Origin of the sequence: Oceaniglobus trochenteri (genome assembly GCF_020529025.1) — a bacterium.
Classification (GTDB): Bacteria; Pseudomonadota; Alphaproteobacteria; order Rhodobacterales; family Rhodobacteraceae; genus Oceaniglobus; species Oceaniglobus trochenteri.
On record NZ_JACNMM010000002.1, the window covers coordinates 110296 to 163718 of the forward strand.

Here is a 53423-nt window from a genome sequence, read left to right on the forward strand (position 1 = left end):
GCTGATCGACGTCGAGTTTACCGGGCCGGTCCCGGGGACTACCTTTGGTCGGTACACGGTGCGAGCAACGCGCGAAAGCGTACTGTCGGGCGGGGATCGTTCGCCTGCGGAAATATACGTTTTCCAAGGCGCGACTGACGACTTGAGCCTCGGAAATCAGCGGGCCAAGACCGGCGCCGACATCAAGTGGAGGCTCTACGGGCAAATGTCGGTAGCGAGCAAATCCTACACCATGCGCGAACTTCGTAGCTGGAAGGCGGAATGATGGACTGGACCTCCATCATAGCCGAGATCGGCGGCGGCCTGCCCGCCGTGGTCATCGTGGCGCTGGCCTGGCGCGACTGGATCAACACCAAGAGGATCGATGCTGCGAACGAAGCCCGTCTGAACGACATGCGCGAGAACAGCCGCGAACTGCGCGCGGTGTCGGACAACGCAGCGGCTGCAATCAACGGCGCGACGGCCACGATCAGTGAACTGACCCGCCTGCTGGAGGATCGCCGGAATGTTTAGCTGGCCGTGGCACCGCAAACAGGCCCGCCATGAGGCGGCCATCGAAGCCCAGAGGCTGCTGTCGAAAGCCTCGGTGGACGACGTGAAGAACGCCGCCAGCAGATTTCAGGTCGTGCTGGACCAGATGCGCCAAACGAATGAGGAGCGCCGCAATGAACGGCCCGATTGATATTCCCCTGAACGTGCTGGTCGGGGTTCCGGCCACCCTCGTGATCCTGATGGGGGTGCGTGGCCTGGTGCCGCACCTGTTCCGGCCCGAGCGGCGCGACGCATTCCACCTTGCCATGGCCATGGTGCTGATCCTGGCACAGGGCGCCGGGCGCACGGGCTATTGGGATCTGGTGCGCGTATTCACCGGCCCCGACCTATGGGCCGTGGTGCGCGACGCCCTGGGCGGTGCCGAGGCGAATGCCATCTGGAACCTCGTTTTGCTCTGGGGCGGGCTGCACCTCCTGAAACTGCTGCACCTGCTGGTGCCAGTGGGCGACCGGCACCGCTACTCGATGTGGACCGCCTGGAACTATCCTACCCACCTTCGCGGCCTGCTGTGTCATCTGCGCCCCCGGCGGCGCCGCAAGTGACCGACCTTTTCATCATCGCCGGCCTGGTCGCGCTGACCCTGCTGGCATTCGCGCTTTTCGGAGGACTGACATGACCTATAGCATTCGCGACACGCAGGCCCGCTGTGCGGCGCTGGGGCATAGCCCGGGCACCATCGATGGGATGATGGGGCCGAAGACCCGAGCGGCGATCAGCGCCGCGTTGCAGGCGCGGGGCGGGCGCGGGATTGCCGACCTGTTCCACCCTTCTGGGCTGCATCGTATCCACTGGCACTGGACAGCAGGGGCCTACGGAGTGATCGACATGGAGCGCCGGGCCTACAACGAACTGATCGACCAGGACGGCAACGTCTGGGATGGCCTGTTCCGCCCCGAGGCGCAGGCGAACTATCGCGTGGGCCATGCGGCAAGCCACACCCTCAACGCCAATACCGGCGCCATCGGGCTGTCGGTCGATGCGATGGCCGGCGCTCAGGAGCGCCCCTTCTTCGCCGGTCGCGCGCCGGTCACCTGGCCGCAGATCAACGCGCTGTGCGAACGGACGGCCCAGCATTGCGCGATGTATGACATCCCGGTCAGCCGCTGGTCGGTTCTTTCGCACGCCGAGATCCAGCCCACTCTCGGTATCCGCCAGCGCAACAAGTGGGACATCACCTGGTTGCCCGACATGAGCGCCCCCGGCGATCCGGTGCAGATTGGCGACCGCCTGCGCGACATGGTGCGCGAGCGGATGCAGGACGCGAGGGTGGCGGCGTGAGCGAACTCTTCGCAGGTCTGGCGGCAAGCTGGTGCGCGGGTGCCTGCCTCGGCGCAGTGATCGCAGTGGCATCTCACAATGGTATCTGGCCCGCCGTGTGGGCAGTGTTGATGATGGTCTGCGCGGCAATCAGTGGGGCGCTTGGCACCCTGTATTGGTGGGTGTCATGATCCGCGCCACTGTAGTGGGAAGCCTGATTGACAGCCCGGCCGGCGCAATAAAGTTCGTTGGGCCAGACGAAGAAGGTACGGGTGGCATCATGTTTAACTGCCCGTGTGGCTGTGGCTTGCGGTCATTCCTGGCCTTTGATGATGGCGTAAACCCATCGCCTCACTGGAAGTGGGATGGAAACCGCGAGCGGCCAACTCTCTCACCGTCAGTGTTCAATACCGGAATGCCCTGTCGTTGGCACGGTTGGCTCCGGCAAGGGGAGTGGGTTTCGTGCTGATCGGCACCATCAAAGACACCCTGCTCGCCGCTGCCGTCGCTGCTGCTGTGGCTGCCGCAGGCTGGGGCTGGTGGCAATCGGTCCGGGCGGATCGGGCCGAAGCCCGCGCCGCCAGTCTGTCGCTTCAGCTGGGCGCGGCACATGCGCGCCTGGCCAACATAGAAGAGGATCGGAAAAGCGATGCTGAAATCGACAAGCTATCTGACGATGATCTGCGGGTTGTTCCTGACGGCTGGTTGCTCCCCGGACCCGGAGCCGGTGGCATCTACTGAACCGCTTTTCTGTGACATCGAGGAGCCGCGGCGATTTACCCAGGCCGAACTGGACTGGCGCGCAGCCAACGCCCCCTGGAACCTGCGCCGCGATTTCAAGACGAACGCCGCGTGGGATCGCGAATGCGGATCGAAAGCACCCTAAAAGAAAATCGTCCGACACGGATAATCTTCGGACGATTCGGTTTGTCGGACGGAATGCCAAAATGGCACATCGTTCAGCGTTATAAATAAGGGGTGAGGATGGTACCACCTCCTGGTCTCGAACCAGGGACCTCTTGATCCACAATCAAGCGCTCTAACCAACTGAGCTAAGGCGGCACGAGGGTTGATTTACCGCCGGCCTTTCCGCTTTGCAAGGGGGCCATGGCATTTTTGACACCGCTTTGCGCGCCCGGCTGCCGCTTACAGCGTGATGGCAAAATGCTGTTCCACCACGTCCTGCCCGAAGGACCGGGTGGCGCGGCTGTCGGTCATGGTGAACCCCTCGGCGCGGTAAAGGGCACAGGCCGCGCGGTGGCTTTCGTGGGTGGCAAGGACAAGCTGGCGATACCCGGCGCTGCGGGCAAAATCCATGCAATGGTGCAGCATCCGCCGCCCCAGCCCCCTGCCCCGCGCCTGGGGGCGCAGCAGGAACAGCCGCAGCCTGGCCACGGCCGGCCTGTCCGTGGCCACGCAGAAGATCGACCCAAGGCGCGCCGGCCCCGTCCGCGCGATCCAGCCCGCCTCGCGACCGGGATCGTGGCGCGCGATGAAATCATCGAGAACCCGGGCGACCAGCGCTTCAAAGCTGGGGTCGAAGCCTTCGTCCCGGGCATAGAGCATGCCGTGCTGACGGGTCAGCCATCCGGCATCCTCGGGCAGGAAGGGGCGCAGGGTGATCGTGTCGTCCATCGGGCGATGCTGCGCGCTGCACCCTTGCGGCGCAAGGGGCAAAGCGGTACTGCGGCTGGGTTCAGAACCGGAGGCACCCATGGGCATCAACAGCGAAAGCGACATCGCGGCAAACCTGCAGATCGGACCGACCGACAAGGGCATGGTGCGCCTGTACGTCGAAGGCGACGGGGTGGATCTGCCGCTGGACTTCGACCCCGAGGAAGCCGAGGAAATCGCCGAGGAAATCCGCGCCGCGGCCGCCCAGGCGCGCAAGATCTCGGAAAAGGGCCGCTAGGGCCCCAGTGCCAGCCCCGGATCCCGCGCCCCGTGCCAGCGCAGGGCGGCGTGGCGGGCGAATTTCTGGATCATCACCCGGCGGCGCGCAGGCGCAAGCCGGGTTTCCGGCCCCAGGCGGATGATTTCCGCATCGTAGGGATCGGCGACGATCAACCCGGTTTCATCGGGCAGAAGCTCGGTCGGAAAACTGTCGTCCACTGCCCAGAAATACCTGTCGCACCATTCAAGGTATCCCTGCCATTTCCGGTCACCGGTGAAATCGGCGCGGCTGGACTTGCATTCGACAATCCAGATTTCCCCCTTCGGCCCCAGCGCCATCACGTCGACCCGAAGGCCGGGCGCCGGAATGAGTTCCTCCACGGTCACGAAATCGTGGCCCAGAAAGTGGCGGCAGACCCCCCGCGCCAGAAGCTGGCCGGGGCGCGGGACGGGCGAAACGGGATCATCGGTCATGGGGCATTTTGTGAACAAAGCGTAAACAAATATCAAGGGGAAGCTGTTGCGCCGCCTGCAGCGTCGCCCGGGGGCGCGCTCGAAACCTGCGGTTTCTCGCGCGCCATTCGAGTATTTGGAGCAAGAAAGAAACAGGGGGCGGGTTTGATCATCGCCCCTTGTCGTGAGGGCGGTGCGGGCCTATCTGTGGGTCTGCGGCGGGTTCTGGCCTTTTCGTGCCGGGGTTAAAATCCGGTGGCCTTAATCAATTCCGAGGGAGCTGGCTCTGGCTGGATCGTGGTCCTGCTACCTGGCGCCCACCTGTATACACAGGCTCTCGGGATTTCACACCCAGACGGCTGTGCCGGTCCCGTCGCGCCTTTCCCTTCCTTTTGCGATCTCTTGCCTGCCCGGGGCGCTGAAGTGCGCCGGGGCTTGGGTATTCGGCCTGTCCGCCCCATATTGCGGGAAGGGCCAGAGGGACAGTTGATGGACAGCGAACGGGACATGAGTCGCGCCGAGGCGCAGGGGGTGCGGTATGCGCGCGAGCTTGAGGGGCACCTCGGCTGGCTGGATACCTTTTCGGGTGCGGCGTTGGGGGTGCTGGCGGCAGCATCGGGAATTTACACCTACCTTGGGGTTTCCTCGCTTCTGGACAGTGACGGCGCGCTGAGCGTCTTTGCCGCACTGGCCTATTCCATTGCCGTTTCGGTGGGGATTTTCGTGTTCTGGTCATACCTGATGCGGCTTTTGCCGGCCGTGCGCACGGCGGGCGCGCGGCTTGGGCTTCTGGGGTCGATGGTTCTGGGATCGCTGGCGATCATCGCCATGTCGTCCTGGCTGAACGCCGCGGCGCTGGCGGGGGCGGCAGCGGTGGAGCAGCATCTGGCGCGCACCGTGCAGCAGTATCAGAACGCGCTGGAGCGGGCCAATGCCATCGCCGTTTCGGCGCAGGGGCTGCAACGGGATGTCGCCCGGGTGCGCCAGAGTTTCGAGGACCTTGGCGCGCAGGAGGCCAGCGGCGATCTGTCAGGCTTTGCCGGGCGTGGCACCGTCTTTCGCATCCTGCGCCAGAAATCCGAGGAACTGGCCGCGCTGGAAACCCAGATCGCGAGCCAGGAGCCCCTGGTGGGCGAGGCCTTCACCACCGGCAACGAGATATTGTCGCGGATGCGGTCGCTGACCGTGGAGCCGGGGCCGGTCGAAGCGCGGTCGGTCGAGTTTTCCGAGGAGGCGGTGCGCCTGGCCGGGATCATCACCCGGTTGCGCCAGCTTTCGGTGGCACCGCTGGTGGTGCGGGCGGCGTCCGACCTTTCGGCCTCGGTGGTTCTGCCGCGGCTGGACGGATCGAGCGCGGACATCCAGGCGGGGCAGCAGGCCACCATCGATTCGGTGCTGTCGCTGCTGGGCCAGCGGGCCGACACCCTGCGCGCCGCCGCCGAGGCCGTGAGCGACATGGAGCCGCCCGCCGATACCACCTATACCCCGATTTCCACCGCCGATGCCGTGATCCGCTATGCCGGGAACTTCATTCCCTCCTGGGCCGGGGCGATTGCCATCGACCTGCTGCCGGCGGTCCTGGTGTTCATCCTGATGATCACCCAGGCCGCCATCCGCTCGGGGCGCGACGGGGTGTCGATGGAACAGACCATGACCCTGGCCGAGTTGCGCGCCGCGCTGAGTGCCGCGCGCGACGTGGAATTCGCGCTGGACCGCGCGGCACCGGAACCTGAGCCGCGCCCGCACGTCGGGCCCCAGCCCCTGCGGGACCCGGCGGAATGAAACTGGCCAGCCCGTCCCCCGGCGCGATGATCAAGGGCATCCTGGGGCTGCAACTGGCCATGGCGGGGGCGATGTTCGGGGCCGACCTGCTGGAAGGCTGGCAGGGCCTTGCCCTCACCCCCAAGGCACCGCGGCTGGAGTCGCCGGTGCGCCCGGGGGATCAGACGCGCCGCTATCGCCCCGGCGAGATGCCGGACGGACCGGCCGAGCGGCCCTTTCCCCCGCCCACGGACATGCCCGAGCGGTTGCAGTTTCAGCCCGCCGGCGCGGTTCTGCGCCTGACGGGGGCGATTGCCGAGGGGGACGGCGCGCGCTTTGCACGGTGGCTGGCCGAGACCGAGGCGCCACCAATGACCGTTTCGCTGAACAGCCCCGGTGGATCGGTCGCCGATGCGCTGGAGATCGGTCGCGCATTGCGCGAGGGCGGGTTCGACACCGAATTGACGGCGGGCGACATCTGCCTGTCGGCCTGCCCCTATATCCTGGTGGGCGGGGTGGCGCGCGTGGTGGATAATGCCGCCTATGTCGGCGTGCACCAGCACTATTTCGGCGAGAACACGGTGCAGCCGGCCTTCATGGCGGTGGAGGACATCCAGCGTGGCCAGGGCCGGGTGATGGATTACCTGGACGCCATGGGCGCCGACCCACTGCTGATGCGCCATGCCCTGGTGACGCCGCCGGATGAGATCTATGTTTTCGTGCGCGAAGAACTCGAACGTTACCGGATCGTGACGGGCGCTTCGGACAATTGAGCGGCACCGCGCCCGCCCTGGGGCGGTTCGTCGCGTTCCGCCATCAGCATCACCGCGACGCCGCACTGCACCCCGGCGAAGACGATGCCGTTGAACATGACCAGAAGGCCCACCGCCAGAATGCCCACATCGGAGGCCGCGATCAGCGACCAGAGCCTGGCGACATCGAACCAGAGCAGCAGCGCGACAAAGCCCCCCGCCCAGGCGAAGCCGATCAGGCAATTGCGGATGTAGAAGCGGGCAATCGGGGGCATGGCGCGGCCTTTCGTCGGATTGCGGGAAAGGATAGCGCCGCGCGGCAGGTGATCAACCGGCAAATGGACGCGGGCGGCCTTGAGGGCGGGTGCCTCCGGCGGGAGTATTTTCGGCAAGAAAGAGGGGGCCGTGCGATCAGGCGAAGGCTTCGGGGCGCGCCTCGCGGGCCATGTGATCGAGAACGCCGTTGACGAACTTCGGCTCGCGGCCATCGGGGAAAAAGGCGCGCGCCACATCGACATATTCGGTGATCGCCACCCGCGGCGGGGTTTCGCCGCCGATCAGTTCGGCGCCCGCGGCACGGAACAGGGCGCGCAGGGTCGGGTCGATCCGCGCGATGGGCCACTTGGCCACCAGCGCGCGGTTGGTCATCTGGTCGATCCGGGCCTGGTTGTTGACCGCATCATCCAGCAGGCGGCGGAAGTGGGTGACATCGCCCTCGATCATCTCGTCGCCTTCGTAGGTGGCGCCGAAACGGTGATCTTCGAATTCGGCGCGAACCTTTTCGATGGTGAGCGAGGAATGCTCCATCTGGAACAGGGCCTGCACGGCATAGAGCCGAGAGGCCGATTTCATCTGGCGTTTGGTGGGCGATTTCATGCGTTTGTCGATCCGTCGGTGTCACCGGCCACGCGATAGCTGCCGGGTTGGAACCCGATTCCCTTGGGGCTGCGGGACCATTTGCGCGACAGCGCGACAAGATGCAAGGCCGCAGCCGCCGCACCGCCGCCCTTGTTCTGTTCTCCGGCCCGCACCGCCGCCTGTTCGTGGTTTTCCACCGTCAGGATGCCGTTGCCGATGCAGCAGCCATCCAGCCCCAGCAGGGTGAGCGCGCGCGAGCTGTCGTTGCAGACGGTTTCGTAATGGGTGGTTTCGCCACGGATCACGCAACCCAGCGCGACGAACCCGTCGAAGTTGCTGGTGCGTTGCGCGATGCGGATGGCGGTGGGAATTTCCAGCGCGCCGGGCACTTCCACCAGATCGAAGGTGGCGCCCGCCCCTTCGATGCAGGCCTTGGCGCCTGCCACGAGATCGTCGGCGATGTCCTTGTAGTAGGGCGCCGCGACGACAAGAAGTTTCACCGGCGCGTCGAACGCGGGCATAGGGGGGGTGTAGTGGGCGCTGCCGGCCATCTATCCGATCTCCGAGATTTTGCGGGTGCCGATGATTTCAAGCCCATAGGCCTCGAGCCCGACAACCTTGGGGCGGGGCGAATTGGTAAGCAGGACCAGCTGCGAGATGCCCAGCGACGACAGGATCTGCGCCCCGAGGCCGTATTGGCGCAGGGTCTGGGGAGAGACTTCGTTCTCGGCCGAAAGCTTCATGTGCAGATCGCGCAGGAGGACGAGGACACCGCGCCCCTCGGCGGCGATCATCTCCATCGCGTCGCCGAATTCGCGCGCCCGCCCTGCCCCGCCAAGGCCCACCACATCCAGCAGCGGGTCAAGAGCGTGCATCCGCACCAACACCGGATCGTCGCCCGAAATGTCGCCCTTGATCAGGGCGATATGTTCGGCGCCCTGGGTTTCGTCGGTATAGATGCGCATGGTCCAGTCGCCGCCGAATTCCGAGGTGACCACCTGTTCGCTGCGGGGGCGCACCAGATTGTCGTGGCGGCGGCGATAGGCGATGAGATCGGAAATGGTGCCGATCTTCAGCCCGTGGCGTTGGGCGAAGGCCACCAGATCGGGCAGACGGGCCATGGTGCCGTCGTCGTTCATGATCTCGCAGATCACACCGGCGGGTTTCTTGCCGGCCAGGCGCGCAATGTCGGTCGCCGCCTCGGTATGGCCCGCGCGCACCAACACGCCGCCTTCGCGGGCGCGCAGGGGGAAGACATGGCCGGGCGTGGCGATGTCGGCGCCGGTTTTCGTTTCGTCGATGGCGGTGGCGATGGTCAGGGCGCGGTCATGGGCGCTGATCCCGGTGGTGACGCCTTCGCGCGCCTCGATCGAGATGGTGAAGGCGGTTTCGTGGCGCGATGAATTATGCGTCGACATCAAGGGCAGGCCCAGCGCGTCAAGCCGTTCACCCGGCAGCGTCAGGCAGATCAGCCCGCGCCCGTGGGTGGCCATGAAATTCACCATTTCGGGGGTGGCCATTTCGGCGGGGATCACCAGATCGCCCTCGTTTTCGCGGTCTTCGTGATCGACAAGGATGAACATGCGGCCCTGGCGCGCATCCTCGATGATCTCGTCGATGGACGACACGGCGTCGTGGTAATGATCGGTCATGGCGGCTCCTGCACTTGGGCGGGCAATAGCGCAGGTCAGGCGCGATGACCAGTGCTCAAAGCCCGCGTGCCGTGCCGTTATCGCCAACAAAGAACCGATCCTGGGGCAGATAGGCCGCCAGGCGCGCGGCCCCGGCCCATTCGCGCTCGAATGCGACATCGCCGATCAGGACCACACCGTCGGCCGGCAGGCCACGGTCGTTCAGCACCGACAGCACACCGGCCCGTTGATCGCGCCAAAGCGCGAAGGGCGCCGGTGCCGGGTGGGCGGCGTCCAGCGGTTCGCCAGGCGCCAGGCCATGGTGGGGCGGATGCAGCAGGGCCGTGCGGTCGCAGGCCATGTCACGCAACTGCGCGGCGCGGTCGGCTGGCATCCGGCCACTGGCAAGATGCAGGCGCAGGGCGTTCGAGGAGAACAGGAAACCGATGATGTCACGCCCGCTTGTGGCGCGGACGGTGGCGTAGGTGTGGTAATCGAGCCCGATCTCTTTCGCCCGTGCTACCCGGCGGCGGATCACGTTCAGCGGCAGTTGCGGCAGCAGATCACGCCGTGCCTTGCCCCAGGCGTAGCGGCGAAACCCCTGCCCCGGTTCCATCGAGGGGCCGTTGTTGTGTCCCATGCCGCTCATCGTTCCCTCCGGTCGCTCTTCGCGGGTGCCATCACGCGAACTCCTGCAAACGGGCGACGTAGCGCGCCATGGTGTCGATCTCGAGGTTCACCGCATCGCCGACCGCGACATCGCCCCAGGTGGTGGCCTGCTTTGTGTGCGGAATGAAGTTGATGCCGAAGCTTGCCCCGTCAACCTCGTTCACCGTGAGCGATGTACCGTTCAGCGCGACCGACCCCTTGGGCGCGATGAACCGGGCCAGGGCCTCGGGCGCCTTCAGGGTGACGCGGGTGCTGTCGCCCTCATCGTGCATGGCCGTGATCTCGGCCACGCCATCGACGTGGCCCGCCACGATATGCCCGCCCAGCTCATCCCCAACCTTGAGCGCACGTTCCAGGTTGATACGTTTACCCAGGGGCCAGCCGTTGCGCCCGATGTTGGTGGCACCCACCGTTTCGGCCGAAATCTGCACATCGAACCAGGGCTGCGGCATCTGGCCCAGCGCCACCACCGTCAGGCACACGCCATCGCAGGCGATCGACGCGCCGATGTCGATACCGTCGATATCATAACCGGTGGCGATCCGGGCGCGCAGGTCGCCCTCCTGGGCCACCTGAAGAATGCTGCCGATATCGGTGATTATGCCTGTGAACATGCCGCTCTCCTTGTGTCGCCCAACAGCTAATCCGCCCTTTGCGGCAACTCAAGTGTCACGATCCTGCAAAAACCGGCGCGACAATGCCCTGCCGTTGACATTTAGTTGTCGAATTTCAGGGTAATGCTTGTCAGGACGGGCCATGGTGTCCGACCGGTCAACAATTTCGCCCAAGGAGGGCCAGTGATGGGCACGCCCGCCAAACGCCACTTCCTGTTCCTGCAAGGCCCCCATGGGCCGTTCTTTTCGCGCCTGTCACGGATGCTGCGCGCGGCAGGGGCCGAAACCTGGCGGGTGGGGTTCAACCGGGGCGATCAGTTCTTCTGGCACGATCCGGCCCGCTTCATCCCCTATACCGACCGCCCCGAAGCCTGGCCCGACACCTTTGCCGACCTGGTGGAACGCCACGCCATCAGCGATATCGTCATCTATGGCGATACGCGGCCGATCCATGCCCAGGCCATCGCCCATGCCCGCGCAAGGGGAATCACGGTCCATGTCTACGAGGAAGGTTATCTGCGGCCCTACTGGGTGACGTATGAGCGTGGCGGCTCGAACGGCAATTCGGCGCTGATGAACACCAGCGTGGCACAGATGCAGCACGCCCTGGCCAATGCCGAGCTGGACCAGCCCGAGGCACCCGCGCAATGGGGCGACATGCGCCATCATATCTTCTACGGCGCGCTCTATCATGCCTTCGTCATGCTGGCGAACCGGCGCTATGCCAATTTCCGCCCCCATCGCGCGCAGACGGTAACGCAGGAATTCCGCCTCTATCTCAAGCGGCTGATGCTGATGCCGGTGCTCTGGGCCGACCGGGTTCTGGCCACCATGCGCATTCGCGGCGGCGGCTTTCCCTATCACCTGGCCCTGTTGCAGCTGGAGCATGACAGCAACTTCCAGAAGCATTCGCCCTTCGCCACCTCACGCGAATTTCTTGAGCTTGTGGTCGAGGGGTTTGCCCGTGGGGCGCCCACCCACCACCACCTGGTGTTCAAGGCGCACCCGCTGGAGGATGGACGGGTGCCGCAGAAACGCGACCTGCGCCACATCGCGCGCCACTTCGGGGTCGAGGATCGGGTGCATTACGTGCGCGGCGGCAAGCTGGCCCAGCTTCTGGACCATGCGCGCAGTGCCGTGACCGTGAATTCGACCGCCGCGCAGCAGGTTCTTTGGCGCGGTTTGCCGCTCAAGGTGTTCGGCAATGCCGTCTATGCCAAACCCGAGTTCGTGAGCACCCAGACCATCGCCGAATTCTTCGTGCAGCCGACCCGCCCCGACAGCCGCGCCTACCGCGATTATCGCCACTATCTTCTTGAAACCAGCCAGATTCCCGGCGGTTTCTATTCCACCTCGGGGCGCCGACAATTGATGCGCCAGGTGGTCGACATGATGCTGGCCCCTGATGACCCATATGATGCCCTGAACCGGGGCACAGCGGCACCAAGGCAACAGTTGCGCGTGGTGAAATAGGGCCACGGAACGGCGACAGTAGATTTTCCATCGCCTTTACCGTAGTTTACAAAAAAAACCTGAGGCAGAAACATAGGTCGAGGAGACCGAGCAGTGAAAATCAAGGGATCGCGCTGGGCGAAGTCCGTCGCCCTGGCCGCGCTTGTGGCCACCGTCGCAAGCTGCGGCTTGCCCCGTTCCGGCCCCAGCAAGCAGGAAATCTTCGAAGGTTCGGTACAGCGATCGGGCGACGCCTTCATCGTTACCGTCAACGACCGCGTGACCCGCGCTACCTCTGTCACCCCCGCGCTGGGATTCTCGGGCGCCTTCCTGAACGCCGGCGTTCTGGGGTCGGACACCATATCGCCGGGCGATACTCTGGGCCTGACGATCTTCGAAAACGTCGATGACGGGCTTCTGGTGCCCGAAGGCGCCCCCTCGGCCGTGCTGGAAGAGGTGCAGGTGGATGGATCGGGCTTCATCTTCGTGCCCTATGCCGGGCGCATCCGTGCCGCGGGCAATTCGCCCGAAACCGTACGCCGCCTGATCACCGAAAAGCTCGACAGCCAAACCCCGGACCCGCAGGTTCAGGTGCGCCGCCTTGCCGGCGACGGATCGACCGTTTCGGTTTCGGGCGGCGTGGGCGCGCAGGGTGTCTATGCCATCGAACGGCCCACCCGCACCCTTTCGTCGATGCTGGCGCGGGCCGGCGGCATCGCCATTCCCACCGAGATCGCCCAGGTGACGGTGATCCGCGGCGGGCACAAGGGCCGCGTCTGGTTCGAAGACCTCTACCAGAATCCCCGCCTCGACATCGCCCTGCGCGGCGGTGACCGTATCCTCGTGGAAGAGGATTCGCGGTCGTTCACCGCCCTGGGCGCGACCGGATCGCAGAACCGCGTGCCCTTCGAATCACAGACCATCAGCGCGATCGAGGCTTTGGCCCAGGTGGGCGGCCTTTCGACATCGCTCGCCGATCCGACGGGCGTCTTCGTCTTCCGCAACGAACCGGCCGAAATCGCCAACCAGGTGCTGGGCCGGTCCGATCTTCAGGGGGCGCAACGGATGGTCTATGTCCTTGATCTTACCGCGCCCACCGGCATGTTCGAGGCGCGCGATTTCGCCATCCGCGACCAGGACACCGTCTATGTGACCGAGGCGCCCTATGTGCAGTGGACCAAGGTTCTCAACGCGCTGACCGGCACCGTCTCGACGGTCGATTCGCTCAACAGCCTCGGCTCGGGTGGCTGACGCCTCGCGCCCAGATGACACTGATGCCGCCGGTGGGGTCTCCTCCCGGCGGCTTTTCGTTTACAACGCAGGATTCCTGAGGGCGCGACGCATTCGCCGCATCCTGGCCCTGTCGGGCTGGGACATATCGCTGGGCCTGCCGCGCGAGGGCGACTGGATAGGCGTCTGGGGCAGATCGCCCTATGCCGTCCGGGGCGAGGCCGTGGCACAGCGGCGCAGCACCCCCCTTCTGCGGGTCGAGGATGCCTTCCTGCGCTCGGTCCTGCCGGGGCGCGCGGGTGGTCCGCCCCTGGGCCTGCATCTCGATAGGCGGGGCGCGCATTTCGACAGCGCCCAACCTTCCGACCTTGAGCATCTTCTGGCCACCCATCCCCTGGACGATACCGCCCTGCTGAACCGGGCGCGCGATGCGATCCAGCGGTTGAAACGCGCCCATCTCAGCAAATACAACGCCTTCGATCCCGACCTGCCGGTGCCTGACCCCGGTTATGTCCTGGTGATCGACCAGACCCGCGGCGATGCCTCGATCCGCCATGGCGCAGGGTCGGACTCCTTGTTCAATGAGATGCTGGCCTTTGCACAAATCGAACATCCGGGCGCAAGAATCCTTTTGAAGACCCACCCGGAGACCGCCCAGGGGTTCAGAATCGGACATTACGGCCCGGGGCACGAAGATGCCCGCACCCAACTTTACGCCGATCCCGTATCGCCCTGGGCGCTGCTGGAGGGGGCGATTGCCATCTATACCGTGACCTCGCAAATGGGGTTCGAGGCGATCCTGGCAGGCCACCGCCCCCGCGTCTTCGGCCAACCCTTTTATGGCGGCTGGGGGCTGACCCAGGATGAAAACCCCTGCCCCCGCCGCGAACGCCGCCTGACCCGGGCGCAGCTTTTCGCCGCCGCGATGATCCTCTATCCGGTCTGGTACGATCCGTTTTCCGACCGGCTTTGCGAACTGGAAACCGCTATCGACACGCTTGAGGCCGAGGTGCGCGCCTGGCGCGATGACCACGCGGGCCACGTCGCCAGCGGCATGCGGCTGTGGAAGCGCCGTCCGCTGCAACGGGTCTTCGGGCGCCAGAAACGCCTGATCTTTCGGGACGACCCGGCCGAGGCGACAGAACTGGCGCAGCAAACCGGGCGCGGCCTTCTGGTCTGGGCCGGGAAAGAGGATGAAGCCCACCAAGGCCGCATCCGACGGGTAGAAGACGGCTTTCTGCGCTCGCGCGGGTTGGGGGCAAACCTGGTGCCGCCGCTGTCGTTGGTGGCCGACGATCTGGGCATCTATTACGACCCCACGCGCCCCTCGCGGCTGGAGCATCTGATCGCCGCCTCTGTCCACCTGACACCGACAGAAATCGAACATTCTGAACGGCTGATACGCGACATTTGCACGCTTAAACTATCAAAATACAACATTGGCGCAGGTGACTTTCCGCATTTGGAAGCAGGCCACCGCATCCTCGTTCCCGGCCAGGTCGAGGATGACGCCTCAATCCGCAAGGGCTGTGGTGACTGCGCCACCAACCTTGACCTGCTGCGCCGCACGCGCGAGGCCAACCCCCAAGCGGTGATCCTCTACAAGCCGCACCCGGATGTCGAAACCGGTCTGCGCGCGGGCCGGATCGAACCGGAAACCGCCTTGCTTTACGCCAGCCAGATCATCACCGGCACCGATCCCGTCGCGCTGATTTCCGAGGTTCACGAGGTTTGGACCATGACGTCGCTTCTGGGGTTCGAGGCGCTGTTGCGGGATGTGCCTGTCACCACCCTGGGCGCGCCGTTCTATGCCGGTTGGGGGCTGACGCGCGATCTTGGCCCGGTGCCCGAGCGCCGCACCGCCCGCCCCAGCCTGGCGCAACTGGTGCATGCCACGCTGATCGGCTATCCGCGCTACCACGATCCGGTCACCGACATGCCTTGCCCCGCCGAGGTGGTGATGCAGCGCCTTGCCACAGGCACCGTTCCGCGACCCGGACCGGCCAATCGGCTGTTGTCGAAGGCACAGGGCCTATTGGCCAGCCGCGCCCATCTGTGGCGCTAGGCGCCATTCGGCCAGCACATTGCCCCCGACATCGCGCAGGCCGTGCAGCCTGAAGCGCGGTCCATCCGCCAGCGCCGCAAGCCCGAGATTGCCCAGCGATGGTCGCCCCTCGGCCCCCAGGGCCAGCCCCGCGGTGAACCCGATCAGCCGGTCCACCAGCCCCGCCCGCAGCAGGGAGGCCGCAAGCGCGCCCCCACCCTCGCAGAGGATGCGCGTCAGCCCCGCCTGCGCCAGCGTCTGCAAGGCCAGCGCCGGATCAACCGCGCCGTCGCCCGGAACCTCGAAGGTGCGCGCGCCCAGCCGCTGCCAGGGTGCCGCATCGGCGCCCGGCCCATGGAGCAGCCACAGCGGCACCTGCTGCGCCGTGCGCGCCAGCCGTCCATCCAGGGGCAGGTTCAGCCCCGCCGACAGGACCACGCGCAGGGGCTGCGTTACCGCGCCGTAGCCCCGCACATCAAGGCTGGGGTCGTCGGCGCGGGCAGTGCCGCCGCCGACCATCACCGCGTCATGGGTCATCCGCATTCCGTGAACCGCGCGGCGGGCCGCAGGGCCGGTGATCCAGCGGGATTCGCCACTGGCGGTGGCAATGCGTCCGTCAAAACTGCTGGCCAGCTTCAATGTCACCATGGGGCGCGACCGGGTGATGCGCGACAGGAAGCCGGCCTGATCCTCGCGCGCCTGACCGGCCAGAGTGCCGACATCAACCGCGACACCCGCCGCCCGCAACAGCGCAAAACCGCGCCCCGCCACGCGCGGATCGGGATCGCCAAGCGCACAGACGACACGGGCGATGCCCGAAGCGATCAGCGCTTCGGCGCATGGGGGGGTGTGGCCGTGGTGGGCGCAGGGTTCAAGCGTGACATAGGCCGTCGCACCCCGCGCGCCGCTGCCCGCCTGCGCCAGCGCGACGGTTTCGGCGTGGGGGCGCCCGCCCGGTTGCGTCCAGCCGCGCCCAAGGACGCGCCCCTCGTTCACGATAACACAGCCGACCGCCGGATTGGGCCAACAGCGCCCCAGCCCCCTTCGCCCAAGGGTCAGGGCATGGCCCATATGGCGCCGGTCGTCGGTACTCACGCCTCGGGGGGGAGGTTCGGGCGCAGTTCGCTGACGAACTTGTCGAAATCGTCTGCGGCCTGGAAGTTCTTGTAAACGCTGGCAAAGCGGACGTAGGCCACGGTATCGATCCGGGCCAGGCTTTCCATCACGATCTCGCCGATCACCTTCGAGGGGATGTCGGTATCGCCCAGGGATTCCAGCCGCCGCACGATGCCCGAGATCATCTGGTCCATCCGCTCAGGTTCGACCGGGCGCTTTTGCAGGGCGATGCGGATCGAACGCTCCAGCTTGTCGCGGTCGAAATCCTCGCGCCGGCCGTTGGTCTTGATGACCACCAGGTCGCGCAGCTGCACCCGTTCATATGTCGTGAACCGACCACCGCACGCAGGGCAGAAGCGCCGCCGCCGGATGGCCACATGATCTTCTGCAGGGCGAGAATCCTTCACCTGCGTATCGACATTTCCGCAAAACGGACAACGCATCTATCTTGTTTCCTTCCCGCCTGTTCCCACCGCGGTTATAGGCCAGCCGCCAAACCTTGGGTAGTGGCGATGATGATCACAAGATGTGGGTGTTGCACGCGGGATTCACTGCAGCGCGGCGGCCACCTGCCGGTGATGCGGGGCATCGCGATGTTCGAAAAGGTAAAGCCCCTGCCAGCGCCCCAGAACCATGCGCCCCTCACGCACCGGAATGGCCAGGCTGACCGGCATCATGGCCGCCTTGATATGGGCGGGCATGTCGTCGGGGCCCTCGTAGGTATGGGTAAGATATCCCATCCTCGGGTCCGAGGTGGGCGGCACGAGGCGGCTGAAAAAGGCATGCAGATCGGTCTGCACCTCGGGGTCGGCGTTTTCCTGGATCAACAGCGAACAGGAGGTGGGGCGCACGAAAAGCGTCAGCACACCGTCGCCCGCGACCCATTGCGCCACATCGCGGGTGAATTCGTAAAGCCCCTGCCCCCGCGTCGCGATCTCGAAGGTGGTGTGGCGTGTCGTCATTCGTTCAGGAACAGTTCCCTGTCGCACAGGCTGCGGGCGTGGGCGATCGAGATGCCACCGCCACCCTTGGCCCCGACGACGGCCAGCCCGGTCTTGCGGGCCGATTGATCGGGCGACAGCGAAAACACGATGCCCTCCCCCGACCGGCGCGGCGGCTCGGACACGCGATAAAGCGTTGCCGTGGGGGATTGGTTCAAAACCCTCTCGGCATATTCACCGGCGGCGCACCAGAAGGCCCTTGCGCCCGACTGGCCGCGATAGGGCACTTCGATGGCCTGTCCATCGCCGCTTACCACAAGACCGTTGCTGGCCTGAAAGGCCACGGCCGGGGCGGCAAGGGCGCCCGAGACCAGGGCAAGGAAGACAAGAGCGGATCGACGCATGGCATTTCCTTTCGCTTTCCCGGTGAGATGGGGCCGGCACGCGCAGGATCAAGCCCGCGCGCCGAAACGTGACCGCGCCACGGGATCAGTCGAACAGCCGCTCGCCCTGTTCGTCGATCATCTGGCGCGCCTTGGCGGCCGAGGCTTCGGCAGCCACATCCGCGCTTTCCAGCGTGTCGGCCCGGATCAGGCGGTGGCTTTTCAGCTCGCCGCCGATCTGCTTTTCGATCCTTGCGCTGACCCGCCAACGCGATCCCTCGTTGATCGGTTCGGGATAGATGGTGAAACCCTCGTGGGTTTCCGGCGGGTTCTTCGCGGGGCTCTCCTTGCCGCCGAACAGGCGTGACCACAGGGACATGGCGCCCTCCTCTTGATCCGGGTTACTGGTCCAGGAACGACCGCAGCTTGCGCGACCGGCTGGGATGTTTCAGCTTGCGCAGCGCCTTCGCCTCGATCTGGCGAATACGCTCGCGGGTGACGCTGAACTGCTGGCCCACCTCCTCCAGCGTGTGATCGGTGTTCATGCCGATGCCAAAGCGCATCCGCAGAACCCGCTCCTCGCGCGGGGTGAGAGAGGCCAGAACCCGCGTGGTGGTTTCCTTCAGGTTCTCCTGAATGGCGGAATCCAGCGGCAGGACGGCGTTCTTGTCCTCGATGAAATCACCAAGCTGGCTGTCCTCCTCATCACCGATGGGGGTTTCCAGCGAAATCGGCTCCTTGGCGATCTTCATCACCTTGCGCACCTTCTCCAGCGGCATCTGGAGCTTTTCGGCCAGTTCCTCGGGCGTGGGTTCGCGGCCGATCTCGTGCAGCATCTGGCGACCGGTGCGCACCAGCTTGTTGATGGTCTCTATCATGTGCACCGGGATGCGGATGGTGCGGGCCTGATCGGCGATCGACCGGGTGATCGCCTGCCGGATCCACCAGGTGGCATAGGTGGAGAACTTGTAACCTCGGCGGTATTCGAACTTGTCCACCGCCTTCATCAGGCCGATGTTGCCTTCCTGAATGAGATCAAGGAATTGCAGCCCGCGGTTGGTGTATTTCTTGGCGATGGAAATCACCAGGCGCAGGTTCGCCTCGACCATTTCCTTCTTGGCCTGGCGGGCCTCTTTCTCGCCCTTCTGAACCTGCTGGACGATGCGGCGGAATTCGGAAATGTCGACACCGACATACTGCCCCACCTGGGCCATCTCACCGCGCAGCTCGTCCACCTTGTCCGAAGAGCGTTCGATGAAAGCCTGCCAGCCGCGGCCCGACTTCTCGGCCATCTTCTCCATCCAGGTCGGGTCAAGCTCGTAGCCGCGGTAGGCGTCGATGAATTCGCGCCGGTTGATGCGTGCCTGGTCGGCCAGTTTCACAAGGCTGGAGTCGATCGACATGATCTTGCGGTTGATGCCGTAAAGCTGGTCGATCAGGGCTTCGATACGGTTGTTGTGCAGATGAAGTTCGTTCACCAAGAGCACGATTTCGCTGCGCAATTTCTGATACTGCGCCTCGGCGTTCTCAGTAAAGCTGTCGTCTTCGTTCAGGGTCGCGGACATCCGCAGATCCTGCATTTCCGACAGCTTGGCATAGTCGCGCGCGATCACGTCAAGCATTTCCAGGACACGCGGCTTCAGCGCGCTTTCCATCGCGGCCAGCGACATGTTGGCCTGTTCGTCGTCATCGTCATCGTCATCGACCTTCGAGATCGGGTTGCCGTCGGCATCCAGTTCGGGCTGGTTCGATTCCTCTTTCGTCGCCGCCGGCGCGGCGCCCGCAGCGGCGGTGTTCAGGCCGGGCACGACGGGTTCGTCGTCGTCATCCTCGCCCATCGAGCGGCCGAAGGTCGTCTCAAGGTCGATGACATCGCGCAGCAGGATGTCCTCGTTCAGCAATTCGTCGCGCCAGATGGTGATGGCCTGGAAGGTCAGCGGGCTTTCGCACAGGCCCAGGATCATGGTGTTGCGGCCGGCCTCGATCCGCTTGGCGATGGCGATCTCGCCCTCGCGGCTGAGCAGTTCGACCGACCCCATCTCGCGCAGGTACATGCGCACCGGGTCGTCGGTCCGGTCCAGCTTTTCGGTTTCGGAGCCGGAAAGCACCACGTCGCGCGCGCCCGAGGTCGTCGTCAGCTCGGTCGCGCCCTTGGTTTCCTCTTCCTCGGCCTCTTCGCCCTCGATGATGTTGATGCCCATTTCCGACAGCATCGACATCACGTCCTCGATCTGCTCGGAAGACACCTGTTCGGGCGGCAGAACCTGGTTCAGCTGATCGTAGGTGATATAGCCCTTCTCGCGCGCCTCGGAGATCATTTTCTTGACCGCGGCCTGGCTCATGTCCAGGCCTTGGTTGTCCTGATCTTCCTGCTTGTTGCGGTCGTCGGTGTCTTTGGCGGCCATCCGGCACTCCTTCCACGGCGAAAACGATTCGCGGGTGGGGCGAATCATCCATTGCGAATCAATGATTCGCAACCCCTGCTTAACCTGTACTGTTTACCGTTCTCTCACCGAGAGTCACGGTCTTACCCTGATGTATTGCCCTTGTTGATCTGCGCCAGCAGCGAATCAAGGCGCAAACGTTCATCGCGGCTGATTCGTGCGCCGTTGGCACCGATCTCGAACTCGGTCCTGTCCTCGTTCTGGGCGCGCTCGGCGCGGTTGCGCGCCTCGGCGGCCTGGCCCAGGCGCCAGGTGGTGCCCTCGTCTCCCATGGCCTCGGCGTCGCGCACCGCCTCCTCGATCTCGCGGCGTGCGCCCCGGCGGGCATGCAGCTTGCTCATCTCCTCGGCCACGCAAAGCGCGGCAACCTCATCGTCGCCCGGACTGCGCACAGCCGGGCAGAGCGTCACATGGCGCGGCTGGAACAGCTTTTCAAGGGGCCCAGGGCCCAGGCTGCCTTCCAGCGTGGCGCGCAGGTCCTCCGCCTCCATGTGGCGCAGAAGGGCATCTGCGATGCGTGTATGGTCGGAATCGAGGAATTCCAACCGCTCCAGCGCATCCTCGAACTGCGGAATGATCGCCGGATGGGTCAGCAGCACCGCCAGGATCACCGCCTCGCGCAGGATCTCGTCCATGGTCGAATTGCCCTGCGCCAGCAACGAGGCCCGCGTCGTGGGCGCGGCGGCCTCGGGGGTACCCTTGGGCTGCCAGACCCGCCCGCCGGCGGGCTTGCGGGTGTTGAACAGCGCCCAGCGTTTTTCCTTGATCGCAAGGCCATAGTGGCTGCGGATGAAGGGATCGGCGATCTTGCCGATGGCCGCGCGCAGCGACTTGTCCAGCGCGGCGCGCCGTTCCGGGCTGTCGAAGGTGCCGCCTTCGGTTTCGCGCTGCCACAGAAGGTCGACCATCGGCTGCGCCCGCGCCAGAAGCTTCTGCATCGCCCCCGCACCCTGGGATTTCAGCAGGTCGTCAGGGTCCAGCCCCTCGGGCATAAGGCAAAACCGCAGCCCCTTGCCCGCCTCAAGCAGCGGCAGCGCCACGTCGATCACCCGCATCGCGGCCCGCAGACCGGCGGTATCGCCGTCCAGTGCGATCACCGGTTCATCGGCGATCCGCCACATCAGGCGCAGCTGATCTTCGGTCACGGCGGTGCCAAGGGGGGCGATTGCGGCGGGAAAGCCGGCCTCGGACAGGGCGATCACGTCCATGTACCCCTCGGCCACGATCAGCGTGCCGCCCTTGCCGGCGGCCTCGCGGGCGGGGGCGAAGTTGAACAGGCTGCGCCCCTTGTCGAACAGCGGCGTTTCCGGCGAATTCAGGTACTTGGCCTTGTCCTCGGGGTCCATCGCGCGGCCACCGAAGGCAATCGCCCGCCCCTGGGCATCGCGTATGGGAAACATGATCCGGTTGCGGAAGGTGTCATAGGGCTTCTTGCCCTGGCGCGACGGTTTGGCCAGCCCGCATTCAAGGATGAGTTCCTCGGAAATGCCCTTGGCGGTCAGCGCATCCCACAGCGATTGCCAGCCTGCGGGCGCAAAGCCGATCTGCCAGCGTTCCTGCGCACCGGCATCAAGGCCCCGCCCGGCCAGGTAATCGCGCGCCTCGCCCCCCTGCCCCGTCTTCAGTTGCAGGCGATAGAATTGAACCGCGGCCTCCATGACCTCGACAAGCTGGGTGCGCTTGTCGGCCTTCTGCTGGGCCTGCGGATCGCGGGCGGGGATCGGCATTCCGGCCTCGCGCGCCAGGATCTCCACCGCCTCCATGAAGCCGACATTCTCGGTTTCCTTGACGAAGGAAATCGCGTCCCCCTTGGCGTGGCAACCAAAGCAGTAGTAAAATCCCTTGCGGTCATCCACATGAAAAGACGCGCTTTTTTCCTGATGGAAGGGGCACGGCGCCCACATGTCGCCCTTGCCCTGGTTCGACTTGCGCGAATCCCACATCACCTTGCGCCCCACCACCTGAGACAGGGAGGTGCGCGTTCTGAGTTCGTCGAGGAATCCGGGGGGCAGGCTCATGGGGGTGATATTGGTGCAAACAGGGGCAGTGTCGAGTCTCGATTGCCCGATTACCCGGGCCTGCGCCCGGGATGCACGGGCGATCGGCCTTTCGGCAGCGGGTTTAAGGGTTTCTTAGCAGACCGGGCGCATCATCCGTCGGAACTGTCCGAACCTTGCGTGTCGATTGGGGAAGTGCCGCTTGATTGCATTGATGCTCTGCCTGTCACGAATGTTCTTCCGCCGCCGTCGCCGCCAGCGCGCGGTTATAGGCGCGCAGGGCATCGACGTGGAACAGGGCGCCCAGAATCTCGGGCGCCTCGCCCGACGCGCCCGTTCTGACCACCGGCAGGAAGGGGCGCCCGGTTTCCTCGAACATCGGCAGGGCGGTTTTCAGGGTGGCGTTGCCTTCCACCATGTGCCCCGCCTCGATCGCTTCCCAGATGCCGTCGTCTGGTGCGGCGCGGGCATCGTCCGGCTTGCGCATCACGTTGGCCACCCGGAACATTCCCAGAAGATAGGCCTGCGGGCCCTTGGACAGGGCGATGTTGCGCTGCTCCAACTGGGTCAGGAAATACGACCTGTCCACAAGGCGCGAGGCGATGGCGGTGGAAAGCGACACCGCCGCCATCACCGCAAGCCCGGTCTGCCAGTCGCCCGTCAGTTCGAAAACGATCAGCGTGGTAGAAATGGGCGCGCCCAGAACGGCAGCGGCCACCGCCCCCATCCCCGCCAGCGCATAAAGCGTTTCCGACCCGCTGACATCGGGAAAGACCGAGGTGGCGATCATCCCGAAGGCCAGCCCCGTCAGCGCCCCCACCATCAGCGACGGCGAAAAGATCCCGCCCCCCATGCGCCCGCCCATGGTGATGGCCACCGCCACCGTCTTGATCACCGTGAAGACGATCGCCTGCCACAGCAGCAACTGACCGGTCAGCGCAAGCGAGGTGGTTTCGTATCCGACACCGATGATATGGGGAAACACGATGGCCAGCAGCCCCAGCAGCGCGCCCGCCAGCATCGGCCTGAGCGCGCGATGCAGCCCCATGGCCGCCTGGAGCCTGTCGCCCACGGCCTCGGCCCAGAAATTCACCCGCATGAAAACCACGGCCACCAGCCCGCAAACCAGCCCCAGGATCAGGAAGGCCGGCAGTTCGACATAAAAGGCCAGGATGCCGTCGTTGCCCAAGGCAAATTCGGTCACATCACCAAAGGCCAGCCGGTTGATCACCGTGCCCGCCGCCGAGGCGATAAAGATGGGGGCGATGGCGTGAACGGCAAAGTGGCGCAACACCACCTCAAGCGCGAAAAGCGCACCGGCGATGGGCGCGTTGAAGCTGGCCGATACCGCCGCCGCAACGGCACAGCCCAGCAGATCGCGCCCGGTGATCCCGTCAGCCTTGATCAGGTTGCTGGTCCAGGCCGAAATGACGGCGGCCAGGTGAACCACCGGCCCTTCCCGCCCCGAGGACCCGCCCGTCGACAGCGTGATCAACGATGCCAGCGCGCTGGCCAGCCCGGCGCGTTTCTCGACCCGCCCGTCGCGCAGGGCCGCGCCCTCGATCACGTCGGCCACCGCCCGCACCCGGGCATCTGGGGTGAAGCGGTGCAGGATCAGCCCCACCACAAGGCCCCCCAGGATCGGGATGATGAGAATCCAGTACCACTCCAGCGTGCGGGCGAAGCTGTGAAGCCGGGTGATGTCGTCGGTGCCGTAAACCGCGGATTGCAGCGCCGTGATCGCCTTGCGAAACCCCAGTGCCGCCAGCCCCGAGGCCACGCCGACCGCCAGGGCGATGAACCAGAACTGCACCTGCCCCGGCCCGCGATGGCGCAACAGCTCCCAGCCGCGCGACCAGGTCGTCACGGCCGCGCGCAGCTGGCCGATCCGCGGCGATGTCGTCGTTTCCGCCGGGCGCTCCATGCCCCACCCCGATTCCACTGTCCTGCGGGTTTTTCCCCTGCCCCGGCAACCCGCACCCGCAGCGCGAGGGCCGACGATGACGCTTCTGGCCGCACATTTGGGCCCGAAGCCCTTGTTAGGCGATCGGCCCGATGGCGGCCAGCCCGTTTTCGCGCCCTGCCCTGCGATGAAAACGGGTCAGCAAGCCAATCCGGCAGCCATCACAAGGTTGCGCGGCGGCCAACTCTGCGATACCGGATCGGCCTTTTGGGGCAGGTCATGCACACATTGGGAATTGATTTCGGCACCTCGAATTCGGCCTGCGGCGTCCTTGTCAACGGACGCCCCCACCTGATCGAGATCGAGCCGGGCGCAAGAACGCTGCCCACCTCGGTGTTCTTCGACTACGACAGCCGACGCACCCTTTTCGGAACGGCCGCCAACCGGGCGCTGATCGACGGTGCCGAAGGGCGGTTCATGCGCGCGCTGAAAAGCGTTCTGGGCACCTCTCTCATGCGCGAACGCCGCCAGATCCTGAACGAAAGACTGGATTTCATCGACATCATCGCGCGCTTTCTGGCCCAACTGAAAGCCCGGGCCGAGGCCGCCTGCCATGTCGAATTCTCAAGGGCGCTTTCGGGGCGGCCGGTACATTTCCACTCGGACAACCCCAGCCGCGACGCCCGCGCCGAGGCCGATCTGCGCGAATGCTATGCCCGCGCGGGGTTCGACGCGGTGACGTTCCTTTACGAACCCGAAGCCGCCGCGCTTGCGACCGGGGCAACCGACGATGGTATCGGGCTGATCGTGGACATCGGCGGCGGCACCTCGGATTTCACACTGTTTCGGGCGCAGGGTGACGGGATCGAGGTTTTGGCAAGCAATGGCGTGCGTATCGGCGGCACCAACTTCGACCGCGCGCTGAGCCTTGATCACGTGATGCCGCTGCTGGGCCATAACGCCTTGATCCGCAATACCTTTGGCGACGGGGCGCTGCCCGCCCCCAACGCCCTTTTCCTGGATCTGGCCAGTTGGGAGAAGATACCCTTTCTTTACACCGCTCAGACCCTGCGCGATGTGCAGGCCATGGCGCGCATGGCAGTTGAACCGCGCCCCTTTGAACGGCTTGCCGCGGTTCTGGAACTGGAAACCGGCCACGACATCGCCTTCGCCGTTGAAGGCGGCAAGATCGCGGCCAACACCGGCCAGGGGCGTATCAATCTTGCGGTGGTGGAACCCGGGCTTTCGGTGCCGCTGACGGCGGGCGATCTGGACCGCTCCCTTGGCGCCTTGGCCGATGGTATCCGCGGCTGCGCACAGGCCACCTGCGCCATGGCCAACCTGCCGCCGTCCAGCGTCGATCATGTCGTCTTCGTCGGTGGCTCCAGCCTGATGGAGGTGGTGGTTGCCGCCATGGCCGATCTTTTTCCCAAGGCCCGGCACAACCGCACCGATCCGCTGACCGGTGTCGTTGACGGGCTTGCCATCGCTTCGGGGCGCATGGCCGCCGCCTGACGCCGCTCAGCGTGCGGGGCGCGCACGCAGCATCGCGGGGCCGTACAGAGCCGCGAAACCGCCGAAGGCGCCCAGCCAGGCCAACCCGGCCAGATGCAGCAGCGGTTCGGCCCCTTCGGGCCAAAGTGCTGCCACCAGACGCACCAGGGTGGCGACCAGCATGCAGAGGTAAACGGCCAGCGTGCCCCACCCCGCCGTCAGCTCCTGCCCCGTGTGGCCCAGGGTTGCGCGGCTCATCACCGCCAGGGTCATCAGGCCCACTGCGCCAGCCATCCACAGATGTTGCGCCCCCGCAGCGCTCAGAAGATCGGGCCAAAGCACCGAGACACCGACCGCCACGGCCCCCAACGGCACGAAGGCAAAGGCCAGGTGCAGGATCCACAACAGCGGCTCGGCCAGGGTCCGCTCTCCGGCCCAACGCGACAGGCGTATCGCCTGCGCCAAGCCCGCAGCGATCAGCAGGCCGGCCGTCAGCACCGCCAGGGGCGCCAGCACCCAGGCCACAAGCGCAACCAGCAGCAGCAGGAGCGAGGCCTTGTCGAACCGCTGCATCGGCGGCACGGGCAGACGCCCCGGCGCCTGACGCACCAGCCAGTTGCGAGTGAACGACGGCACGATACGCCCGCCGATGACCGCGATCATCATGATCACCGCGCCCAGCCCGATGCGAAGCCCGGCCCCCTGCGCCGCATAGTCCCCCTGCGCCGCGTTCCAGTGGAAAACGCCGTTTCCCACCGCAAAGACGCCGATCATCGCCAGCACCGGCAGGTTGCGCCAGTTGCGCCCGCGGATGATTTCACGGCCGATGGCGGCGAAAAGGGCCACCGGCATCGCCAGGTCAACCATGGCCACCGAAAGCGCCGGGAAGTTGCCGCCGCAAAGAACCGCCAACCGCCCGGCAAGCCACAGGGCGAAGAGCGCCGCCAGGGGCCACCCGACGATGGGCAGGCGCCCGGTCCAATTGGGCACCGCCGTCAGGATGAAGCCGGCCACCACCGCCGCCAGGTAGCCGAAGAGGAACTCATGGGCGTGCCAACTAACCGGATCGAACCGCGTGGGCAGGTCCAGCACACCCGCCAGCATGAATATCCAAAGCGTCATGGCCACCGCAGCCCAGGCGGCGGCGCCAAGAAAGAAGGGGCGGAACCCGAAACTGAAGATCGCGGGGCCCGTCCAGTTGCGCATCTGTTCGGCGGTGCTGCTCATCTCGTGTCTTTCGCAATCCGAAGCCCGGCTTCGGTGAGGATGAAATCCAGTGAAATATCATGGGGCTGCGGGAAGATCGTGGCCAGGCGGGCGGATTCGAACCCGATACCGATGGTCACCGGGCGCGGGCTGAGCGCGGCCAGCGTACGGTCGAAATACCCCCCGCCATAGCCCAGCCGATAGCCTTCGTCATCCCAACCGACCAGGGGCGCAAGGGTGATGTCGGGGGTCACCTGCTCGGCCTCGGGCGGGGGCACCGGGATGTTCCAGTCGCCGTGCACCATGCGGGTCTCCGGGGTCCAGCGGCGAAAGACCAGCGGCGCGGCCCGGGTTTCCACCAGCGGCAGCGCGATCTGCACGCCCTGTTCGTGCAGTTGCACCATCAGCGCCCTGAGGTTGGGTTCGCCCTTGATCGGCCAATAAAAGGACACGGTCAGCCCATGGGCGCCATCGAACCGGTCCTGCAACAGATCGTCCAGGTGACGGGCCATGTCGGCGCCCTTGTCCTGGCGGCTGGCCACGGTCATGTCCAGCCGGGCGGCGCGCAGGCGGCTGCGCTCGGCCTTGCGCCAGCGGGCCACGTCGCGGGCCTGTTCGGGGTCGGCCAGGTCGGGCGATGCGCAGGGCGACGAGGCAAAGGCCCGTTCCGTTTGCTGTTGGGTGTTTTTTGTCATGCCCCGGCCCTCCGCAGGTTTGGCATCGCCGATGTCGCATCCTGTGTCGCCATGTGCAGCGAACGGGCGATGCGTTCGGCCCTTTCGATGACGTGAATGGCCCCCTCTGGCGGGCAGACCTCTTCCGCGGTGGCGCGGAACAGGCCCAGCCAGCGTTCGAAATGGGCCCAGGTGACGGGCAGGCCCGCATGGGCAGGCACCGGCGCGCCGTGGTATTGCCCCGTCATCAGCGCGACCGACGACCAGAAACTGACCATCTTCTCCAGGTGCGGCTCCCAATCGGTGATCCGCGCGGCGAAGATCGGCCCCAGCACCTCGTCGCGCCGCACCTTTCCATAGAACCGATGCACCAGGTCGTGCAGCATCCCGTCGCTGAGCCCGGTCTGTTGCATCAGGGCCCGGGTCATCTCGGGGCGGGCAGAGTTGAGTGTCGGCTGTTCCATAGCGGCCTCGTGCGGATTCGGGTTGCAACTTTCCCTAGGCCGTTTAATAGGTATTGTAAATACCAATTGGAGAGAGGCCATGCGCCTGACCGCCTTTACCGACTACGGAATGCGCATGTTGATGCGGATGGCCAGCGCCCCCGAGCGCAGCTTTTCCACTGCCGAACTGGCCGAGGAATTCGGCCTGTCGCGCAATCATCTGAGCAAGATCATGCAAAGGCTGGCGCGCGCCGGCATCGTCAGAACGCGGCGGGGCGGCGGCGGCGGGGCTTCGCTGGCGCGCGATGCGAACAAGATACGTCTGGGTGAAATCGTCCGGCTGCTGGAAGAGGACCAGCCCCTTGTCGAGTGTTTTCAGACCGGGCCGAATGCCTGCACGCTGGATGGGCGGTGCGGGTTGAAGGCCCGGCTGCGGCGCGCCGAAACCGCCTTTCTGGCCGAACTTGACCGCGCCACCCTGGCCGACATCGCCCTGTGCGATCTCAGGCCTGCCTGACGCCGGAAATCAGGGCTTGCACTTTTCCAACATTGTGCACGGAAAATGCCCGCCGTAGCGCCATGAAATTTACAAAATCTGACAATATGCAAGGTTGGCAACCTCGGCCGCCAACCCGCCTTTCCAATCTCCGCGCGGCGGTTCAGCCCGCGCCGTTCATGTCCCAACCAAGGTGCTTGGCCACGGTGAAGATGTCCTTGTCACCACGTCCGCACATGTTCATGCAGATGATGTGATCCTTGGGCAGATCAGGGGCGATCTTCATCACATGGGCCAGGGCATGCGAGGGTTCCAGCGCGGGAATGATCCCCTCCATCGCGCAGGACAGCTTGAAGGCCTCCAGCGCCTCGGCATCGGTGATGGCGACATATTGCGCGCGCCCGATGTCGTGCAGCCAGGCATGTTCCGGCCCGATGCCCGGGTAATCCAGACCTGCCGAGATCGAGAAGCCTTCCAGGATCTGCCCGTCGTCGTCCTGCAACAGGTAGGTGCGGTTGCCGTGCAGCACGCCGGGCCGCCCCCCGGTCAGGCTCGCGCAATGCTCCATCTTGGTATTCACGCCCTTGCCCCCGGCCTCGACCCCGATGATGTTCACCTCCTTGTCATCGAGGAAGGGATAGAACAGCCCCATGGCGTTCGACCCTCCGCCGATGGCGGCAATCACCGTGTCGGGCAGGCGGCCCTCCTGCTCTTGGAGCTGGGCCTTGGCCTCCTTGCCGATGATGCTTTGGAAATCGCGCACCATGGCGGGGTAAGGATGCGGGCCGGCAACCGTTCCGATGCAATAGAAGGTGTCGCGCACGTTGGTGACCCAATCGCGCAGCGCGTCGTTCATCGCATCCTTCAGGGTGCCCCGCCCGCTGGTCACCGGCACAACCTCTGCCCCCAGAAGCTTCATCCGGAACACGTTGGGCGACTGGCGCTCAACGTCATGGGCGCCCATGTAGACCACGCATTGCAGGCCGAACTTGGCACAGACGGTGGCCGTGGCAACGCCATGCTGCCCGGCGCCGGTTTCGGCGATGATCCGGGTCTTGCCCATGCGCCGCGCCAGAAGGATCTGGCCCAGCACGTTGTTGATCTTGTGCGCACCGGTGTGGTTCAGCTCGTCCCGCTTGAAGTACACCTTGGCGCCGCCCAGGTGGTCGGTCAGGCGTTCGGCGAAATACATCGGGCTGGGGCGGCCGACGTAATGCGTCCAGAGATCGTCCATCTCGGCCCAGAAGCTGTCGTCGGTCTTGGCCTTCTCATACTCGGCCTCAAGCGACAGGATCAGCGGCATCAGGGTTTCCGATACGAACCGCCCGCCGAATTCTCCGAAACGCCCGTTTTCGTCGGGGCCCTTCATGAAGCTGTTGAAAAGATCGTTCATCACGCACCCCCGGTTTCAGTTCAATTCGCGTTTAAAGCCTATGTGCGAGGGGGTAAAGCCAAGGCGCGTGTAAAACGCATGTGCGCGCGGGCGCGTGGCGTTGGTGGTCAACTGAATCAGGCTGCAGCCGGCCGCCCGGGCGCGCGCCTCGGCGTCGGCCATCAGGGCCGCGCCGATCCCCTGTCCGCGCATGGCGCTGTTCACGCGCACCGATTCCACCTGCGCCCGGCGGGCCGCGCTTAGCGACAGACCCGAAATGAAGGTGATCTGGTAGGTCGCGACAACCCTGCCCCCGGTTTCGCCGACTATCAGGTGATTGGCCGCTTCCTCGGACATGCGGCGGAACGCTTCCTTGTAGCGCTGCAGGTCATTGCCCTCGCGGTTCTGCCCCAGGGCATCGTCGCGCAGAAGCGCCACGATGGCCGCGACATCGCGATGATTTGCGGCGCGCCAGCGGATCTCGGTCATCCTGCCGCCCCGATAAAGGCGGCGATGCGTGCGCTGTCTTTCACGCCGAGCGCCGATTCCACGCCGGATGACACATCGACCTGCCGCGCGCCCGTCAGGCGCACCGCCTCGGCCACGTTGTCGGGGGTCAGCCCGCCGGCCAGCATCCATGGCACCGGCCAACGACGCCCGGCCAGAAGCCGCCAGTCAAAGGCAAGCCCGTTGCCACCCGGCAGCGCAGCATCCTTCGGCGGCTTGGCATCCACCAGAAGCTGGTCGGCCACCTTGCCGTAATCGGCCAGCGCGGCAAGGTCGCCCTCATCCGCGATGCCGATGGCCTTCATCACCGGCAGGCCATAGCGTTCGCGCACCTGGCCCACACGCTCGGGCGTTTCGCTGCCGTGAAGTTGCAGCATGTCGATGGGCACAGCCTCCAGCAGGGCATCGAGCGTGGCGTCCTCCGCATTCACGGTCAACGCCACCTTGCACTGCCCCACCGGCACGTCACCCGCCAGCGTGGCTGCGGCGGGCAGCGTCAGGTGGCGGGGCGATTTGGCGAAGAAAACGAACCCCACATAGGCCGCATCCCGCGCGGACAGCAGGTCGGCGGGCCGGGTCAGCCCGCAGATCTTGACCCGTCTCTCGGCCACCTGCTCAGCGCGCCGGTGCGGGCTGGTCCAGGATCGCCAGCACGTCGTCGCCCTTGCGCTCGGACGGGGCTGCCATGCGCTTCATCTCGCGTTCCAGCTTTTCCTTCTCGCGGCGCTGGCGCACGGCCTCGGCGCGGAACTTGTGTTCGCGCAGCCATTCCCAGATGAACCCGACCATGACACCGGCCACCACCCCGCCCAGGATGACAAGGAACAGCGGCAGCGTCACCGACCACGACAGGCCCAGGAAACCGGCCATTTCAACCGGCAGAAGCTGCAGCGTCACCATCTCGCGGTTGGCCAGGGCAACGACGATCAGGCAGACCGCCAGGACGATAAGGAAGGCGTAACGGATGTATCGCATGTGGTTCTATTCCTCGTTCAGCCGATCACGAAGCAGCTTGCCGGTCTTGAAGAACGGCACATGCTTTTCCTCGACATGCACCGATTCTCCGGTGCGTGGATTGCGCCCTATTCTGGCATCCCGCTTCTTGACTGAAAAGGCCCCGAACCCCCTCAGCTCCACCCGGTCACCGCGCGCCATGGCTGCGATGACCTCTTCAAAGATGGTATTCACGATGCGTTCGACGTCACGCTGGTAGAGATGCGGATTTTCATCCGAAATCTTCTGAATCAGCTCGGACCGGATCATGCGTCATTCCCCCTGTGGCATCATTGGCCATGTCGGCGCTTTGGCCGCTTTCCCAGCGACTATAAGAGAAAACTTCGCCGCGGGGAACAAAAGCCTTGCGCAGCGGGACGGCAATTTTCGGGCTAACGGGCTGTTTCAAGTGGCAAATTGAGCATGGCCCCGCCGACGCTTTCCGCCCGGGGCCTGCCAGACGCCCGGGCGCGCGCCTTCCTGGCCAATGATTCGCGGGGGGCCGGAAAAGAAAAGGCACCCCGCAGGCGGTGCTGCGGGGTGCCATGTCATGTCGTCAGATCAGGCGAGGATCAGTCTTCGCCCTTGAGCGCGCGGCCCAGGATATCGCCCAGCGACGCACCCGAGTCGGAAGAACCGTACTGTTCCACGGCCTCTTTCTCTTCGGCGATCTCGCGTGCCTTGATCGACAGGCCCAGACGGCGGGTCTTCTGGTCGACGTTGGTGACGCGCACATCGATCTTGTCGCCCACGCCGAAACGCTCGGGGCGCTGCTCGGCACGGTCGCGCGACAGGTCCGAACGACGGATGAAGGATTTCGCACCCTCATACTCCACCTCGATGCCGCCATCCTCGATCGAGGTCACGGTGACGGTGATGATCGAGCCGCGCTTGACGCCCTCGGTCGCCCCGGTGAAGCTGTCGTCCAGAGCCTTGATCGAAAGCGAGATACGCTCTTTCTCGACGTCGACTTCGGTGACGATGGCCTGAACCACGTCGCCCTTCTGGTACGACTGGATCGCCTCTTCGCCGCGCTGATCCCAGCTGAGGTCGGACAGGTGGACCATGCCGTCGATGTCGTTGTCCAGACCGACGAACAGACCGAATTCGGTGATGTTCTTGACGTCGCCCTCGACCTGGGTGCCCTCGGGGTGGGTCTCGGCGAAGACTTCCCAGGGGTTGCGCATGGTCTGCTTGAGCCCGAGCGAGACACGGCGCTTGGCCGGATCGATCTCGAGAACCATGACTTCGACTTCCTGGCTGGTCGAAACGATCTTGCCGGGATGCACGTTCTTCTTGGTCCAGGACATTTCCGAAACGTGGACCAGGCCCTCGACGCCCGGCTCCAGCTCGACGAATGCACCGTAGTCGGTGATGTTGGTCACGCGGCCGGTGTGCACCGATTCCAGCGGGAACTTGGCTTCGACCGAATCCCACGGATCGGCCTGCAGCTGCTTCATGCCAAGGGAAATCCGGTGGGTTTCCTTGTTGATCTTGATGACCTGGACCTTCACGGTCTCGCCGATCGACAGGATCTCGCTGGGGTGGTTCACGCGGCGCCATGCCATGTCGGTGACGTGCAGCAGGCCGTCAACACCGCCCAGGTCCACGAAGGCCCCGTATTCGGTGATGTTCTTGACCACACCGTCCACGGCCTGGCCTTCGGTCAGGTTGCCGATGACTTCGGCGCGCTGCTCGGCACGGCTTTCTTCCAGGATCGCACGGCGCGACACGACAATGTTGCCACGGCGACGGTCCATCTTGAGGATCTGGAACGGCTGCTTCAGGCCCATCAGCGGGCCGGCATCGCGCACGGGGCGCACATCCACTTGCGAACCGGGCAGGAACGCGACAGCGCCGCCCAGATCCACGGTGAAGCCACCCTTTACGCGGCCGAAGATCGCGCCTTCGACACGGTCCTCGTCGGCATAGGCCTTTTCCAGGCGGTCCCAGGCTTCTTCACGGCGGGCCATTTCGCGGGAAATGACGGCTTCGCCCTTGGCGTTCTCGACCTGGCGCAGGAAAACTTCGACCTCGTCGCCGACCTGCACGTTGGGCTGTTCGCCGGGCTCGGCAAATTCCTTCAGCTCGACACGGCCTTCCATCTTGTAGCCGACGTCGATGATGGCCTGGCCCGCCTCGATGGCGATGACCTTGCCCTTGACGACAGAACCCTCGTCGGGGGTGTCAATTTCGAAGCTTTCGTTCAGGAGGGCTTCGAATTCCTCCATGGATGCGGATGCGCTCATGTGGCGTATGGTCCTTTGGTCATTTTGCTGGCCGAACGGTTGTCTCCGCCGGTCTTTGGGGTCCATTGGTCAAAAGGCGAAAAACAACAAGGGCCGGTGGTAACCGACCCTGCCATCCTCCGTCCGGGGCTGTATCCGCCCCTTCGACAGGCGCGCGTATACGCCATGCCCGGCGGGATGGCAAGGCGGCCCGGCAAACTCCGCCTGCCCGCCGCTATCGGAAAACGAGAGCACACCGCCCCCTCTTACTTGCTTCAAGAACTCCGGGGTCCGGGGCAGCGCCCCGGTCCTGCCCTGGCCGACAGCGCCACCGCCCCGGCAGGTTCAGCCGCGCTGCCGCTCGATCACGGCGACGGCTTCTGCCAGGGCCTCGGCGATGTCCATCTGCGAGGTGTCGATCAGAACCGCATCGACCGCCGGCTTCAGGGGCGCGGTGGCGCGGCCCTGGTCGCGGGTGTCGCGCTGGCGCAGATCGGCCAGCACCGCCTCAAAGGTGGTATCGGCCCCGCCTGCCTGCAATTCGGCAAAGCGGCGGGCGGCGCGCACGGAATCGCTGGCGGTGATGTAAAGCTTCACATTCGCGTCGGGGCAGATCACGGTGCCGATGTCGCGCCCGTCCAGAACCGCCCCCCCGGCGCGCCGCGCAAAGGCGCGCTGGAAATCCAGCAGGGCGCGGCGCACATCCGGAATCACCGCCACGCGGCTGGCCGCCTGGGCCGCATCGGCCCCGCGCAGTCCGGGATGGTTCAGGTCGTCCGGCCTCAGCGCGCGCGCGGCCTCGACCGGCTCGGCGCCGTCCAGAACCTTCTGACCCACGGCACGGTACAGCAGCCCGGTGTCAAGATGGGCATAGCCATAGCGCGCGGCAATCTGGCGCGAGATGGTGCCCTTGCCGCTGGCCGCCGGGCCGTCGATTGCTACTGTGAATGCCATGGAACGCTCCGTTTTCGGGCTTTCGTTGTTAAGTCAAACCGCAAGGGCGTTCAAGCCGTCACGACGCGCCGACAGCACATGCCGACTTCAGTCGGCCGAGCGCTCGAGCTTGGCGCCAAGGCCGCCCATCAACCCCTCGAAGATCGGGAAAGAGGTGGCGATCGGCCCCGCATCGTCGATGGAAACCGCCGTTTCGGCAGCCATGCCCAGGATCAGGAATGACATCGCGATGCGGTGATCGAGCCGCGCGGCACAGGTTGCCCCGCCCGGCACGCCGTCGGGGCCGCGGCCGGTGACGATCCACCAGTCCTCGCCCTCTTCCACCTCGACGCCATTTGCCCGCAGACCCTGCGCCATGGCATCGATCCGGTCGGATTCCTTCACGCGCAGTTCCTTCACACCGCGCATTTCGGTGCGCCCCTCGGCAAAGGCCGCGACGACCGACAGGATCGGATATTCGTCGATCATGCTGGCGGCGCGCTCGGGCGGGACCGCGATTCCCTTCATGTCGGGCGAGAAACGCGCGCGCAGGTCGGCCACCGGTTCGCCGCCCTCTTCCCTCTCGTTCTCGTAGGTCAGGTCGGCCCCCATCTCGCGCAGGGTGGTGAATAGCCCGGCGCGGGTGGGATTCAGCCCGATCCCCGGCACCAGAACATCCGAGCCCGGCACGATCAGCGCGGCACAGACCGGAAAGGCCGCCGAACTCGGGTCGCGCGGCACGGTGATCGCCTGGGGGCGCAGCTCGGGCTGGCCCTGAAGGGTGATGACGCGGCCCGCCTCGGTGGTGTCGACGCTGATGTCGGCCCCGAAGCCCGCAAGCATCCGTTCGGTATGGTCGCGCGTTGCCTCGCGTTCGATCACGCGGGTTTCGCCGCGCGCATTCAGCGCCGCCAGAAGAACCGCCGACTTCACCTGGGCCGAGGGCACTGGCACGGTGTATTCGACCCCCGAGGCCTCGGGGGCGCCGACGATGGTCATGGGCAGGCGCCCACCGCTGCGCCCATGGGCCTGCACCCCGAACAGCGCCAGCGGATCGGTCACGCGCCCCATGGGCCGCCCGTTCAGCGAGGCATCGCCGGTGAAGGTGGCGGTGATCGGCGTGGTGGCCATGGCCCCCATGATCAGCCGCACGCCGGTGCCCGAATTGCCGCAATCGATCACGTTGCCCGGTTCGGCAAAACCGCCCACGCCCACGCCATGCACCGACCATTCGCCGTTGTCGTGGCGCGTGACCTCGGCCCCGAAGGCGCGCATGGCGCGGCCGGTGTCCAGCACGTCCTGCCCTTCCAGAAGGCCGGTGATGCGGGTTTCGCCCACGCAAAGCGCGCCCAGGATGAACGAGCGATGCGAGATCGACTTGTCACCCGGCACCTCGGCAGTGCCGCTGAGCGGCCCGCAGGGCCGTGATGACATAGGGATTGCTGCGCCGTGGCCTGACATGCCGTTTCCTTGTCCGCGAGAAGAAATCGCGCGGATACTACCCCCGCCCCACCCGGGCGCAAGGCGCAAATGGCACGGGAGCGGAACCGGTCAGATCAGGGCCGCCAGCGGCAGCAATAGAAAGACGAACAGGACGAATGGAAGATGACGACGCATGATGGCGACTCGCTGAATGAAGGATGGGCGAAAATGGCAGTTTTCAATGCCGCCAAATTACCCACAGCCCCGCGAGTCGCAAAGCACGATATCGTGCCTGCCCCGGCGTTAGGCCGGATTCCGCCGGAAGGTCATGTAATGCGGGGTACGCCCCTCGCGCAGGGCCTTTTGCTCGTAACGGGTGCGGGTCCAGTCGGCCCAGGGTCGGCGCCAGTCCTCGGGCCCTTCGGCCAGCCATTCAAAGCCCGCGCGCGGCACCTCCTGCAGGGTCTGGCGCACGTAGTCGGGAATGTCGGTCGCCACCCGGAAGATCGCCCCCGGCTTCAGCACCCGCGCCAGCGGCTCCAGATGCTCGGGCGTCACGAAGCGGCGGCGGTGGTGGCGCTTTTTCGGCCAGGGATCGGGGTAAAGCAGGAAGGCGCGTTCGATGCAGGCATCGGGCAGGACATCGAACAGGTCGCGCACGTCGCCCGGATGGATCGCGACATTGCCGACCTCGGCCTGGCGCAGCTTGCCCAGGGTCATCGCCACGCCGTTCTCGAACGGCTCGCAGCCGATCAGCCCGACCTCGGGGTTCAGCCCGGCCTGGTGCACCAGGTGTTCGCCCCCGCCAAACCCGATTTCCAGCCACAGGGGCCGCCCGCCGCAGATCGCCGCCGGGTCAAGCGGGTGACGCTCGGGGTTGTCTTCCCAGCTGACCGGCCCGGGCGACAGTGCCGCCAAGTCTTCGGCCAGATAGGCATGCTGACTGGGGCGCAGGGTCTTGCCCTTGAACCGGCCATAGAAATTGCGCCAGGGCGCGCCCGAGGGGTGTTTGCGGTCATCCATGGGGCGGCGTCATAAGATGCCCCGGGGCAGGATGCAATCGCTGCGGCGCTGCGCCGCGCTTGCCTGTCTTGTGCGGCCCTGTGCCAGCGCTTAGACCGGCTGTGATGATGACACCGGCCAACCATATCCTGCGACAGGTGCTGCGCCTCTGGCTTGCCGTCACGGTGTCGCTGGCGCTGGCGGCCTCGGCCCTGGCGCACCGCGCCCCTGTCACGGCCGACGATCTGGCGCTGACGGCCTTCCTCGCCTCGGGCGGAACGGTGTCGGATCTTTGCGGCGAGGCTGGCCATTCGCGCCATGCCGGCACGGCCGGTTGCGATGCCTGCCGCCTGGTGGGGGCCGCCCTGGTGCCCCCCGCCCCGGCGACGGCCCCCATGGCCGCGACGCGGGTGCATCGCATCACGCCGGTCACGGCACGCCCCTGCCCGCCCCCTGCCCCGCGCCGTCAGCGCCACACGCCGCGCGCGCCCCCTGCGGGCTGATCTGAACCCAAGTCACGACAGATCAATCCGGCCCCCATGGCCAACCGCAGAAAGCAGATACAATGAAAATGACCAGAACCACCCTCATCGCCGCCCTTGCCACCTTCGCCCTTGGCGGCACCGCCATCGCGCACAGCTTCAAGGTGGGCGATCTTGAGGTCGGGCATCCCATGGCCTTCGAAACCCCGATCACCGCCAAGACCGGCGGCGGCTTCCTGACCGTCACCAACAACGGCGACAGTGCCGACCGCCTGATCGAGGTGCGGGCCGATTTCCCCAAGGTCGAAATCCACACCACCGAGATGAGCGACGGCGTGGCGCGGATGATGCATGTCGAAGCCATCGAGATTGCGCCGGGCGAAACCGTCACCCTGCAACCGGGCGGCTATCACATCATGTTCATGGGTCTGAACGGCGATCCCTTCGAAGTGGGCGAGAAGATCCCCGCCACCCTGGTCTTTGAAAAGGCCGGCACCCTGGACTTGGAATTCAACGTCGAGGAACGCCCCGCCAGCGGCGAGAAGATGGATCACTCGGGCCACTGACCCAAACGGCACCGGGGGCGCCATGCGGCGCCCCCCTTTCATCGAAGGCATGACACATCATGACGCAACAGACGCCCCCCACCCTGCTTGAGGAACTGCCGGGCGATCTGATGATGTGGGTGCTGATCGTAAGCGAGCTTCTGGTCTTCGGCGCCGGGCTGGCGGCCTTCCTTTCGGTGCGCATCACCGATCCGGCCGGCTTTGCCGAGGCGCAGACCCAGCTGCATCGCACCGGTGCGGCCATCAATACCGTCGTGCTGATCACCAGCGGCTATCTTGCCGCCCGGGCGCTGCCCCTGCGCCAGGCCGGGCGACGGCTGGCCGCGCGCCTTGCCCTGGTGGCGGCGGCCCTTCTGGGGGCGGTGTTCCTGGTGGTGAAGGGCATGGAATATGCCGACAAGGCGGCCAGGGGCATCGATTTCGAAACCCACCCGTTCTTCATGTTCTACTATCTGCTGACCGGGTTTCACGCCGCCCATGTGATTGCCGGTATCGTCGTGCTGCTGCTGATCGCCTGGCGCGACTCGGTCGAGAACATCGAGACCGGCGCCGCCTTCTGGCACATGGTCGATCTGGTCTGGGTGCTGCTGTTTCCCGTCGTCTACCTGCTGGCGTGAGCGTGCCGATGCCCCCTCCCCTTGAGCGTGCCTGGCTGGCGCTGATCCTGCTGAGCGGTGCCAGCACCGTTCTGGCCGAACTGGTGGATAGCGGGTTCGACACCCGGATCACCGGCAGCATCGTGATGCTGCTGGCCTTTCTCAAGGCGCGGGTGATCCTGTCGCGCTACCTTGGCCTTGCCGCCGCACCCCGGTGGCGCGGCGGTTTCAATCTCTGCCTCGGGCTGTTCTGCATCGCGCTGCTGGGGCTTTACCTCGCCCCGGCGCTCTAACCGCGCTCAGACCGCTTTTTTCAGCGCTTCGGCCAGGTCGGTCTTTTCCCACGAAAACCCGCCGTCCTGATCGGGGGCGCGGCCAAAGTGGCCATAGGCCGCCGTGCGCGCAAAGATCGGGCGATTCAGCCCCAGGTGGCTGCGGATGCCGCGCGGTGTGAGGTCCATCACCTGTGCAACGGCCCGTTCGATGGCTTCGGGCGAAACCTCGCCCGTGCCGTGGGTATCGGCATAGATCGACAACGGCCGCGCCACGCCGATGGCATAGGACAGCTGGATCGTGCATTTCTCGGCCATGCCCGCCGCGACGACGTTCTTGGCGAGATAGCGCGCGACATAGGCCGCCGAACGGTCGACCTTGGTCGGGTCCTTGCCCGAAAAGGCCCCGCCCCCATGGGGCGCCGCGCCGCCATAGGTATCGACGATGATCTTGCGCCCGGTCAGCCCGGCGTCACCATCGGGGCCGCCGATCACGAAGGTGCCGGTGGGGTTGACGTGCCAGACGGTCTCGGCGTCGATCCAGCCTTCGGGCAGAACCTCGCGGATATAGGGTTCGACGATGGCGCGGATGTCGGCGCTGGTCTGGCTTTCGCTCGCGTGCTGGGTGGACAGCACGATCGAGCTGACGCCCACCGGCTTGCCATCCTCATAGCGGACCGAAAGCTGCGACTTGGCGTCGGGGCGCAGGGTGGGTTCGGTGCCGTTCTTGCGCACCTCGGCCAGGCGGCGCAGGATCGCATGGGCATAGTGGATGGGCGCGGGCATCAGCTCGGGCGTTTCGCGGGTGGCGAAACCGAACATGATGCCCTGGTCGCCGGCACCTTCGTCCTTGTCGCCCGAGGCATCGACGCCCTGGGCGATCTGGCCGGACTGTTCGTGCAGCAGGTTGGTGATTTCGCAGGTGGCGTGGTGAAACTTGTCCTGTTCGTATCCGATGTCGCGGATACAGTCGCGCACGATCCCCTCGACCCCGGCCATGGCCTGCTTCAGCTTGTCCTCGTCACGCAGCCGGATTTCGCCCCCGATCACGACACGGTTGGTGGTGGCGAAGGTTTCGCAGGCCACCCGCGCCTCTTCTTCCTGGGTCAGGAAGGCATCGAGGATCGCGTCGGAAATGCGGTCGCATACCTTGTCGGGATGGCCTTCGGACACGGATTCCGAGGTGAAGGTATAGGATTTTCGGGACATGGGAACGTGCTCCATTCAATTGCACCCGACGCGCCAGGAAGCCGTTGCGCGGGCATTGAGGTGGCGGTTACACCCCCTGCGCCGCCGGTTCAATCGCCATTCCGCAACCGCAGGAGCATCAGCCCGCCCAAAAGGACAATCAGCAACAGTGCAAGCGGCAGATCGCCCGTCCGCGAATAGAGGGTGGGCGCCAGCGCCCTGGGCAGCGCCACGTCAAGATGACCGGCCACCCCCAGGGCAAGCGACGGGCCCATCACGCCATGGGCGTCGATCACCGCCGAAATGCCGGTATTGGCGACACGCACCAGGGGCAGACCCTGTTCGATGGCGCGCATCCTGGCCTGGGCCAGATGCTGTTGGGGGCCGGCGAAGGTGCCGAACCAGGCGTCGTTGGTGATCTGAAGCAACCAGTCCGGGCGCGTGGTCCCGCGCAGATCCTGGGGAAAAACCGCCTCGTAGCAGATCAGCGGCAGGGCTTTGCCCAGGGGGCCCAGGTCAATCACCTGCGGCCCCGGCCCCGCCGTGAAGCCGAAACCGTCGCGTGCGGCAAAACTGCGCAGGCCGACCGCCCGGGCCAGCTGACCCAGGGGGATGAATTCGCCGAAGGGAACAAGGTGATGCTTGTCGTAGGTGGTGACGATCTCGCCCCCCTCGCCCAGCAGCAGGGCCGAGTTGAAGGCCCGCAGTCCGTCAAAGCGCTGTGCCCCGATCACCACCGGGCGCCCCCCGGCCGCGCGCGAAATGTCGGCAAGCGCCGGGTGGCCCGGTTCGGCCGCCCAGGGGATCGAGGTTTCGGGCCAGACCGTAAGGTCGGGCATGCCGGGCGCGGCGGTATATTCAAGCTGGCGGTCAAAGAACATCAGCGCGCGGTCGGGGTCCCACTTCTCCTCCTGCGGCGCGTTGGGCTGAATCAGGCGGATCACGGGCGCGCCCGGCCCGCCTGCCGCAAAGACCTGTGGCCAAAGGGTTTCACCCAGGCGGGGCAGCAACACCAGCGCCGCCAGAACCGCCACCCCCGCCCAGGTCCGCCACCTGAGCGCCGCCACGCAGACCGCCCCCATGGCCAGCACCAGCAGGCTGAGCCCGTAAGAGCCCACAAGGGCCGCGCCGCGCGCGATGATGCCTTCGCTGAACACATAGCCGGGCAAGGCCCAGGGGAAACCGGTCAGGACATAGCCGCGCAACATTTCGGCAGCGCTCAGTGCCAAGGGAAAGGCGATCAGCCGCCAAGCCCCCGGCGGGGTGACCAGCGCGGCAATCGCCGCACCCAACCCCCAGAACAGGGCGAACCCGGTCGCCGAAAGGATCAGCGCGAAAGGCGCCATCCAGCCATGGCGCGCCACATCCACCAGAAAGGGTTCGACGATCCAGTGCAGCGTTAGCGCGAAATACCCGATCCCGGCGCACCACCCTGCAAAGGCCGCGGCGCGCCACCCGGCCCGATCGATCAGAAGCGCGCAGAGCAGCGCAAATCCGGCAAGGCCCAGATGCGGCTGGGAAAACGGCACCTGGCCGAACCCCGCAAGGATGCCCGCGCCGATTGCCAGAACCGCGATCTGGCGCCGTGTCGCCCGCGCCAGCAGCGCGAAGCGATCAGCCACCGGCGGCCTGGGCCGTGGCGCCGCGTTCGGCGGGGGGGCGTTCGGCCCCGGCAAGACGCACGCGAATGCGCTTGATGCGGCGGGGGTCGGCATCGACGATTTCAAGCTGCGCACCGGACGGATGGGCGATCACCTCGCCACGGGCCGGAATGCGCCCGGTCAGCACATAGGCCACGCCGCCCAGGGTGTCGATTTCCTCTTCGTCCTCGGCCTCGACCAGCTTGAGGCCGATCCGCGCCTCGAAGTCTTCCAGCGGGGTCTTGGCCAAGGCGAGGAAGACACCGGGCTTCTCCTCGGTCCAGAACTGTCCCTCGTCGATGTCGTGCTCGTCCTCGATCTCGCCGATGACCTGTTCGATCAGGTCTTCAATCGTGACCAGCCCGTCAACGCCGCCGTATTCGTCGATCACCAGCGCCATGTGCATCCGGTCGCTCTGCATCTTCTGAAGCAGCACGCCGATGGGCATGGAGGGCGGCGCATAGATCAGCGGGCGCAGCATCGCCGCCAGGTCGAAAGTGGCACCGGTGCCGTTGAACCCGTGCTGCAACGCGAAATCCTTGAGGTGGATCATGCCGATGGGGTGATCCAGCGTTTCGCGATAGACCGGCAGGCGTGTCATGCCGCTTTCGCGGAAGACGGCCACAAGGGCGTCCATCTCGATGTCATGGGGGATGGCCACGATCTCGACCGTGGGAATGGCCACGTCCTCGACCCGCATCCGGCGCAGGTTCGACATGCCGGGGCGCTGGCCCGGGCTTTCACCCGGCGCCGGGGTCTCGCCCGTTTCGCCGTCGGGGGTGTCGCCGTTGTTGAAGGCCTCGAACAGGCGGCCGAAAAAACCGCGGTTGTTTTGGGCGTCGTGCCCGTCCTCGTCCAGCGCGCCCTGCGCCGCCGTGGACCCGTCTTCTGAGTCGCCCATCGTACCTTTCCGCTTCATCCGGCCGCCAGGCGGCGGATGCATTGTGATCGCGGCCCCACTGGCCGCATGTTTCCTATGGCATGGCGCTATAGGGGTCGGCAATGCCCAGCCCCGTCAGCAGGCGGGTTTCCAACGCCTCCATCAGATCGCCATCCGCCTCATCCTCGTGGTCGTAGCCCAGAAGATGCAGCGTGCCGTGGATGAGAAGATGGGTGACGTGATCGCCCATTGCAATGCCTGCCGCCTGCGCTTCGCGCGCGCAGGTGTCATAGGCGATGGCCAGGTCGCCCAGTTCGGTGTCGCCCTCGGGATCGGGCAGATCGGGCTCCGCCCCGGCCAGGTCGGCGCCGCGTTCCTCGCTGGGCCAGGACAGCACGTTGGTCGCCGCCTGCTTGCCCCGGAAATCGGCGTTCAGGGCGGCGATGCGCGTATCGTCGCAGGCCAGAAGGCTCACCTCCCAGGGGGCGGGCGGCAGATGCGCCAGCGCCGCGCGCACGGCGGTCTGTGCCAGCGTCTCAAGCCCCAGGTCGGACCAGCGGCGGTCCTCGATCATGACGTCGCAGGTGATCTCAGGCATCGGCCTCGTAAGCCTCGATGATGCGGGCCACCAGCGGATGGCGCACCACGTCCTTCGCCGTGAAGTAGTTGAAGGCGATCCGGTCGATCCCCTTCAGCAAGCGTTCGGCATCGTGCAGCCCGCTTTGCACCCCGCGCGGCAGGTCAACCTGGGTGCGGTCGCCCGTCACCACCATGCGGCTGTTCTGCCCCAGCCGGGTCAGGAACATCTTCATCTGCATCGAGGTGGCGTTCTGCGCCTCGTCCAGCACCACGAAGGCGTTGGACAGCGTCCGCCCGCGCATGAAGGCCAGCGGCGCGATCTCGATCCGCTTCTCCTCGATCAGCTTGGCAGCCTGCTTGCCCGGCAGGAAATCGTTCAGCGCGTCGTAAAGCGGCTGCATGTAGGGATCGACCTTGTCCTTCATGTCGCCGGGCAGATAGCCCAGCTTTTCGCCCGCCTCGACGGCGGGGCGGGACAGGATGATCTTGTCGACATGGCCTTCGATGAACATGTTCACGCCCACCGCCACGGCAAGATAGGTCTTGCCGGTGCCCGCCGGGCCGATGCCGAAGGCAAGTTCGTTGGAAAACAGCGCCTTCACATAGGCCTTCTGCGCCTCGGTGCGCGGTTCGATCAGCTTCTTGCGGGTCTTGATCTCGACCCGGCCGCCCTGGAACAGCTCCATCTGGTCGCCGTCGCGCATACCGGTTTCCGCCTCGGCCGGGCCCATGCGGATTTCGGCGTCGATGTCGCCCGTCTCCAGCGCCCGTCCCCCTTCCAGGCGCGCATAAAGCGCCTGCAGGGTTTCGACCGCGCGCGCCCGCGCGTCAGGCTCGCCGATCACGACAAGAACATTGCCGCGGCGCAGGATCTGCACCTCAAGCCCCTGTTCGATTCGCGCGAGATTGCTGTCGAAGGGGCCGCAAAGGTCGATCAACAGGCGATTGTCGGAAAACTCCACCAAAGTTTCGGCGGCGGTGGCGGGGGTTGGCGGGATAAGGCCCAAACAATGCTCCAGACACTGAGATTACACTAGGTATGGTGCCAAGATGGCCCCGGACACGCAAGCGGAAGCTGAGGCCGTCACGAAAATATCACGCGGGCAAAGGCCGCCGGATATGAAAAGGGCCGCGGCATCACGCCACGGCCCGCTTTCGCCCGTTCGACCCGCAATCAGACCGGATCGGGGATCGAGGTGCCCTTGTTGAAGGGGCCAACGGCGGTGTTGGGGGCGCCGACGCCCGAACACACCGGCTTGCCGTATTTGTCCAGCCGCTGCGACAGGTAGCCTTCGATGCCGTCGTCGATGATCCAGTGATCGCAACCGTTCGGATCGATCCAGATACCGGCCTTCAGTTGCGACAGATCCTTGCTGTCGACGAAGCGGTCGACCGATTTGTCCTGCTTGTCCAGCAGTTCGTCACAGCCCGCGACGCCAAGGCCCAGCACGGCGACAAGAGCGATTTTCGTGATGTTCATGACCGCTCTCCTCAGCGAATGCAGATGATTTCGACGCGGCGGTTCACCGCCATGCCGGCATGGGTGCGGTTCGACGCCTTGGGAAGGCGTTCACCATAACCGCGCACGTCGGCGATGCGCGCGCCCACGCTTTGGGCGATCCGCGCGACCGAATTGGCGCGGTTGATCGACAGGCGCATGTTGTATTCGTCCGAGGCGCGGCTGTCGGTGTGACCGGCGATGATATAGCTGGTGGCGCCCGCCGACTGGAAGAATTGTTGCAGCATCTGGCGGCCCTGGGCGCTTACCCTATAGCTGTCGGTGGCGAACAACTGGTCGCTGTTCATCACGGCGCAGGTGTTGCCGCGCCGGCAGACCGGAATGCCCTGCCGGTTGGTGTGGGGCGTCATGTAACCTTCCCAGCCGTCGTCCATCACCCAATGTTCGCAACCGTCCGGGTCAACCCAGATGCCCGGAACGTAAGACGCCTGGGCCGAGGCGGCACCCGCCGCGACGATCGACGAGATCGCAATGATTGCACCGCCAAGCGCGGCACGAGCTGCGTTGGAAAAATTCAACACACCCTGTCTCCTTCGAAAATTTAGCGCGTCAGGCAAATTGGCAGCGCCCGCGCATCCCCCGATTATCTTGTCTTTCCGGACCTTAGCAAACTTCACCCAGTTGTGAAGTCGGATTCCGGGCCGATACGCCCCCGAATCCGCCCATGCGGCGCCCGGCCCCCGGATTTCCCGATTGGCCGCCTGCCACCACGGCATCAATCCACGCCCTTCCCCAGCTTCGTTTCGCCAATGGGGACAGTTAACGATGGCGCAGCAGGATTCCTTGCCAAACCCCTAAAATCTTCGGATAGTTTGGCAGGAATGCGCGGCAAACTGGGCGCGGTCGGGTGAGTCTGCCTCTTGCACCCCTCCGACATCCCTGGCGGCCGGTCAGATTTGATCCTCAGGGGGAGTGGCAAGATGAAGAAACTGTTTTTGGCGGCGGCCGTGCTGGCGGCCGGTACGACAACCGCGATGGCGGGCGGCAAGCACCACCATCACAAGCATGCCTATGGCACCTACACGATCAGCAACGTGACCATCGTGGTCAGCTGCTATCGCGGACCCTGGCGCGAGGTGATCTGGGATCGCCCGAACGCCGTCTTCTACGACAGCCTGGTGAACGCCGGTTACGCCCCCGCCACCGCCCATGCCGTGGCCGAGCGGATCTGCCGCGATGACAAGCTGGTGGGCAACATGGAAAATATGATCGAAGAGATCAAGCGCGTGATCCGTCAGGCCCCGCGCAGCTGACAAGACCCTGGCGCGCCCGGGCCATCCCGGCGCGCCAAGCTTCAGGCCAGGACGCCGCCCAGCGAATTCGCCCCGCTTTCGGTAATCCGCACCGGCGCGATCGACCCGACAGCCGCATCCGGCGCCTGGACATGAACCGCATGAAGATGGTCGGACTTGCCGCCCATCTGCCCCGGCAGGCGCCCCGGCTTTTCAAACAGCACCTTCACCACACGGCCCACCATGGCGTCCTGAATCCGCCGCTGCTGTTCACCCAACAGCGCCTGCAGCCGGTGCAGCCGTTCCGTGGCCACGCCATCCTCGACCTGCGCGCGTTCTGCCGCCGGGGTGCCCGGGCGCGTTGAATACTTGAAGCTGTAGCACTGGCCGTATTCCACCGCCCGCACCAGCGACAGGGTGTCCTCGAAATCCTGATCGGTCTCGCCCGGGAAACCGACGATGAAATCGCCCGAAAGCAGGATATCGGGGCGCGCGGCGCGGATGCGTTCGATCAGGCGCAGATAGCTTTCGGCGGTGTGTTTCCGGTTCATCGCCTTCAGCACCCGGTCACTGCCCGACTGCACGGGAAGGTGCAGGTAGGGCATCAGCTTTTCGCAATCGGCATGGGCCGCGATCAGGGCATCGTCCATGTCGTTGGGGTGGCTGGTGGTATAGCGGATCCGCGCCAGCCCCTCGATCCGGTCCAGATCGCGGATCAGCCCGGCAAGGCTGCCGTCATGCCCGTGATAGGCGTTGACGTTCTGCCCCAGCAGCGTGATTTCACGCACGCCCCGTTCCACCAGATCGCGTGCCTCGGACAGCACCCTGTCGGCCGGGCGCGACACTTCGGCGCCCCGGGTATAGGGCACCACGCAGAAGGCGCAGAACTTGTCGCATCCCTCCTGCACCGTCAGGAAGGCCGAAGGCGCGCGCGCCGCCTTGGGCCGGGCCTTGAGATGGGCGAACTTGTCTTCCTCGGGGAAATCGGTGTCCAGCGCCCTGGCGCCCTGACGCACTGCCGTCTCCATCTCGGGCAACCGGTGATAGCTTTGCGGCCCCACCACCAGGTCGACCACCGGCGCGCGGCGCATGATCTCTTCGCCTTCGGCCTGGGCGACACAGCCGGCAACGCCGATCTTCAGATCGGGGCGCGCCTCTTTCAGGGGCTTCATCCGGCCAAGTTCAGAATAGACCTTCTCGGCGGCCTTTTCGCGGATGTGGCAGGTGTTGAGCAGGATCATGTCGGCCTCATCGGCGCGATCAGTGGCAACATAGCCCTGCCCGCCCAGCGCCTCGGCCATGCGTTCGCTGTCATAGACGTTCATCTGGCACCCGTAGGTCTTGATGAACAGCTTCTTCGCCTCGCCCATGGTCCCTGCCCTGCAATGATTTCCCAAGGCCCGCGTCCTATCGCATACCGGCATGGCTTGCAATCCGCCGCCGTTTCGGACGATTCTGGTGCCGAGACCCAAGGATAGGCGGACCATGCATTTTCCATCGCTGAAGGCCTTCACCGCGACGGGCGCGGCCGCCCTTGGCAAGGGGCCCATCGCGCTGATCCTGGCCGAAGACCTGGTCGAGGTGGAAAGCACCCTGCGCCACCATGTCGCGCGCGGCTTTGGCGCCATCGTCCTGTTTGCGCCGCCGGAATGCACCCTGCCGCCCGACCTGGCCGAAACCGTGCTGCGGGTCGATTACAACACCCGCATTCCCGATGCCGTCCTGCCCGCCGTGAACGCAGTGATCGAGATGGCCCCGGGGCGCTGGCTTTATTACTGCTTCAACGCCGAATACCTGTTCCACCCCTTTTCCGAGACGCGCAGCGTCAACGAGATGCTGATCTTCCACGGGGAAGAGCGCCGCGACGCCATGCTGACCTATGTGATCGACCTATACGCGGGCGATCTGACGGTTCACCCCGACGCGGTGGCGCCGGGCGATGCATGGCTCGACAAGTCGGGCTATTACGCCCAGGCGCGCGGCAACCCCGACGACGGATGGCGCCCGATGGAGCGGCAGCTGGATTTCTTCGGCGGACTGCGCTGGCGATTCGAGGAACATATCCCGTGGAAAAAGCGCAAGATCGACCGGATTTCGCTGTTTCGCGCCCGCCCCGGCCTGCGCCTGCGGGCCGATCACACGCTGAACGACGACGAGATGAACACCTTTGCCTGCCCCTGGCACAACAACCTGACCGCCACGGTCTGTTCGTTCCGAACCGCCAAGGCCCTGCGCACCAACCCGGGCAGCCGTCACGAGATCGACAATTTCCGCTGGCGCAACTCGGTGCCCTTCACCTGGCAATCGCAACAATTGCTGGACCTGGGGCTGATGGAACCGGGACAGTGGTTCTGAGGGGCATCCCCTGGCTTGTGTCATCTGCGGGCAAACTTGCCGCAATTGACAGGTTTCGGACCGCAATTGCCATAGCATACGTCCGCAACCGGCTTCGGGAGACGGAATCCGGTTCTAATGCGATGAAATCTCTCGAATATGTTGATTGAGAGAAAAACGAGACGCGCTTTCCGTTTTCAATTGGTTGTAAGCGTCCCCGACCTCTGACCAGAGCATCGCGACCACAGTGGGTTGCCATGAAAGCCCTGCAGCAAGGATCGCGCAAGCATCCGACATCGCCGCGATGTCCGGATGGACAGCTCCGTCACATTTCATAGATACCCTCCAGTCAGTCGCCCATCACTTCCAACTCACTCTTGCGCCATTCGTCACCCTGTCGACAGGACCCGAACCCGGACGCCGCAGCGCGGACCGAGTGTCGGCCAAGGCTCCTCGTCCAAGGCAATCAATCTGAAACCGTGCTCTCCATCACAGACAGAACCCTCAGTCATCGACCATCCTCCGATTTGAAATACCTCGGTCGCCACGTCAGCCGCCCGAAGCAGATGCGCAACCGGTCGGCCTGCGTCCGGCACCGGCGTATGTCGCGCAGGATGTTGCGGTTTTCGATGAAGTTGATCGTGACCGGGTTGTTGCTGTCGATGTTTTCGGTCAGGCCGTAGGTGACGTCATCTTCCTCGCGCTGGAAGGTGCCGAACAGCTTGTCCCAGAGGATCAGCACGCCGCCGTAATACTTGTCGAGATATTTGCGGTTCGATCCGTGATGGACTCGGTATACGGACGGTGTGTTGAAAACCTCGTCCAGCCAACCGAGCTTTTGCACCCGTTCGGTATGAACCCAGTGCTGGTATTGTGCCACAAGGACAAGGCCGATTACCGCCTGAAACGGATTGAATCCCAACAGGATCATCAGGATCAGGAATATCCACTCGAAGAGCCCCTCGACCCAGCTCAGCCGGAAACCGACCGTGAGGTTGTAGTCCTCCGAGGAGTGATGGACCGAATGGCTGGCCCAGAGAATGCGGCGCTCGTGCTCGATCCTGTGCAGCCAGCCCTCGCCTCACGAAGGCACGATGACCCCAAGGTCAGCAACACGACGGGTTTGCGGAATAACTCGTTGGCTCCAGTGCCCGGCGTAAGATCGCGTTGCCAATGACAAATCAGATGAGGCTCACGGCCAACTTCTTGGCGTTTTTCTGAACAACGCCACCACCCTAGACGACAAAAACCTCAATATGAAAAGCCCGGCCAGCAGGCCGGGCTTTTTCTTTTATTTCCAGACGCTTGCCTCAATCGCCGTCCTTTGAAGTCCGAATTTTTGCGGACGCGTTCTATGGCAAAAGCGGACCGTTTGGTGCATCCTCCAAAATCATGACCTTGCAAGCTGTTGTTTTCAATAATAAATTACCCATGCCTGAAATTCATTGCGGAAAGTTTATGTGGCGGATGTCACTTGCCCATCGCCGCCCGTGCAAACAAGGTTCGCCGCCACTTCGCGGCGGCCACTGCTCCGGCCCATGGGGCCGCGCGGTGTCAGACCCGCCTCAACCGGATGACGACATCGACCTTCGAAATCTCGGTGCCCTGCGGTGCATTGGGCAGCGACGAGATTTCCAGCGCGTCGGCCGGGGCGTCGGTCAGGCGGCCGGTGTCTTCCCAGTAGAAATGGGGGTGGTCGTCCATCCGGGTGTCGAAATAGGATTTCGAGCCGTCCACCGTCACCTCCTGCATGAGGCCGGCATCGCAGAAGGCGCGCAGGGTGTTATAGACCGTGGCCAGCGACACGGATTCCCCCGCGTCCGAGGCCAGGGCAAACAGGCTTTCGGCCGTGACATGGCGGTTTTCACCATCCCCCACCAGCAAGGCGGCCAGCGATACGCGCTGCCGCGTCGGGCGCAGTTCGGCCGTCGCCAGCCATTTGGTGCCTTTGGTGATTGCCTCGGTGTTCATGTCCTGCCTCGTCTCCTTCTGATCCATATAATAGTGCCGGCGCCTCTGTTTCAATTGCAAAACCAAGGATTCGCCGCCTTTGGCAGGGTTGCCAGCGCGCGCAACGGGGTGATAAACGCTTCTACCGGACCGATAACACTGCAAGGGGCATCCAGATGGCCGACTATCCGACCACCTTCGACAAGGACGACCTTCTGAAATGTGCCCGGGGCGAACTTTTCGGCCCCGGCAACGCCCAATTGCCCCTGCCGCCGATGCTGATGATGGACCGGATCACCGACATCTCGGCCGATGGCGGCACCCATGGCAAGGGCCATGTTGTGGCGGAATTCGACATCACGCCCGACCTCTGGTTCTTCGAATGCCACTTTCCCGGCAATCCGATCATGCCCGGCTGTCTTGGCCTTGACGGGCTGTGGCAACTAACCGGTTTCAACTTGGGCTGGCGCGGCTGGCAGGGGCAGGGCATGGCCCTGGGCGTGGGCGAGGTGAAGCTGACCGGCATGGTCAAGCCCGACCGCAAGATGTTGACCTATCACGTCGATTTCACCCGAGTGATCGACCGGCGCCTGAAGATGGGCGTGGCCGACGGGCGGGTTGTGGCCGATGGCGAAGAGATTTATGCCGTGAAGGACATGAAGGTTGGACTGGCCACCGCCAGTTGAACAGGAGCAGTCCTTGCGCCGCATCACACCGAAAAACCGTCGATGAGACGGGTCGAACCGGAGGTTCGCACATGAGAAGAGTCCCGGAGGTTCGCATATGAGAAGAGTCGTCGTCACCGGATTGGGAATCGTGTCCTCCATCGGCAACAATGCCGATGAGGTGATCGCCTCCCTGAAATCGGGCACCTCGGGCATTGTCGCCAGCCCCGAGATGGCCAAGCATGGTTTCCGCAGCCGCATTGCCGGCACGCTCAAGATCGACCCGGCCGAACATGTGGACAAGCGCACGCTGCGGTTCATGGGGCCGGGTGCGGCCTATGCCCATATCGCCATGTCCCAGGCCATCGCCGATGCAGGGCTTGAGGAAGGCGATATCGTCAATCCGCGCACCGGGCTTGTGGCCGGATCGGGCGGGCCCAGCACCAGCGCGATGCAGGCGGCCCACCAGACGGTTCTGAAGACCGAAGCCACCAAGCGGATCGGCCCCTTTGCCGTGCCGAAATGCATGTCCTCGACGATCAGCGCCAATCTTTCGACGGCCTTCAAGATCAAGGGCATCAACTATTCCATCACCTCGGCCTGTTCCACCTCGCTGCATTGCATCGGCAACGCGGCCGAGCAGATCATGATGGGCAAGCAGGATGTGATGTTCGCCGGCGGTGGCGAAGAGTTGGACTGGACGCTGTCCTGCCTCTTCGATGCCATGGGCGCCATGAGCAGCAAGTACAACGACACTCCCGAACGCGCCAGCCGCGCCTTTGACGCCGGGCGCGACGGTTTCGTGATCTCGGGCGGCGGCGGGATCGTCGTGCTTGAAGAGCTGGAACACGCCAAGGCGCGCGGTGCGAAGATCTATGCCGAAGTGACCGGATATGCCGCCACCTCGGACGGGCACGACATGGTTGCGCCCTCGGGCGAAGGCGGCGAGCGCGCCATGCGCATCGCCCTGCAAACCCTGCCCGAGGGGCGGCGCGTCGGCTATATCAACGCCCATGGCACCAGCACCCCGGTGGGCGACGTGGGCGAGATCGAGGCCGTGCGCCGCGTCTTCGGCCAGGGCAGCACGCCGCCCGTCAGCAGCACCAAGTCGATGACCGGCCACGCCCAGGGTGCGGCGGGCGCGCTTGAGGCGATCTTTTGCCTGCTGATGCTCGACAAGGATTTCATCGCCCCCTCGATCAATGTCGAAACGCTTGACCCGGCGCTGGATGCCTCGGAAATTGCGATGGCACGGGTGGACGATGCCGGGCTTGATACGGTGATGACCAACAGCTTCGGCTTTGGCGGCACCAATGGCTCCATGCTCTTGTCGAAATATCACGGATAAGCACAAATGTTTGATCTCAAGGGAAAACGCGGTCTGGTCATGGGTGTGGCCAACGACCGTTCGATCGCATGGGGCATTGCCCGCGCCATGGCCGACGCGGGGGCCGACCTGGCGTTTTCCTACCAGGGCGAAGCCTTCGGCAAGCGGGTACAGCCCCTGGCCGCCTCGGTGGGCAGCGATCTTCTGATCGACGTCGATGTGACTGACGATGCCTCGCTGGACGGTGCCTTTGCCCGCCTGAAAGAGGAGTGGGGGACCATGGATTTCCTGGTCCATGCCATCGCCTTTTCCGACAAGAACGAACTGACCGGCCGGTTCATCAACACCAGCCGCGACAATTTCCGCAATTCGCTGACCATCAGCTGTTACAGCTTCATCGACGTGGCGCGGCGTGCGTCCGAACTGATGCCCGATGGCGGAACGCTGCTGACCCTCACTTATCAGGGCAGCAACCGGGTAACGCCCTATTACAACGTGATGGGCGTGGCCAAGGCGGCGCTGGAATCCTCGGTGCGCTACCTGGCGAACGACCTGGGGCGCGATGGCATCCGCGTGAACGCGATTTCGCCGGGCCCGATGAAAACCCTGGCCGGGGCCGCCATCGGCGGTGCGCGCAAGACCTTCAAGCATACCGACACCAACGCCCCCCTCGGGTCCAATGCCACGCTTGAGGCGGTGGGCGGTACGGCCGTTTACCTGGCCTCGGATGCGGGCGCCTGCACCACCGGGGAAATCGTGCGCGTGGATGGTGGCTATCACGTGTTGGGAATGCCCCAGCCCGAAAACATCTGATGCGATGCGGCCTGAGCCGCCGCACCGCACTTGCCCTGCTGGGGGCGGGGCTGGCCCTGCCCGCACATGCCGCGCCCACCACATTCGACGATGCCTTCACCCTGGCCCGCCAGGTTGACCAGCTGCACAGCCTGCTGATCGGCCTTGACGGCAAGGTGATCGAGGCGCGCGCCTTTCGTGGCCCGTCGCTCGACACCGCCGTCAACGTCAAATCGGTAAGCAAGACCCTGCTGTCCTGCCTGGCGGGCGCCGCGCTTGAGCGGGGCGAGATCCCCTCGCTCGATACGCCGGTCGCGCCCTTCCTGAAGCGGCTGATTCCCCGGCGGGCCGACAGGCGGGTGCGCCAGATCACCGTCGAGCATCTGCTGGCCATGCAATCGGGCCTCGCGCCCTTTGCCGGGCCCACCTATGGCGGCTGGGTGTCGGGCAAGCACTGGATTTTCGATGCCCTCGCAGCGCCGATGCAGGCCGATCCCGGCACCACCCGGCTCTATTCCACCGCCAACACCCATATTCTTGGCGCCGTCCTGGCCAACGCAGCGGGCAAGAGCCTGCTTGACCTTGCCAACGAGAGGATCGGCGCGCCGCTCGACATCGCCTTCGAGGGCTGGACCCGCGACCCCCAGGGCAACTACCTGGGCGGCAACGACATGCGGATCT

The 53423-nt window shown here is 65.2% G+C and carries 63 protein-coding genes, 1 tRNA gene and 1 riboswitch (2 of these 65 only partly in view); of the genes, 25 read left to right on the forward strand and 39 right to left on the reverse strand.

All coding sequences use genetic code 11. From position 1 onward, the window contains the following. The 7 genes from H7828_RS00715 to H7828_RS00745 form a co-directional block, all read left to right on the forward strand. Positions 1-265: the 3' portion of a hypothetical protein gene (locus H7828_RS00715; protein ID WP_226779022.1), read on the forward strand. Its footprint begins 3554 nt before the window's first position; only the last 265 of its 3819 coding nucleotides appear in the window; the start codon falls outside the window, past its left edge; the stop codon is at positions 263-265. After that, on the forward strand, positions 262-513 hold the full coding sequence (locus H7828_RS00720) for a hypothetical protein (protein WP_226779023.1): 252 nt from the start codon (positions 262-264) through the stop codon (positions 511-513). The genes H7828_RS00715 and H7828_RS00720 overlap by 4 nt, the downstream gene beginning before the upstream one ends. Continuing rightward, positions 506-682, forward strand: a complete 177-nt coding sequence (locus tag H7828_RS00725) for a hypothetical protein (protein WP_226779024.1) — start codon at positions 506-508, stop codon at positions 680-682. Before H7828_RS00720 ends, H7828_RS00725 begins: the two co-directional genes overlap by 8 nt. Beyond that, positions 666-1094: a hypothetical protein gene (locus tag H7828_RS00730; RefSeq protein WP_226779025.1), complete on the forward strand. Its 429-nt coding sequence runs from the start codon at positions 666-668 to the stop codon at positions 1092-1094. The genes H7828_RS00725 and H7828_RS00730 overlap by 17 nt, the downstream gene beginning before the upstream one ends. Positions 1095-1164: 70 nt before the next feature. Next, positions 1165-1830 carry an N-acetylmuramoyl-L-alanine amidase gene (locus H7828_RS00735; protein ID WP_226779026.1) on the forward strand — a complete coding sequence of 222 codons (666 nt, stop codon included), beginning with the start codon at positions 1165-1167 and terminating at the stop codon, positions 1828-1830. A gap of 259 nt (positions 1831-2089) precedes the next feature. Next, positions 2090-2278 (forward strand): ubiquitination-like system serine protease family protein, encoded by a 189-nt coding sequence (locus tag H7828_RS22955; protein WP_425354930.1) that lies wholly within the window; start codon positions 2090-2092, stop codon positions 2276-2278. After that, entirely contained in the window at positions 2272-2550 is a 279-nt protein-coding gene (locus H7828_RS00745; protein WP_226779028.1) for a hypothetical protein, read from the forward strand. Before H7828_RS22955 ends, H7828_RS00745 begins: the two co-directional genes overlap by 7 nt. A gap of 244 nt (positions 2551-2794) precedes the next feature. Here the strand turns inward: H7828_RS00745 and H7828_RS00750 are convergent. Beyond that, positions 2795-2871: transfer RNA gene (locus tag H7828_RS00750), tRNA-His, on the reverse strand. A gap of 84 nt (positions 2872-2955) precedes the next feature. After that, positions 2956-3444, reverse strand: coding sequence for a GNAT family N-acetyltransferase (locus H7828_RS00755; protein WP_226779029.1), 489 nt, complete (start codon positions 3442-3444; stop codon positions 2956-2958). Positions 3445-3523: 79 nt separating this feature from the next. On the opposite strand from H7828_RS00755, the gene H7828_RS00760 reads away from it, so the two are divergent. Continuing rightward, on the forward strand, positions 3524-3721 hold the full coding sequence (locus H7828_RS00760; protein ID WP_226779030.1) for a DUF6324 family protein: 198 nt from the start codon (positions 3524-3526) through the stop codon (positions 3719-3721). On the opposite strand, the gene H7828_RS00765 is transcribed toward H7828_RS00760, so the two are convergent. Beyond that, positions 3718-4176: an MmcB family DNA repair protein gene (locus H7828_RS00765; RefSeq protein ID WP_226779031.1), complete on the reverse strand. Its 459-nt coding sequence runs from the start codon at positions 4174-4176 to the stop codon at positions 3718-3720. The genes H7828_RS00760 and H7828_RS00765 overlap by 4 nt on opposite strands. 468 nt (positions 4177-4644) lie before the next feature. Between H7828_RS00765 and H7828_RS00770 the strand changes: the two genes are divergently transcribed. After that, complete coding sequence (locus H7828_RS00770) at positions 4645-5937, forward strand: AAA family ATPase (RefSeq protein WP_226779032.1); 1293 nt, start codon at positions 4645-4647, stop codon at positions 5935-5937. Further along, complete coding sequence (locus tag H7828_RS00775) at positions 5934-6689, forward strand: COG3904 family protein (RefSeq protein WP_226779033.1); 756 nt, start codon at positions 5934-5936, stop codon at positions 6687-6689. The genes H7828_RS00770 and H7828_RS00775 overlap by 4 nt, the downstream gene beginning before the upstream one ends. On the opposite strand, the gene H7828_RS00780 is transcribed toward H7828_RS00775, so the two are convergent. From H7828_RS00780 to H7828_RS00805, 6 genes are all read right to left on the reverse strand, one after another. Continuing rightward, positions 6656-6943, reverse strand: a complete 288-nt coding sequence (locus H7828_RS00780) for a hypothetical protein (RefSeq protein ID WP_226779034.1) — start codon at positions 6941-6943, stop codon at positions 6656-6658. The two genes, H7828_RS00775 and H7828_RS00780, sit on opposite strands and share 34 nt — an antisense overlap. 136 nt (positions 6944-7079) lie before the next feature. Beyond that, positions 7080-7544 carry a transcription antitermination factor NusB gene (gene nusB / locus H7828_RS00785; RefSeq protein WP_226779035.1) on the reverse strand — a complete coding sequence of 155 codons (465 nt, stop codon included), beginning with the start codon at positions 7542-7544 and terminating at the stop codon, positions 7080-7082. Continuing rightward, complete coding sequence (locus H7828_RS00790; RefSeq protein WP_226779036.1) at positions 7541-8077, reverse strand: 6,7-dimethyl-8-ribityllumazine synthase; 537 nt, start codon at positions 8075-8077, stop codon at positions 7541-7543. Before H7828_RS00790 ends, nusB begins: the two co-directional genes overlap by 4 nt. Then, entirely contained in the window at positions 8078-9178 is a 1101-nt protein-coding gene (ribB, locus tag H7828_RS00795) for a 3,4-dihydroxy-2-butanone-4-phosphate synthase (protein ID WP_226779037.1), read from the reverse strand. A gap of 55 nt (positions 9179-9233) precedes the next feature. Continuing rightward, positions 9234-9806 (reverse strand): hypothetical protein, encoded by a 573-nt coding sequence (locus tag H7828_RS00800; protein ID WP_226779038.1) that lies wholly within the window; start codon positions 9804-9806, stop codon positions 9234-9236. Positions 9807-9837: 31 nt separating this feature from the next. Further along, positions 9838-10440 carry a riboflavin synthase gene (locus H7828_RS00805; RefSeq protein ID WP_226779039.1) on the reverse strand — a complete coding sequence of 201 codons (603 nt, stop codon included), beginning with the start codon at positions 10438-10440 and terminating at the stop codon, positions 9838-9840. Positions 10441-10626: 186 nt separating this feature from the next. On the opposite strand from H7828_RS00805, the gene H7828_RS00810 reads away from it, so the two are divergent. From H7828_RS00810 to H7828_RS00820, 3 genes are all read left to right on the forward strand, one after another. Continuing rightward, a complete protein-coding gene (locus H7828_RS00810; protein WP_226779040.1) occupies positions 10627-11913 on the forward strand; it encodes a capsule biosynthesis protein in 1287 nt (428 codons plus the stop codon). 93 nt (positions 11914-12006) lie between these two features. Then, positions 12007-13143: a polysaccharide biosynthesis/export family protein gene (locus H7828_RS00815; protein WP_226779041.1), complete on the forward strand. Its 1137-nt coding sequence runs from the start codon at positions 12007-12009 to the stop codon at positions 13141-13143. Beyond that, positions 13136-15187, forward strand: coding sequence for a capsular polysaccharide biosynthesis protein (locus H7828_RS00820; RefSeq protein ID WP_226779042.1), 2052 nt, complete (start codon positions 13136-13138; stop codon positions 15185-15187). Before H7828_RS00815 ends, H7828_RS00820 begins: the two co-directional genes overlap by 8 nt. Here H7828_RS00820 and ribD read toward each other — a convergent pair. From ribD to H7828_RS00860, 8 genes are all read right to left on the reverse strand, one after another. Continuing rightward, a complete protein-coding gene (gene ribD, locus H7828_RS00825) occupies positions 15155-16261 on the reverse strand; it encodes a bifunctional diaminohydroxyphosphoribosylaminopyrimidine deaminase/5-amino-6-(5-phosphoribosylamino)uracil reductase RibD (RefSeq protein ID WP_342592275.1) in 1107 nt (368 codons plus the stop codon). The two genes, H7828_RS00820 and ribD, sit on opposite strands and share 33 nt — an antisense overlap. Then, positions 16258-16725, reverse strand: coding sequence for a transcriptional regulator NrdR (gene nrdR, locus H7828_RS00830; RefSeq protein ID WP_226779043.1), 468 nt, complete (start codon positions 16723-16725; stop codon positions 16258-16260). The genes ribD and nrdR overlap by 4 nt, the downstream gene beginning before the upstream one ends. Positions 16726-16830: 105 nt before the next feature. Next, positions 16831-17244, reverse strand: coding sequence for a secondary thiamine-phosphate synthase enzyme YjbQ (locus H7828_RS00835; RefSeq protein WP_226779044.1), 414 nt, complete (start codon positions 17242-17244; stop codon positions 16831-16833). Next, the gene (locus tag H7828_RS00840) at positions 17241-17627 is read right to left on the reverse strand and encodes a hypothetical protein (protein ID WP_226779045.1); all 387 of its coding nucleotides are present in this window, start codon (positions 17625-17627) and stop codon (positions 17241-17243) included. Before H7828_RS00840 ends, H7828_RS00835 begins: the two co-directional genes overlap by 4 nt. Positions 17628-17712: 85 nt before the next feature. Continuing rightward, on the reverse strand, positions 17713-17985 hold the full coding sequence (locus tag H7828_RS00845; protein ID WP_226779046.1) for an HlyU family transcriptional regulator: 273 nt from the start codon (positions 17983-17985) through the stop codon (positions 17713-17715). Positions 17986-18007: 22 nt separating this feature from the next. Further along, positions 18008-20011, reverse strand: coding sequence for an RNA polymerase sigma factor RpoD (gene rpoD, locus H7828_RS00850; protein ID WP_226779047.1), 2004 nt, complete (start codon positions 20009-20011; stop codon positions 18008-18010). A gap of 122 nt (positions 20012-20133) precedes the next feature. Next, positions 20134-22068 (reverse strand): DNA primase, encoded by a 1935-nt coding sequence (gene dnaG, locus H7828_RS00855; protein ID WP_226779048.1) that lies wholly within the window; start codon positions 22066-22068, stop codon positions 20134-20136. A 205-nt stretch (positions 22069-22273) separates the two neighbouring features. Next, positions 22274-23971, reverse strand: coding sequence for a chloride channel protein (locus H7828_RS00860; RefSeq protein ID WP_226779049.1), 1698 nt, complete (start codon positions 23969-23971; stop codon positions 22274-22276). Between the two features lie 258 nt (positions 23972-24229). On the opposite strand from H7828_RS00860, the gene H7828_RS00865 reads away from it, so the two are divergent. Beyond that, positions 24230-25465, forward strand: a complete 1236-nt coding sequence (locus H7828_RS00865) for an Hsp70 family protein (protein ID WP_226779050.1) — start codon at positions 24230-24232, stop codon at positions 25463-25465. A 6-nt stretch (positions 25466-25471) separates the two neighbouring features. Here H7828_RS00865 and H7828_RS00870 read toward each other — a convergent pair whose 3' ends face one another. Genes H7828_RS00870 through H7828_RS00880 form a run of 3 tightly spaced genes read right to left on the reverse strand, consistent with a single transcriptional unit; the run spans position 25472 to position 27788 of the window. Then, positions 25472-26671 (reverse strand): NnrS family protein, encoded by a 1200-nt coding sequence (locus H7828_RS00870; RefSeq protein ID WP_226779051.1) that lies wholly within the window; start codon positions 26669-26671, stop codon positions 25472-25474. Further along, positions 26668-27345 carry a 5-formyltetrahydrofolate cyclo-ligase gene (locus tag H7828_RS00875; protein ID WP_226779052.1) on the reverse strand — a complete coding sequence of 226 codons (678 nt, stop codon included), beginning with the start codon at positions 27343-27345 and terminating at the stop codon, positions 26668-26670. The genes H7828_RS00870 and H7828_RS00875 overlap by 4 nt, the downstream gene beginning before the upstream one ends. Further along, entirely contained in the window at positions 27342-27788 is a 447-nt protein-coding gene (locus H7828_RS00880; protein ID WP_226779053.1) for a group III truncated hemoglobin, read from the reverse strand. Before H7828_RS00880 ends, H7828_RS00875 begins: the two co-directional genes overlap by 4 nt. Positions 27789-27867: 79 nt before the next feature. Between H7828_RS00880 and H7828_RS00885 the strand changes: the two genes are divergently transcribed. Next, entirely contained in the window at positions 27868-28284 is a 417-nt protein-coding gene (locus H7828_RS00885; RefSeq protein WP_226779054.1) for an RrF2 family transcriptional regulator, read from the forward strand. Positions 28285-28426: 142 nt separating this feature from the next. Here the strand turns inward: H7828_RS00885 and trpB are convergent, their stop codons facing one another. The 9 genes from trpB to trmB all read right to left on the reverse strand — a co-directional run bounded on the left by trpB (position 28427) and on the right by trmB (position 36741). Continuing rightward, positions 28427-29656 carry a tryptophan synthase subunit beta gene (trpB, locus tag H7828_RS00890; protein ID WP_245398535.1) on the reverse strand — a complete coding sequence of 410 codons (1230 nt, stop codon included), beginning with the start codon at positions 29654-29656 and terminating at the stop codon, positions 28427-28429. Between the two features lie 15 nt (positions 29657-29671). After that, complete coding sequence (locus H7828_RS00895; protein WP_226779056.1) at positions 29672-30124, reverse strand: GNAT family N-acetyltransferase; 453 nt, start codon at positions 30122-30124, stop codon at positions 29672-29674. Beyond that, entirely contained in the window at positions 30121-30753 is a 633-nt protein-coding gene (locus H7828_RS00900; protein ID WP_226779057.1) for a phosphoribosylanthranilate isomerase, read from the reverse strand. The genes H7828_RS00895 and H7828_RS00900 overlap by 4 nt, the downstream gene beginning before the upstream one ends. A gap of 4 nt (positions 30754-30757) precedes the next feature. Then, entirely contained in the window at positions 30758-31117 is a 360-nt protein-coding gene (locus tag H7828_RS00905) for a lipopolysaccharide assembly protein LapA domain-containing protein (protein WP_226779058.1), read from the reverse strand. A 6-nt stretch (positions 31118-31123) separates the two neighbouring features. Next, on the reverse strand, positions 31124-31405 hold the full coding sequence (gene ihfB, locus H7828_RS00910; RefSeq protein WP_226779059.1) for an integration host factor subunit beta: 282 nt from the start codon (positions 31403-31405) through the stop codon (positions 31124-31126). Between the two features lie 302 nt (positions 31406-31707). Next, positions 31708-33384, reverse strand: coding sequence for a 30S ribosomal protein S1 (rpsA, locus tag H7828_RS00915; RefSeq protein ID WP_226779060.1), 1677 nt, complete (start codon positions 33382-33384; stop codon positions 31708-31710). A 324-nt stretch (positions 33385-33708) separates the two neighbouring features. Further along, complete coding sequence (locus tag H7828_RS00920) at positions 33709-34317, reverse strand: (d)CMP kinase (RefSeq protein ID WP_226779061.1); 609 nt, start codon at positions 34315-34317, stop codon at positions 33709-33711. Between the two features lie 87 nt (positions 34318-34404). Further along, positions 34405-35757: a 3-phosphoshikimate 1-carboxyvinyltransferase gene (gene aroA, locus H7828_RS00925; RefSeq protein WP_226779062.1), complete on the reverse strand. Its 1353-nt coding sequence runs from the start codon at positions 35755-35757 to the stop codon at positions 34405-34407. A gap of 264 nt (positions 35758-36021) precedes the next feature. Then, the gene (trmB, locus tag H7828_RS00930) at positions 36022-36741 is read right to left on the reverse strand and encodes a tRNA (guanine(46)-N(7))-methyltransferase TrmB (RefSeq protein WP_226779063.1); all 720 of its coding nucleotides are present in this window, start codon (positions 36739-36741) and stop codon (positions 36022-36024) included. Between the two features lie 107 nt (positions 36742-36848). On the opposite strand from trmB, the gene H7828_RS00935 reads away from it, so the two are divergent. From H7828_RS00935 to H7828_RS00950, 4 genes are all read left to right on the forward strand, one after another. Further along, positions 36849-37223, forward strand: a complete 375-nt coding sequence (locus H7828_RS00935; RefSeq protein WP_226779064.1) for a hypothetical protein — start codon at positions 36849-36851, stop codon at positions 37221-37223. 62 nt (positions 37224-37285) lie between these two features. After that, a complete protein-coding gene (locus tag H7828_RS00940) occupies positions 37286-37768 on the forward strand; it encodes a copper chaperone PCu(A)C (RefSeq protein WP_226779065.1) in 483 nt (160 codons plus the stop codon). A gap of 59 nt (positions 37769-37827) precedes the next feature. Then, complete coding sequence (locus H7828_RS00945; RefSeq protein WP_226779066.1) at positions 37828-38385, forward strand: cytochrome c oxidase subunit 3; 558 nt, start codon at positions 37828-37830, stop codon at positions 38383-38385. A gap of 8 nt (positions 38386-38393) precedes the next feature. Continuing rightward, a complete protein-coding gene (locus tag H7828_RS00950; RefSeq protein WP_226779067.1) occupies positions 38394-38657 on the forward strand; it encodes a cytochrome C oxidase subunit IV family protein in 264 nt (87 codons plus the stop codon). Between the two features lie 6 nt (positions 38658-38663). On the opposite strand, the gene metK is transcribed toward H7828_RS00950, so the two are convergent. The 7 genes from metK to H7828_RS00985 form a co-directional block, all read right to left on the reverse strand. Next, complete coding sequence (metK, locus tag H7828_RS00955) at positions 38664-39845, reverse strand: methionine adenosyltransferase (protein ID WP_226779068.1); 1182 nt, start codon at positions 39843-39845, stop codon at positions 38664-38666. 7 nt (positions 39846-39852) lie between these two features. After that, positions 39853-39901: riboswitch (SAM-SAH riboswitch) on the reverse strand. Positions 39902-39934: 33 nt separating this feature from the next. Beyond that, positions 39935-41446: an apolipoprotein N-acyltransferase gene (gene lnt, locus H7828_RS00960; protein ID WP_226779069.1), complete on the reverse strand. Its 1512-nt coding sequence runs from the start codon at positions 41444-41446 to the stop codon at positions 39935-39937. Continuing rightward, a complete protein-coding gene (locus tag H7828_RS00965; protein ID WP_226779070.1) occupies positions 41439-42365 on the reverse strand; it encodes a transporter associated domain-containing protein in 927 nt (308 codons plus the stop codon). The genes lnt and H7828_RS00965 overlap by 8 nt, the downstream gene beginning before the upstream one ends. Before the next feature lie 73 nt (positions 42366-42438). After that, a complete protein-coding gene (gene ybeY / locus H7828_RS00970) occupies positions 42439-42933 on the reverse strand; it encodes an rRNA maturation RNase YbeY (RefSeq protein ID WP_226779735.1) in 495 nt (164 codons plus the stop codon). Position 42934: 1 nt separating this feature from the next. Continuing rightward, a complete protein-coding gene (locus tag H7828_RS00975; protein WP_226779071.1) occupies positions 42935-43930 on the reverse strand; it encodes a PhoH family protein in 996 nt (331 codons plus the stop codon). A 167-nt stretch (positions 43931-44097) separates the two neighbouring features. Beyond that, positions 44098-44403, reverse strand: coding sequence for a hypothetical protein (locus tag H7828_RS00980; RefSeq protein WP_226779072.1), 306 nt, complete (start codon positions 44401-44403; stop codon positions 44098-44100). An 11-nt stretch (positions 44404-44414) separates the two neighbouring features. Continuing rightward, on the reverse strand, positions 44415-44918 hold the full coding sequence (locus H7828_RS00985; RefSeq protein WP_226779736.1) for an OmpA family protein: 504 nt from the start codon (positions 44916-44918) through the stop codon (positions 44415-44417). Between the two features lie 444 nt (positions 44919-45362). On the opposite strand from H7828_RS00985, the gene H7828_RS00990 reads away from it, so the two are divergent. Next, positions 45363-45695 (forward strand): hypothetical protein, encoded by a 333-nt coding sequence (locus H7828_RS00990; RefSeq protein WP_226779073.1) that lies wholly within the window; start codon positions 45363-45365, stop codon positions 45693-45695. A 41-nt stretch (positions 45696-45736) separates the two neighbouring features. Here the strand turns inward: H7828_RS00990 and miaB are convergent, their stop codons facing one another. Further along, positions 45737-47044: a tRNA (N6-isopentenyl adenosine(37)-C2)-methylthiotransferase MiaB gene (gene miaB, locus H7828_RS00995; protein WP_226779074.1), complete on the reverse strand. Its 1308-nt coding sequence runs from the start codon at positions 47042-47044 to the stop codon at positions 45737-45739. 115 nt (positions 47045-47159) lie between these two features. On the opposite strand from miaB, the gene H7828_RS01000 reads away from it, so the two are divergent. Beyond that, a complete protein-coding gene (locus H7828_RS01000) occupies positions 47160-48029 on the forward strand; it encodes a hypothetical protein (protein WP_226779075.1) in 870 nt (289 codons plus the stop codon). Between the two features lie 487 nt (positions 48030-48516). Here H7828_RS01000 and H7828_RS01005 read toward each other — a convergent pair whose 3' ends face one another. Then, complete coding sequence (locus H7828_RS01005) at positions 48517-49077, reverse strand: sterol desaturase family protein (protein WP_226779737.1); 561 nt, start codon at positions 49075-49077, stop codon at positions 48517-48519. A gap of 485 nt (positions 49078-49562) precedes the next feature. Next, positions 49563-49979, reverse strand: coding sequence for a Fur family transcriptional regulator Irr (irr, locus tag H7828_RS01010; protein WP_226779076.1), 417 nt, complete (start codon positions 49977-49979; stop codon positions 49563-49565). Positions 49980-50134: 155 nt separating this feature from the next. Between irr and fabA the strand changes: the two genes are divergently transcribed. The 4 genes from fabA to H7828_RS01030 all read left to right on the forward strand — a co-directional run. Next, the gene (gene fabA / locus H7828_RS01015) at positions 50135-50644 is read left to right on the forward strand and encodes a bifunctional 3-hydroxydecanoyl-ACP dehydratase/trans-2-decenoyl-ACP isomerase (RefSeq protein ID WP_226779077.1); all 510 of its coding nucleotides are present in this window, start codon (positions 50135-50137) and stop codon (positions 50642-50644) included. Positions 50645-50741: 97 nt separating this feature from the next. Beyond that, on the forward strand, positions 50742-51971 hold the full coding sequence (fabB, locus tag H7828_RS01020; RefSeq protein ID WP_226779078.1) for a beta-ketoacyl-ACP synthase I: 1230 nt from the start codon (positions 50742-50744) through the stop codon (positions 51969-51971). A gap of 6 nt (positions 51972-51977) precedes the next feature. Further along, positions 51978-52763, forward strand: a complete 786-nt coding sequence (locus tag H7828_RS01025; protein ID WP_226779079.1) for an enoyl-ACP reductase FabI — start codon at positions 51978-51980, stop codon at positions 52761-52763. After that, positions 52763-53423, forward strand: the 5' portion of a protein-coding gene (locus H7828_RS01030; RefSeq protein WP_226779080.1) for a serine hydrolase domain-containing protein. Its footprint extends 350 nt past the window's final position; only the first 661 of its 1011 coding nucleotides appear in the window; its start codon is at positions 52763-52765; its stop codon lies beyond the right edge, outside the window. Before H7828_RS01025 ends, H7828_RS01030 begins: the two co-directional genes overlap by 1 nt.

What these genes read in the sequence shown, in the direction of transcription:
- H7828_RS00720 (WP_226779023.1), top strand. Translation starts at nt 262, where the DNA reads ATGATGGACTGGACCTCCATCATAGCCGAGATCGGCGGCGGCCTGCCC.
- H7828_RS00725 (WP_226779024.1), top strand. Translation starts at nt 506, where the DNA reads ATGTTTAGCTGGCCGTGGCACCGCAAACAGGCCCGCCATGAGGCGGCC.
- H7828_RS00730 (WP_226779025.1), top strand. Translation starts at nt 666, where the DNA reads ATGAACGGCCCGATTGATATTCCCCTGAACGTGCTGGTCGGGGTTCCG.
- H7828_RS00735 (WP_226779026.1), top strand. Translation starts at nt 1,165, where the DNA reads ATGACCTATAGCATTCGCGACACGCAGGCCCGCTGTGCGGCGCTGGGG.
- H7828_RS22955 (WP_425354930.1), top strand. Translation starts at nt 2,090, where the DNA reads ATGTTTAACTGCCCGTGTGGCTGTGGCTTGCGGTCATTCCTGGCCTTT.
- H7828_RS00755 (WP_226779029.1), bottom strand. Translation starts at nt 3,444, where the DNA reads ATGGACGACACGATCACCCTGCGCCCCTTCCTGCCCGAGGATGCCGGA.
- H7828_RS00760 (WP_226779030.1), top strand. Translation starts at nt 3,524, where the DNA reads ATGGGCATCAACAGCGAAAGCGACATCGCGGCAAACCTGCAGATCGGA.
- H7828_RS00765 (WP_226779031.1), bottom strand. Translation starts at nt 4,176, where the DNA reads ATGACCGATGATCCCGTTTCGCCCGTCCCGCGCCCCGGCCAGCTTCTG.
- H7828_RS00770 (WP_226779032.1), top strand. Translation starts at nt 4,645, where the DNA reads ATGGACAGCGAACGGGACATGAGTCGCGCCGAGGCGCAGGGGGTGCGG.
- H7828_RS00775 (WP_226779033.1), top strand. Translation starts at nt 5,934, where the DNA reads ATGAAACTGGCCAGCCCGTCCCCCGGCGCGATGATCAAGGGCATCCTG.
- H7828_RS00780 (WP_226779034.1), bottom strand. Translation starts at nt 6,943, where the DNA reads ATGCCCCCGATTGCCCGCTTCTACATCCGCAATTGCCTGATCGGCTTC.
- nusB (WP_226779035.1), bottom strand. Translation starts at nt 7,544, where the DNA reads ATGAAATCGCCCACCAAACGCCAGATGAAATCGGCCTCTCGGCTCTAT.
- H7828_RS00790 (WP_226779036.1), bottom strand. Translation starts at nt 8,077, where the DNA reads ATGGCCGGCAGCGCCCACTACACCCCCCCTATGCCCGCGTTCGACGCG.
- ribB (WP_226779037.1), bottom strand. Translation starts at nt 9,178, where the DNA reads ATGACCGATCATTACCACGACGCCGTGTCGTCCATCGACGAGATCATC.
- H7828_RS00800 (WP_226779038.1), bottom strand. Translation starts at nt 9,806, where the DNA reads ATGAGCGGCATGGGACACAACAACGGCCCCTCGATGGAACCGGGGCAG.
- H7828_RS00805 (WP_226779039.1), bottom strand. Translation starts at nt 10,440, where the DNA reads ATGTTCACAGGCATAATCACCGATATCGGCAGCATTCTTCAGGTGGCC.
- H7828_RS00810 (WP_226779040.1), top strand. Translation starts at nt 10,627, where the DNA reads ATGGGCACGCCCGCCAAACGCCACTTCCTGTTCCTGCAAGGCCCCCAT.
- nrdR (WP_226779043.1), bottom strand. Translation starts at nt 16,725, where the DNA reads ATGCGTTGTCCGTTTTGCGGAAATGTCGATACGCAGGTGAAGGATTCT.
- H7828_RS00835 (WP_226779044.1), bottom strand. Translation starts at nt 17,244, where the DNA reads ATGACGACACGCCACACCACCTTCGAGATCGCGACGCGGGGGCAGGGG.
- H7828_RS00840 (WP_226779045.1), bottom strand. Translation starts at nt 17,627, where the DNA reads ATGCGTCGATCCGCTCTTGTCTTCCTTGCCCTGGTCTCGGGCGCCCTT.
- H7828_RS00845 (WP_226779046.1), bottom strand. Translation starts at nt 17,985, where the DNA reads ATGTCCCTGTGGTCACGCCTGTTCGGCGGCAAGGAGAGCCCCGCGAAG.
- rpoD (WP_226779047.1), bottom strand. Translation starts at nt 20,011, where the DNA reads ATGGCCGCCAAAGACACCGACGACCGCAACAAGCAGGAAGATCAGGAC.
- dnaG (WP_226779048.1), bottom strand. Translation starts at nt 22,068, where the DNA reads ATGAGCCTGCCCCCCGGATTCCTCGACGAACTCAGAACGCGCACCTCC.
- H7828_RS00860 (WP_226779049.1), bottom strand. Translation starts at nt 23,971, where the DNA reads ATGGAGCGCCCGGCGGAAACGACGACATCGCCGCGGATCGGCCAGCTG.
- H7828_RS00865 (WP_226779050.1), top strand. Translation starts at nt 24,230, where the DNA reads ATGCACACATTGGGAATTGATTTCGGCACCTCGAATTCGGCCTGCGGC.
- H7828_RS00870 (WP_226779051.1), bottom strand. Translation starts at nt 26,671, where the DNA reads ATGAGCAGCACCGCCGAACAGATGCGCAACTGGACGGGCCCCGCGATC.
- H7828_RS00875 (WP_226779052.1), bottom strand. Translation starts at nt 27,345, where the DNA reads ATGACAAAAAACACCCAACAGCAAACGGAACGGGCCTTTGCCTCGTCG.
- H7828_RS00880 (WP_226779053.1), bottom strand. Translation starts at nt 27,788, where the DNA reads ATGGAACAGCCGACACTCAACTCTGCCCGCCCCGAGATGACCCGGGCC.
- H7828_RS00885 (WP_226779054.1), top strand. Translation starts at nt 27,868, where the DNA reads ATGCGCCTGACCGCCTTTACCGACTACGGAATGCGCATGTTGATGCGG.
- trpB (WP_245398535.1), bottom strand. Translation starts at nt 29,656, where the DNA reads ATGAACGATCTTTTCAACAGCTTCATGAAGGGCCCCGACGAAAACGGG.
- H7828_RS00895 (WP_226779056.1), bottom strand. Translation starts at nt 30,124, where the DNA reads ATGACCGAGATCCGCTGGCGCGCCGCAAATCATCGCGATGTCGCGGCC.
- H7828_RS00905 (WP_226779058.1), bottom strand. Translation starts at nt 31,117, where the DNA reads ATGCGATACATCCGTTACGCCTTCCTTATCGTCCTGGCGGTCTGCCTG.
- ihfB (WP_226779059.1), bottom strand. Translation starts at nt 31,405, where the DNA reads ATGATCCGGTCCGAGCTGATTCAGAAGATTTCGGATGAAAATCCGCAT.
- rpsA (WP_226779060.1), bottom strand. Translation starts at nt 33,384, where the DNA reads ATGAGCGCATCCGCATCCATGGAGGAATTCGAAGCCCTCCTGAACGAA.
- H7828_RS00920 (WP_226779061.1), bottom strand. Translation starts at nt 34,317, where the DNA reads ATGGCATTCACAGTAGCAATCGACGGCCCGGCGGCCAGCGGCAAGGGC.
- aroA (WP_226779062.1), bottom strand. Translation starts at nt 35,757, where the DNA reads ATGTCAGGCCACGGCGCAGCAATCCCTATGTCATCACGGCCCTGCGGG.
- trmB (WP_226779063.1), bottom strand. Translation starts at nt 36,741, where the DNA reads ATGGATGACCGCAAACACCCCTCGGGCGCGCCCTGGCGCAATTTCTAT.
- H7828_RS00935 (WP_226779064.1), top strand. Translation starts at nt 36,849, where the DNA reads ATGACACCGGCCAACCATATCCTGCGACAGGTGCTGCGCCTCTGGCTT.
- H7828_RS00940 (WP_226779065.1), top strand. Translation starts at nt 37,286, where the DNA reads ATGAAAATGACCAGAACCACCCTCATCGCCGCCCTTGCCACCTTCGCC.
- H7828_RS00945 (WP_226779066.1), top strand. Translation starts at nt 37,828, where the DNA reads ATGACGCAACAGACGCCCCCCACCCTGCTTGAGGAACTGCCGGGCGAT.
- H7828_RS00950 (WP_226779067.1), top strand. Translation starts at nt 38,394, where the DNA reads ATGCCCCCTCCCCTTGAGCGTGCCTGGCTGGCGCTGATCCTGCTGAGC.
- metK (WP_226779068.1), bottom strand. Translation starts at nt 39,845, where the DNA reads ATGTCCCGAAAATCCTATACCTTCACCTCGGAATCCGTGTCCGAAGGC.
- H7828_RS00965 (WP_226779070.1), bottom strand. Translation starts at nt 42,365, where the DNA reads ATGGGCGACTCAGAAGACGGGTCCACGGCGGCGCAGGGCGCGCTGGAC.
- H7828_RS00980 (WP_226779072.1), bottom strand. Translation starts at nt 44,403, where the DNA reads ATGAACATCACGAAAATCGCTCTTGTCGCCGTGCTGGGCCTTGGCGTC.
- H7828_RS00990 (WP_226779073.1), top strand. Translation starts at nt 45,363, where the DNA reads ATGAAGAAACTGTTTTTGGCGGCGGCCGTGCTGGCGGCCGGTACGACA.
- miaB (WP_226779074.1), bottom strand. Translation starts at nt 47,044, where the DNA reads ATGGGCGAGGCGAAGAAGCTGTTCATCAAGACCTACGGGTGCCAGATG.
- H7828_RS01000 (WP_226779075.1), top strand. Translation starts at nt 47,160, where the DNA reads ATGCATTTTCCATCGCTGAAGGCCTTCACCGCGACGGGCGCGGCCGCC.
- irr (WP_226779076.1), bottom strand. Translation starts at nt 49,979, where the DNA reads ATGAACACCGAGGCAATCACCAAAGGCACCAAATGGCTGGCGACGGCC.
- fabA (WP_226779077.1), top strand. Translation starts at nt 50,135, where the DNA reads ATGGCCGACTATCCGACCACCTTCGACAAGGACGACCTTCTGAAATGT.
- fabB (WP_226779078.1), top strand. Translation starts at nt 50,742, where the DNA reads ATGAGAAGAGTCGTCGTCACCGGATTGGGAATCGTGTCCTCCATCGGC.
- H7828_RS01025 (WP_226779079.1), top strand. Translation starts at nt 51,978, where the DNA reads ATGTTTGATCTCAAGGGAAAACGCGGTCTGGTCATGGGTGTGGCCAAC.